This window comes from Niabella terrae, from assembly GCF_054783135.1.
Genome location: NZ_BAAGRD010000004.1, coordinates 57,672 through 115,342, shown reverse-complemented (window position 1 = coordinate 115,342; position 57,671 = coordinate 57,672). Strand labels below are relative to the sequence as shown.

Genomic DNA, 57,671 nt, shown 5'->3' with positions numbered 1-57,671 from the left:
TATTAAAGTTACGTTTCTCCATTTTAATTCTCATTTAAAAATAAATACTATGCATTTTCAAAAACAACACCTGGCAGGAACCCATTACACCTGGAGTAAAGAGCAACCTGCTTTTAGTGGTCAGCCCAGCCGCAGAAGTTTTGATAAAAATAACGGCGACCAGGTGCTTTTCCTGATCAACTACTACGCATCGCTGGCCGGCCGTTCCAGCCTCTGCGAAGGCAGAATTATTGAACAAACAATCACTCGTGATCTGCCTGAGGGTGCCAAAAGTGAGGTCTCTGCTTTTCACTGGATCAGGCGGAGCGCTTTTGCTACAATATAGCTCATATGCTTAACACTTTAAAAATATTCCGCGCTCCATAGTATTTAAAGGGGTAAAACAAAAAGCCTAATCTCTTTCGTGAAATTTCCTAATGGAATGCATTATCACTGTCACCAGAGGCTGCATTAATATAAATATGCCTGGGGCACTCACAATGCACCAATTCTTTCAAAAAAGAAAGCCATCGTTATTAGATGGCGTTCATTATCTGCAAATATTCATTTACCTGGTCAGGAGAGCACTATAACAAACTTGCAAGTAATCCTGCAAATATTATAGCTGAGCTGCTTAACAGGTATTTTTATCCTGCCCGCTTTACTTCAATTGCTTCAAGTCCCCTGGATGTGTCGCGCGTAGCATAGGTCACCTGGTCGCTTGCATCAATTTGATGTATAAGCCCGCTTTTGTGCACAAAAATATCCTTGCCGCCTTCAAGAGGTGTGATAAAGCCAAATCCTTTCTCGTCATTGAAAAATTTTACTGTTCCTTGTTTCATAATTGTCTATTTTAAAGTATTAATTGATAAATGTATAAGCTATACCTTTTTTTAAGTGATCGCCTCACAAGGCATAGTACCTAACTTGCGTAACATCATGCCATGACTTTTTACGGCAGAAAAAAATGTGGAATAGCTGTAATAAGGTATGCCAAACTCCTCAGAAGTTTTCTTAACGATCGGCGCCAGGTGCTGATAGTGCACGTGAGAAATATGCGGAAATAAATGATGCTCAATCTGGAAATTCAACCCGCCGATCAGCCAGGAGAATAACCTGCTTTGAGGAGCAAAATTGCAGGTCGTGGCCAGTTGATGCACCAGTCGCTCATGTTCCAGTTTGCCCATACTGTCTGGCAAAGGATAAGAAGTGTCGGGCATTACATGGGCCGTTTGAAATACGATAGAAATACAAAAGCCTGTTACAAAATGCATACTTAAAAAAGCCAGGATCACGATCCAGGGAGCAAAGGAAGTAAGCAACAGCGGTAATACAAGAATGTAGGAAAAATAAACAAGCTTCCAGAAAATGATCCTTAGCAAAAGCTTGCGATATTCGGTCTTGTTTTTAATCAGCCCCAGTTTCCTGTAACGGTTAAGCCTGATAAAATCCTTGGAAGTTATCCAGGACATCGTAGACAGGCCATAGAACAGCCATACATAATAATGCTGAAATGGATGCAGGCCGTTCTTTTTGGCATGAGGTGAGAAACGCAGAAAAAAAGGCGCATTAATATCGTCATCATGCTCTTCAATATTCGTGAAGCTGTGATGCAACATGTTGTGCTGTAATTTCCATACTTCATCGCTGGCTCCAATAAGGTTCATGGTATAACCCATCCATTTATTAAGCGTTTTACTTTTGGAGTATGAGCCATGCAAAGCATCGTGCATGATGCCCATACCTACTCCCGCCATTCCAAACCCGCTAAGGATAAATAAGGCGAACAATTGCCACACCTGGGTAATACCACCAAAGCAAATGATGCCCAGAGGAACAAAGTAAAGCGACAACATGAAAGTTGTCTTTAATATCATGGCGCGGTTGCCGAACCGGTCCTTACCGTTACTCTTCAGATAAGTCGCAACACGATCTTTTAGCGTGGTAGAAAAATCAGCAGCTGCTGATTTTTTAAATGATAGCTTTTTTATAATATATGATTTGATAAATGATAATAAGTCCTGACAGGGCATACCCCTATCTGTATTTTCTAATAAAGCAGCAACTTATTACAAGAATGGAAGTATCAGAAGAAGATTTGCTTTAAAGCAAGCTAAATACTAATTGCAATTTGCAACAAACTTTGAAAGAGTTTCTGTTAAAACCAGTAACAGCGTTACAAAGATAGTTAAATAAAGTTACAATCCCGGAAAAGATTTAATTGCGGCGATATCAGGCAAACATACCCTATCGGTTTTAAAACAACTATCTTTAAGGCATGTTACAACTCAAGATCGGTGATAAAGTGAAGTTACAACCACCTTTTTCATCAACAAATATCTACACCATTCTTTCCATAGATGGCTCGTATGCCACATTGTTTTGCAAAGGGGAACATAAAAACCTGGTGATCTACATCAAGTGTATTAAAAAACTGGATTAGTGAGCAGCTATCCGAACTGCTACAATAAGGAGTAACACTCGTATACTCTGATTTAATTGATGCCTTTTTACCAACTAAAAATATATAGAGTTGCTATTGGGTTGAATAATATTTTGTATTTTTAGAACTGGTGTTTTTCATAGGTTAGCAACGGCCAGCTTTTTTAAAGGCAGGCCTTTCTTATAAGTTAACCTAATAAATTCTACCTAATTTTAATATTAGCTTATTTTTTTCTACAATTTTCTTCTGCCACTTTAATTTAATCTATAAAATTCCACCATTTTTTATTTATAGTATAAAAATATCTACCTTTATAGAAGAATTAGCCATTTTAGTATCAAATTTTCTCTACCCATGAGCAATCTTCATGAAATTGTTTTTGCTTCTTCTGATAAAGCCGCATCAAAAAAAATCCGGCAGCAACTAAAATCCGGTCTGCTCAGAGAAATCGCCCCACGGGTGTATACAATCAATTTGGCTGATAACCCGGATAAAATTGTGCTCCGGAATTGGTTCTTCATTCTTTCTCACCTGTTTCCGGGTGCCGTCCTCAGCCACCGTAGCGCTTTGGAGGGTAAACCGGTGCAGGGGCATATTTTTCTTAGCTATTCCTCCACAAGAAATGTGCAGCTTCCCGGGCTTACGGTGCATTTATTAAAAGGTGCCGGAAGCGAAGCAGGAGCTATGCACTTGTTTGAAAAACTCCACCGTTCGTCCGAACCAAGAGCCTACCTGGAAAATATGCAGTCAACCCGCAGTACCGCGGATTTCTCCAAAACGCTTGGCCGTGAAGCCCTGGAGGCCAAACTAGAAGCGATTATACGTACAAGAGGAGAAAAAGAACTGAACAAAATACGGGATGAAGCCAGGAGTCTAAGCGATGTCTTAAATATGCCAAAGGAGTTTGAGCGCTTAAACGGTTTGATCAGCGCCTTACTTTCTACCCGCTCCTCCAAAATTTTGAACAGCGATGTGGCCAAAGCCAGGGCCCAGGGCGAACCGTTTGACCCAGGCAGGGATGCGCTCTTTAATCTTTTATACGATTATTTGGCTGACAAAGAATTTAAAAATTATACCGAACACAACACTACCGATAAAGCCTACAATAGCTTTGCCTTTTTTGAAAGCTATTTCTCCAATTTTATAGAAGGAACAGAGTTTACCATCAGCGAAGCCAAAGAAATCATTACTACCGAAACTCCGATGCCATCAAGAGATGAAGATTCGCACGATATTTTAGGTACCTACCAGGTGGTAAGCAACCGCAAGGAAATGAGCATTACACCGCAATCCGCGGATCATTTTTTAGAATTGCTGCGCGCAAGGCACGAGGTCTTGCTGCGGGCCAGAACCGGCAAAAAGCCTGGCCAATTTAAAGACAGGAACAACCGGGCCGGGGAAACAGAATTCGTAAATTGGGAATTAGTGGCAGGAACGCTTAAAAAGGGGTACCAGTGGTATTCCCTGTTGCAGGATGCCTTTGCAAAAGCTGCTTTTATGATGTTCCTGGTAGCGGAGGTACACCCGTTTTTAGATGGTAATGGCAGGATAGCCCGTGTAATGATGAATGCCGAGCTTACGGCAAAAGGGATGTCAAAAATCATTATCCCCACTGTTTACCGGATCGACTACCTGGATGCGTTACGAAAGCTTACGCGCAAACAGGACCCTGCAACCTACGTGCGTATGCTAAGCCGTGCCTACGAGTTTAGCGCCACTGTGCATGGCGAAGATTTAAATGATATGGAGCAATATTTAAGGCAGTGTAACGCATTTGAACAGGGGGAAGAACATATACTTCGGTTCAAAAGCTAAAAAATAAGAGTGGATAACTTGTCGCGTTTAGTTTACTAAAACTAAGTATTTTAGCATTTCATTTTTACCAATACTGGTTGTTTAAATAACCTATTTTAAAAAGCGATATGAACAAAGATTGGTTAGCCATGTTTGAAAAATATGGAGAGCAAGGAGCACGTCAAAGATTTGAAAGAATCTGCGAGTCCTTATTTAGAAAAATGCATCAAAATAAAAATGTAAAGGCTGTAAAAGTTAATCAAGGCGATGGCGGCATTGATATATTTATTGGAGAGCTTGGAGTTGAACCTATTGATGTCATTCAATGCAAATTTTTTATCAGCTTTGGCGATTCCCAGAAAAATCAAATAAGAAATTCTTTTAATACGGCAATTGAATCTTCTGTATATGAGATGAAAAGTTGGACTTTATGCAATTCCTTAGAGTTTGACATAGCACAACATACTTGGTGGAGTCAATGGAAACAAAAGAAGACAACTGAACATCAATTAGATGATCAGTGCATCCAATTAAAAAACGGGAATGAATTAGTTGATCTATTAATAGAGTCTGGTTTATATAATGGTTGCTTTGAAAAAGAAGACAGTTTAAGAATTGAAAAAATATACGACTATATAACGAGACCAGAGAAGGAAGTAGATATTAAAAGGATTATTCAAAACGCTTCCTATTCATTATTCAATATTGTTTTCTTCTTTATAGTCGTTTTGTTTTAAATGTGTAATGGTTTTGAACCGGTAATTGTCATTACTGGTGAAAAAGCTTGCGTATAAGCGGTCTTTGGGTGATAGGATATAATTGAACTTGGCATTTACATCATAAAAATATAAGCCTAACTTACGCTTTTCTTCTTCGGTGTTTGTTAAGGCAACAATAGGCGAAGCCAGTAAATCCCAATAGGTTCGTCTTGCAGAAATCAGAAAAGAACTTTTATCTTTTTTTAGCGGCCCCTCAAATAGAACTTTTGTTGCAAGCATACCTACTGATCCTTCACCGGCTAATTTTTTCATATTACCGTCTTTGGTGGATAGGTCAATAACCGAAGATAACCGCTCACCAAACCGCGCCGGAAAATTCCCTTTGTATATGCTAACATCTTTTATTGCATCGCCATTAAAAGGAGAAAAGATGCCCCCCAAATGGGTAGGGTTGTAAACGGGGATGCCATCCAGTAAAAATAAGGTTTGATCCGGGCTACCGCCTCTTACAATAAGGCCGGTAGTGCCTTCCATTCCCTGAGAAATCCCAGGAAGTGTTTGTATAACTTTCAGGGGATCATTATCTCCTAAAAATTTCGGCATTTTTTTTATCAGGCTGCCGGAGAGCTTTAGCTGGCCGATAGTATTGGTGGCTATCCGGTTTTCGCTGCTTGTTACAATAACTTCATCTTCCTCGGTTACGTCGGGAGTCAATTTTATAATAATGGATTTTGAGCCAATGGATTCTTCTACACTCGTTTTACTAATGTAACCTACATGGCTTCCAGTGAGAGTTATTTTATTCCTATATGGGACAGTTAATGAGAAATACCCAAAAGAATTGGTAGTAGTAACCAAAGGCTTTTCCCCATTGATGACAGATAAGGTTGCACCTATTAATCTTTCGCCTGTTAAGGAATCTTCTATATACCCGTAGATGGATATGCGTTGCGTTTGTGCAAAGCAAAAAGAAGGATTAAAAAGATATCCCATAAGAAGAAGAAAGAACAATTTTTTTTGTGACTTCAAGTAATTGTTTTTAGATTCAAATAATTAATACCTGTTTTCATACACTATGGGCTTTATTGCTATCCTTATGCTTCTTTACGTCTCATGCCCAAACTGATCTTCGAAATAGTAGTATCAATATTGGAGTAAGGCATCCAATGGAGTAATAGTTTGGATGTACGGCCTGCATCTAATATTGGCCATGAACAAAAGTTTTCTTTTCATAGTGTAGGCGATAGCATTTTCTTCATAGCGTTTGAATTTGCCGCAATATTAGCCACAATTAATAGCACGATCAGTATGAAATTTGTTATAAATTATTAAATAATAAGTTATTTATTGTGAAATGCTTTGAATTTGGAGCGCTGCATAAGGTGTGCGTTTCGAAGAAAAATGATTTTATTGAGTAATCAACTTATCAATATTAAAGCAAAATGTTACGAACTTTACTAAAAATGGAAAGATGAGAATGGATGTTTTTAAAGCTAATGGATACACATCTTCGGAAATTCGTTTGAGCACTATTACTGGGAAATAGTGGCATAGAAACTAACACTTACTTTGTTTTTAGACCAGATACCTTGACTACTATTTCTTATAAACGTATTGTTTCCAATACTCACAACCCCTGGAATAATTATTCCAGATTTGTTTCCGTTATCGGGATTGCTTGAAATCCATTCCAGGGAAATAATTATTGGTTGAGAAAATATTAAATTTAATTTCTCGAGATCAACCCTTTGCCAACCGGTTGATTTGCTTGGAACGTCATAAATTATATTCTCATTTTGTAGTAAAGAATCCGGTAACTTATCTTCATTTACAGAATAAATATTAACCCTAAATCTTAAAGCCTCAAAGCTATTAGATGAAATAAAGAAATTAAAATTATGCAATCGGAATGTAGGTTTCTTGGGAGATATAGTTGTTCCTATCTCATTTCCGAGATTATCCTTTATACTATTTCTCTTTGGATTGAATGTTACTTGAATTATTCCTGATTTTTAATTCCTTCCATAAATAGCTTTCTTTCTAAAGCTCGAAACAATTACTTCATTTAATAATGCTTCTTTTTTTTGCAACTCAATTAAAATCGTATCTCTATATGTTAAAGAGTTGAACGGGAGAAAAGTTTGATAATATCCGATAGATGATATTTTAACTGTATCTGAAGGAAAATGTACTGGAAGTTCAAATACCCCGGTACTATCTATACTTGATATGACGAGGCTTTTAAAATGTTACATAAGACTTTAATTTTTTTATACCAGAAAGCATGTCCTCCGCATGCATCAATATTGCAAGGATAAAGAACATTTTTCAAACATATCGTTTCAATAAATTAATTCAACTTAGTATGATGTGAAGCCCAATTAACAACATCGAAAAAAATAATTAACTTAGCTACATCAGTTCTTTCTCACCTTTCTGATAAAAATTTGTTTGCAAATAAAAAAGACCCATCAAGTGAGTCTTTTTTAACTGATTGATAATCAAGTGCCCAGAACAGGAATCGAACCTGCACTCCGTTGCCGAAACAAGATTTTGAGTCTAGCGCGTCTACCAATTCCGCCATCTGGGCTGCTTCGATCAAAATCGGCTGCAATATTACGTATTTTTACCCTGAATATAATAAGCAGCTCAAAAGAATTATTGAACAACTGCTACCTGCAACATTTCTTTTTGGGTAATAGTATCTTTACCAGGAACAAACCTATTTTTTTAAGCACTGCCATATCGACCTCCTTTTGATACAACAAAGAATGAACCGCAAAGTTATATGATTAAAATCGGATTAATTAAAGAAGAAAAGACACCTACCGACAACCGTGTAGCCCTGACCCCTGAGCAATGCAAATGGCTGTTGGGTATCCGTAATGACATTCAGATACGGGTGCAACCATCAACAACCCGTTGTTTTAAGGACCGGGAATATGAACAGGCGGGAATTGAACTGAGTGAAGACATGCCGGGCTGTGATATCCTCCTGGGCATCAAGGAAGTTCCTATCCACCGGTTGATTGATAATAAAACTTACCTGTTTTTCTCTCATACCAAGAAAAAGCAACCCCATAATAAACCCCTGCTCCGGGCAGTGCTGGACAAAAAGATTACGCTGATTGATTACGAATGTCTTGAACATGATGATGGCCAGCGGATGATTGGCTTTGGCTTTTTTGCCGGCATCGTGGGCGCCCATAACGGCATGATGGCTTATGGCAACCGCACGGGGTTATACCGGATGGACCGGGTCTACAAACAAAAAAACTTCAAAGAGCTGATACATACTTATTTTGGGTTGAAATTACCCAATCTTAAAGTCGCCATTACCGGCAGCGGCCGGGTGGCACACGGCCTGATTGAAATCATGAACCTGATGGGGCTGCATGAAGTAGAACCCGAAGACTATCTGGTCCGCCGGTTTTCATACCCGGTATTTACCCAACTGAAAGGGAGCATGCTATACAGTCACAAAACCACGGGGACCTATTTCCGAGAGGATTTTCATCGACATCCGGAAAACTATCACTGCAAATTTTTGCCTTTTGCCGCACAGACAGATATTCTGCTCAACGGGGTCTACTGGGAGCCGGGCATTCCCCCTATCTTCCATCGGGAAGACATACGGAAAGAGGATTTTATTATCCAAACCATTGCCGATGTTTCAGATGATAAATTCGGATCCATCCCGATTAACATCGACAGTCAGCCCATCGAGAATCCCGTCTATGGCGTGGACAAAGAAAGTTTTGAAAAAACGGCACCATATCAAGCCGGCAGCATTGATATCATGGCTGTGGGCAATTTGCCTAACGAATTACCACGTGACGCCAGCCGTTATTTTGGTGAACAATTAATCAAATTTGTACTAGATGATCTGACCGGGGCCGGCAGTCCTGTCCTGGATCGGGCCACCATCGCCAATGCGGGCAGGCTCGGCACTCATTACCAGTACCTGTCAGCATATGCCGATATTACTTCGTGATAGCACAAAAAAAACCGCTTATTGCTAAGCGGCCTTTCCTGTTTTATTAACTTCTCTAAATTAGCGAAGGAACAACAACTCTCTGTATTTAGGCAGATACCATTCCTTGTCATCCACCAGTAATTCCAGCTTATCCGCATGGTAACGGATCTGATCAAAGAAGGCTGCTTTCACCTGGCTCTCGTAAGCGATCGCCTTGGCGCGGGATTCTTCCATTCCATTACAGCTCTTACGGGCTTCGATCATTTTTTCCACCAGGTCACTGGCTTTATTGATATGCTCGGAGATTTTGTCCAGTATCTGTTTTTGATTGGCATAAGCTTCCTCCGGAAGACCGGCGTCTTTGAGTCCGGAAATGTTCTTGGCCAGCAGGTTCTGATAACGAATGGCCGGAGGCAGAATCATACTGGTAGCCATTTCACCCATAATACGTCCTTCGATTTGTACTTTCTTGATGTATTTTTCCAGTTCGATTTCATAACGGGCATGAAGCTCAGATTCAGTAAAGATGCCGTTTTCGATCAAAAGTTTTGTATTCCTTTCGGTGATCATGGCATCGAGCGCCAGCGGTGTGGTTTTTAAATTGGGCAATCCTCTTTTTTCTGCTTCTTTCTCCCAAGCTTCACTGTATCCGTCTCCTTCAAAAAGAATCTTCTCGCTGCTAACGATATATTCGCGGATCACCTGCATGATGGCGATCTCTTTCTTTTCACCTTTCTCAATTAAAGCATCCACATCCTTCTTGAACTGTTTCAGGGTTTCAGCCATGATGGTATTCATGATCGTCATCGGGCTGGCACAGTTGGCAGAAGATCCCACCGCACGTAATTCAAATTTATTTCCGGTAAAGGCAAATGGTGAGGTACGGTTCCGGTCGGTATTGTCCAGCATCAGATCCGGGATATTTTTATGAATATCCAGTTTGAGCATGCTTTCATCCTGCTCATCCATGTTTTCACTAACGCGTTCTTTGATATCATTCAGCACTTTGGCCAGATAGTCCCCAATGAATACAGAAATGATCGCAGGCGGTGCTTCATTGGCACCCAGGCGGTGATCATTCTGGGCAGAAGCAATGGAGGCTCTTAAGATATCGGCATAATCATGTACGGCCTTGATGGTGTTAACAAAGAAGGTCAGGAACATGAGATTGGTTTTCGGCGTCTTGCCGGGTGCCAGCAGGTTCACTCCGGTATCGGTTGCGATACTCCAGTTATTATGTTTACCGCTACCATTGATACCGGCAAAAGGTTTTTCATGCAATAATACCCGCAGTCCGTGTCTTAAGGCGATACGGGTCATCAGGTCCATTAACAGGGTATTGTGATCCACCGCCAGGTTCACTTCTTCAAAAATCGGCGCACATTCAAACTGCGCAGGTGCCACTTCGTTGTGACGGGTTCTCAGCGGAATACCTACTTTATAACATTCGTTTTCAAAATCCCGCATGAAAGCATATACGCGTTCGGGAATGGAACCGAAATAATGATCCTCCAGTTGCTGATTTTTGGCGGAGTTATGTCCGTACAGGGTACGGCCACACATCACCAGATCCGGTCTGGCTCGGAAAAGTCCGTCATCCACCACAAAGTATTCCTGTTCCCATCCCAGGGTCACGGTCACTTTGGAAATATTCCGGTCAAAATAATTACAAACATCCACCGCAGCTTTATTCAAAGCATCTACGGATTTTAACAGCGGGGCTTTATAATCCAGCGATTCGCCGGTATAAGATATAAAGATGGTCGGGATACACAGGGTACGACCATGTCCTATTTCAATAATAAAAGGAGGAGAAGAAGGATCCCATCCGGTATATCCCCTGGCTTCAAAAGTAGCCCGCAGTCCACCATTCGGGAAGGAAGAGGCATCCGGCTCCTGTTGAATCAGGGTAGCGCCGTCAAATTCTTCGATGGGGGTTCCGTCGCTTTTCAGGGTAAAAAATGAATCATGTTTCTCTGCAGTCGTTCCGGTAAGCGGCTGAAACCAGTGGGTATAGTGAGTAACCCCTTTGCTTTCTGCCCAGGCACGCATGCCATTGGCAATATTGGCTGCCATATTACGGTCGATTTTCTGACCGGATCTAATGGAAGACAGGATACTTTTATAAGCATCATCGCTCAGGTACTCTCTGGCTGTTTTAAGATTAAATACATGGGAACCGAAGACCTTGGAGACCTTTGGTGTAATTTTTCCCAGCTCCTCGGTGGAAGTAGGAATACTTGTTAAAGCAGAAATTCTTAACGACATGTGGTGAGTTTGTTTAATTTGGATGCAAATATAGCAAACCTCCCAAAATATTATAAAAATTTTTGATTTTTTTACGCAAAAAACAGATCCTGAATCTCCTAAATTCCGGTTTTAACGGTCAAAATCAAATATTAGTTATTTTTATTATGTATTTTGAGCCTGCGATTACCGAATATAACCATCAATAAAAAAGGCATAAACAAGGGGAGCAGCAGACTCCGGTAGCGTACGGTGGCACCGAGGTTATTTACCGTATATCCGATAATCAGCAATACAGATATACTATAAAACAAAATAAACAGGCCCAGCGGACTCATTTTGTTATGGCGAAAAGACCGGATGGCGGCCAATAGCAGGATCAGCCAGATGATCAGCATTTCCAGATAAGCCGGCAGGATCAGCCACTTGTGTATATCTGAAAAATAAGGGCGCAGCATAGAAAGGGAAACCGCCTGGGGCAGGAGCTGAAGAAAACTTTCCAGACACGGTTCCAGTGCCCGGACTTTTAGCGAGGTCACCCCTCCTTTCAGGGCATTGAAAGCTGCCTGTTTCTCGACAAAGACTGCCGGCAGGTTCCAGCCGGGCAACAGGTACCGGCTTCCAAAGAAGGCAATTACAGCCAATAGATAAACGCTACCAAAGATCCACCAGCGCCGCCTGGGATACTTTTCAGAGAGTATCCAGGCCAGCGCCGCCGGCAGCAGCCCCATCAGTAAATGGTTCTTAAACACAAACAAGATCAGTGCACCGCCCAGTAGCAGCCCCACTCCTTTTGCGTTAAAATTTCCTTTTCGGATATAAAAATACAGGCTGAAAATACAAAGGCTCAGCCCCAGGAAACAGAGTCCGTCTTTATGAATACCGTTATTCCAGTATACAAAGGACGGAATCAGAAAACAGCCCACCAGCAGCCATGGTGACTGGCGTCCAAAATGGGCGCTAAACACCCGATAGAGCGCGGTGGTAGCGAAAAATACCAGAAAACAGTAAAAAATTATATTTATATAATAATTACCCAGGCTGAACAAATCAAATACGGACAGGAGCTTTATGAATGCATTGCCTTTCAGATTATTCCAGTAGGAATGCGCCGAACTAAAGAGGCCGCCATCACCGTAGGGATTTTGAAAAAGGTTCAGCAAATACTGCTGCGGGTGCTGAAACAACAGTTTCGATTCCTTGATCCCCATATAATGGAAGGTCCAGGTATCGTTCATATTGGCGGTCGTGGCTTCATAAATACCGATCCAACCATAAAGAATCCCAAAAATAACGCTGGTCAGAAAAAGCATGACCAGCTGTATTCCGGAAAGTCCCGTAAGTTTAAACCACCGGATCCGGGTAATGATCCAGGAAAATAATATAAGATAGGTACAAAATAGTAGCGCTTCCAAAATATCCTTTAGCCTGTGAATAAGTGCGGAAAAATAATGAATAATTGTTGTATAGTAGTTTGTAGATTTGCGCTTTTTAAACCCCGGGTTACAATTATACGTTTCAAGCAATATAATTCATGGAAATAACAGTAAAAACCGCCGAACAATTACGATTGACCGCAGCAGAATTTGAACTGATTCAGGAGAAACTGGGCAGAATGCCTAATTTCAATGAATTATGTGCTTTTTCCGCCATGTGGAGTGAACACTGCAGTTATAAAAACTCCATTAAATGGCTGAAAACCCTGCCCCGGGAAGGGGGCCGGATGCTGGTTGCTGCCGGTGAGGAAAATGCCGGGTTGATGGATATCGGTGACGGATTGGGCGTTGTTTTTAAAATTGAATCTCATAACCACCCCTCTGCACTGGAACCTTTTCAGGGCGCAGCAACCGGCGTGGGCGGCATCCACCGCGATATTTTCACCATGGGTGCCAGGCCGATAGCGGCACTCAATTCCCTTCGGTTTGGCAAGCTGGAAGAAGCCAAAACCCAGCACCTGCTGGCAGGCGTCGTCCATGGCATCGGCCATTACGGCAATTGTTTTGGTGTACCCACGGTGGGCGGCGAAATATATTTTGATCAGTGTTACCATACCAATCCCCTCGTGAATGCGATGAGTGTGGGGATTGTAAAAACCGGTGATACGGTTTCGGCCACCGCAGAAGGCGCTGGTAATCCGGTAATGTTTGTCGGCAGTGCTACCGGTAAGGACGGCATTGGGGGCGCTTCATTCGCTTCCGCCGATATTACCTCAGAAAGTGTTCAGGAACTGCCCGCTGTTCAGGTGGGTGATCCTTTCCAGGAAAAGAAGCTTTTGGAAGCCTGCCTGGAAGTGATTCAGACAGGCGCCATCGTCGGAATGCAGGATATGGGTGCAGCAGGTATTATCTGCTCTACCGCTGAAATGAGTGCCAAAGGCGGCGCCGGCATGCATATCGACCTCGAAAAAGTGCCTACCCGGCAGCAAAATATGAAAGTCTGGGAACTATTGCTGAGTGAAAGCCAGGAACGCATGCTGCTGGTCGCAGAAAAAGGAAGGGAACAGGAAGTGACTGCTGTATTTGAAAAATGGGACCTTCCCTGTGCAGTGATCGGTCATGTTACCGATGACGGGATACTGAATTTTCATATGAACGGCACCCTGGAAGCCTCCCTGCCCGCTGAGGAACTGGTACTGGGTGGCGGTGCACCTCAATACGAGAGAGCTTATCACCCACCCGCCTACCTGGCTAAAATCCGGGCTTTCGATCCCGGTTCGGTAGCGGTGCCTGAGGACTTAAAAGCCGTTGCCGAAAAACTGATCAGTCTGCCGTCTATCGCATCTAAAAGATGGGTCTATAATCAGTATGACAGCATGGTAGGTACGGTCAACAGTACGACCAATGCGCCCTCAGATGCGGCCATTGTTCATGTAAAAGGTACCCGAAAGGCACTGGCAGTAACAACCGACTGTAACAGCCGTTATGTATATGCAGATCCTTATAAAGGCACCATGATCGCAGTGAGTGAAGCGGCCCGCAATATCGTTTGCAGTGGCGGACAACCCCTGGGTGTAACCAATTGTCTGAACTTTGGTAACCCTTACGATCCCGAAGTGTACTACCAGTTCGTAGAAGCCATCAAAGGGATGGGCGAAGCCTGTCGGAAATTCGATACCCCCGTTACCGGCGGAAATGTCAGTTTTTACAATCAGAACCCTGACGGTCCCATCAATCCCACACCAACGATTGGAATGGTGGGACTGCTGGAAGAGATCGATCAGAAAATGACCCTGGATTTTAAATCCGAAGGAGATCATATCTATGTGCTGGGCTTTCAGACCGACGATATCAATTCATCTGAATACCTATATCATATCCATGGCGTCCGGCACAGCCCCGCCCCTCATTTTGAACTGGAAGCGGAATACTTGTTACAACAGCAACTCTTACAACTGATTGCCGGAAATCTGATCCGGTCTGCACATGACGTAAGCGAAGGCGGAATCTTTGTAACGTTGAGTGAAAGCGGGTTCAATAAAGGTTTGGGATTTGATATCCGGACCAATAGCGATATCCGCAGCGATGCCTTTCTCTTTGGAGAAAGTCAGAGCCGGGTTGTGGTATCCGTCGATGCGGCTAAAACGGAGGAATTCGAAACGGCCGTTGCCGGCATTCTACCTTTTGCCCGGATTGGTTCAGTAAGTTCCGGAGATCTGGTCATCGATGGAGACAACTGGGGCAACATTCAGATCTGGCAACAGGCTTACCAAACATCGATTGAGTGTCTGCTGAAAAAGGAAGCTGCCGGTGATGCACTGAGCAGCCTGTAAAAATTAAGATTATGAGCGAAAAAATAGCCATTATCGGCGGCGGTAATCTCGGAACAGCCATTGCACAGGGACTGATCAACAGTAATTTCTGTGCGGCAGCAGATATTACGATTACCAAAAGAAATATTTCCAGCCTGAAAGCCAGCCTGCCCAAGGCCGTCAAGATTACTTCGGATAATGCTGCTGCCGTGCGCAACAGTCATGTGGTCATTCTGGCGGTAAAACCGTTCCAGGTGGAAGGCGTCATGAAACTCATTGCCCCTGCCCTCACAAAAAAGCAGGTACTGATTTCGGTCATTACGGGAGTAACCGTTACCGACCTGCAGGAAATGGCCGGTCTGGCATTACCGGTTTTCAGGGCCATGCCCAATACGGCCATTGCCATCCGGGAAAGTATGACCTGTATCAGCTACGAAAATGCCACCGATCGTCAGGTACAGTTTGTAACAAAAATGTTCAATACGGTGGGTAAAACCGTTGTAATTGATGATAAGCTGATGGATGCCGCTACTGTCCTGGGCGCCTGTGGCACAGCCTATGCCATGCGGTATATCCGTGCCAATATCCAGGGAGGAATTGAAATTGGATTTGATGCCCAGACGGCGAGCCTGATCGCAGCGCAGACCGTCAAAGGTGCTGCCACCCTGCTATTGACGAATAACAACCACCCCGAACATGAAATCGACAAGGTAACCACCCCCAAGGGCTGTACAATTGTCGGTTTAAATGAAATGGAACACCGGGGTTTCAGTTCCTCACTGATCCGTGGCGTCATCGCCAGCTATAAGAAAATAGCCCGCGACTGAGTCCCGCTTCCGGCGCTGCTGCCGGTAGTTCGTCAAACTTAAATTTTGAATCTCGCGGCAGATTCCTATCTTTGCATGACCTTCATAATTTTCCCAGCCGGGAAGATCTCTGCCGGTCAGTTGAGAGCATAAATTTTTCTTTATTTAAATCATTTTTGTCATCGGACTACTTGTTTGTAATAAGTACCGGATGTCTTTTTTTTGTAATTCAACCAGCTATGGCCAAGTATATTTTTGTTACCGGTGGCGTTTCTTCTTCTTTGGGCAAAGGCATTATCGCAGCTTCTCTTGCCAAACTGCTTCAGGCCAGAGGACTCAGGGTCACCATTCAAAAATTTGATCCCTATATTAATATTGATCCCGGGACCCTTAACCCTTACGAACATGGAGAATGTTATGTGACGGACGATGGTGCGGAAACAGATCTCGATCTGGGCCATTATGAAAGATTCCTGAACATTTTTACCTCCCAGGCCAATAATGTTACTACGGGTCGCATCTACCAGACAGTAATTAATAAAGAAAGAGAAGGCGCCTATTTGGGCAAAACCGTGCAGGTTGTCCCCCATATTACCAACGAGATCAAAAGAAGGATGATGGAACTGGGTAATACCGGGAATTATGATATTGTCATCACTGAAATTGGCGGTACCATCGGTGATATCGAGAGTCTGCCTTTTGTGGAAGCCATACGTCAGCTGCAATGGGAACTTCCCGAAGAGGATACCGTGATCATTCACCTGACGCTGATCCCCTATCTGAAAGCGGCCAAGGAATTAAAAACCAAACCCACCCAGCACAGCGTGCGTATGCTGAGTCAGGAAGGCGTGAGCCCCGACATTATCGTTTGCAGAACGGAAAGACCATTGACACCGGAACTGAAAAGGAAAATCGCCTTATTCTGTAACGTCAAGCAGGAAGCGGTCATCGAAGCCGCCGATCAGTCGACCATCTACGAAGTTCCCCTGGCTATGCTTCGTGAAAAACTGGATCTCACCTGCCTTAAGAAGATGAATATCACCGAATACAAGGAACCCGACCTGACCAAATGGCACAGTTTCCTGGATAAACTTAAATATCCAAAGACGGTCGTTCGGATCGGACTGATAGGAAAATACCTGGAGCTCCAGGATGCCTACAAGTCTATTCTGGAAGCTTTTGTTCATGCGGGCGCGGTTAATGAATGTCAGGTGCAGATTTCCAATATTCATAGTGAATACATCACGCCGGAAAACGTTGCAGAAAAACTAACAGGTCTGGACGGACTGCTGGTCGCACCGGGATTTGGACTGCGGGGCGTGGAAGGTAAGATTACGGCTGTTAAATATGCCCGGGAAAACGGACTGCCTTTCTTTGGCATCTGTCTGGGCATGCAGATGGCAGCCATTGAATTTGCCAGAAATGTATTGGGCATCAAAGAAGCCAATTCAACTGAAATGGACGAAAACAGTACCGAACCGGTTATCGATCTGATGGAAGATCAGAAAAAAGTTACGGAAAAAGGTGGCACCATGAGACTGGGCGCCTACAACTGTGAGCTCAAAGCAGGCAGCCTGGCACACCGGATTTACGGTACCGATCAGATCAGTGAAAGACACCGTCACCGTTGGGAGTTCAACAACAAATATCTCGAGGACTTTGAGAAAGCCGGCATGATCGCCAGCGGTAAAAATCCCGACAGCGGACTGGTGGAAATTATTGAGCTGCCAGAACATCCTTTCTTCATCGGCGTACAATATCACCCGGAACTCAAAAGTACGGTAGAAAACCCCCAGCCTATTTTTGTTAACTTCATCCATGCGGCCATGGATTATAATGAGTCCAATGCCCGCCAGTATAAAGCGGCCCTGAGTAATTCCTGAGGAGCGGCTAACAGACTTTATATTTATCCTCCGGGCTTAAAGGATCATCGCTACAGGCCCGGGAAATCATTTTGCCCCAACCCCGGCTGACAGATCGTATACAATGACTTCCGGGCCCATCACAGTTCCTGTCGGATTGCTGCATCCGGAATATCCCGGCCCACTCCTGCCTTAGTCTAAAATTTTTCAGCGGCCCTCCCATTTTAAGGAATATAATTGTACATTTATTGCTAAATCTTTTTTGCTATACATATAATCCTAAACGACAGCACGTATGAAGAAGCCGCTGCGGCCATTTTACTTAAAACAGTTGCAGCGATGTTTGTCTTGCGTGATGATTATTAAAAACTAAAAAATCACACATGAAATCAGGTACAAGGTTCCAGTTATCATTTATGATGTTCCTTGAGTTTTTTATTTGGGGAGCTTGGTTTGTTACATTGGGGACATTTCTGCCAAAAAATTTGAATGCTTCGGGTTTTGAAATTGCCAATGTATTTTCCACCCAGTCCTGGGGGGCGATTATCGCTCCATTTATCATTGGCCTGATTGCCGACCGGTTTTTCAATGCTGAAAAAATCCTGGGCCTGCTGCACCTCGTGGGTGCGGTGCTGATGTACATGATGTTTAAGGCTGAAAATGTCGCCGTATTCTATCCTTATGTACTGGCTTATATGATCCTGTATATGCCCACGCTGGCATTGGTAAATTCAGTATCCTTCAACCAGATGCAAAGCCCGGAAAAACAATTCCCTTCCATCCGTATCTGGGGAACCATTGGCTGGATTGTCGCAGGGCTGATCATCAGCTTTGTGTTCCACTGGGACAATGAACAGAACAATGCTGCCAATGATACACTGAGAAATACTTTTGCCATGGCAGCCATTGCCTCACTGGTACTCGGGCTGTTTAGTTTCACCCTGCCCAAGACACCGCCCAAAAAAGCGGAAGCAGGCGCGTCTATCAGTCAGATTCTGGGCCTGGATGCCCTCAAGCTGCTGAAGGATAAAAACTTCCTGATCTTTTTTATCTCCTCCGTCTTAATTTGTATTCCCCTGGCCTTCTATTATCAGAATGCCAATAATTATCTTACAGAAATCGGACTCAGCAATCCAACCGGCAAAATGACGATCGGTCAGGTTTCGGAAGTTTTGTTCCTGCTGCTGATCCCCTTTCTGTTCAAACGCTTCGGATTTAAGAAAACGATACTCATGGGCATGCTGGCCTGGGCAGTCAGGTATTTACTTTTTGCCTATGGTAACGCCGGCGAACTCTCCTTTATGCTGATCCTGGGTATCGCCCTGCATGGTATCTGCTATGACTTTTTCTTTGTATCCGGTCAGATATACACCGACTCCAAAGCCGGAGAAAAATACAAAAGTTCTGCACAGGGTCTGATCACACTGGCTACTTATGGTGTGGGACAGTTGATCGGTTTCTGGGTCGCCGGATATGTCGGGAACCATTATAAGGAACTGACTTCCGTCTCAGCAGGCGCCTTCTGGAAACAGGTCTGGATCGTGCCCGCAATTATCGCAGTGGTGGTAATGATTATATTTGCGCTGTCCTTTCATGACAAGACCCAGCAAAAAATAGAAACGAATGAATAATCCGTCACGCAGAAAAATGCTGAAGACCTTGGCTGCCGGCACCCTGGTTGCCGGCCTGAGTCCCCTGGAGCTTCTGGCAAATCAAGAAAATAACATGAGTAAACTGAAAGGAAATATCAATCACAGTGTATGCCAGTGGACATTTGGTAAAGTGCCCCTGGAACAGTTATGCACTACTGTCAAACAAATGGGTTTACAGGCCATCGACCTGCTGGCACCCAAGGACTGGCCGGTCATTCAGAAACACGGCATTACCTGCAGTATGTGTTATATCCCGGGGAAAGTCAGCCTTACCGATGGCTTCGCGGGGAGTGACTTTCATCAGGGCCTTATTAAGGATTACGAAGAAGGCATTCCCCTGGTAGCCAAAGCTGGGTACAAAAACCTGATCTGCTTCAGCGGCAACCGCAGGGGCATGGACGATGAGACCGGGCTGAACAATTGCGTGGAAGGGTTAAAGAAAATCCTCCCCCTGGCGGAAAAAAACAAAGTAGTGCTGGTGATGGAATTGCTGAACAGCAAACGGGATCACAAAGACTACATGTGTGATCATACGGCCTGGGGAGTGGAACTCTGCAAAAGACTGGGCAGTGAAAATTTTAAACTGCTCTATGATATTTATCATATGCAGGTTGATGAAGGCAATGTGATACAAAATATCAGAGACCATCATCCCTATATTGCCCATTATCATACCGCTGGGGTTCCGGGCAGACATGAGCTCAATGACCAGCAGGAGCTCTACTATCCGGCCATCATGCGGGCTATTCTGGAAACGGGTTTTAAGGGTCATGTGGCACAGGAATTTATTCCCACCGGAAAAACTGATGCTGAAAATTTCAAAAACCTTGAGCAGGCCATTAAAGTATGCGATGTTTAAATTACAAGTCAATTATTAAATTCTATTACATATGGACAGAAAGCATTTTTTGAAAATAAGCGGAGGCGCGGCGCTGGGTGTGGCGCTGGGTTCCTGTTCCGGCGGCAAGAACAGTTTGGGTTTTAACGGCACCATCAAAAACCCGGGTTTACAATTATATACCCTTAGGGATGACCTGCCCAAAGACCCCAAAGGCATTTTAAAGCAGGTGGCTTCCTTTGGCTATAAACAAATAGAAAGTTACGAAGGACAACAGGGCATGTTCTGGGGCATGAGCCATAAGGATTTTAAAAAATATATGGACGACCTGGGCATGACCATTGTCAGCAGCCATTGCGACCATACCAAGGATTTTGAACGAAAAGCAGCTGAAGCCGGCGAAATCGGTATGAAATACCTGATCTGCCCCTGGTTGGGTAAGCAGAGAAGATTGGATGATTACAAAAAAGCCGCTGAAGGCTTCAACAAGGCAGGCGAGATCTGCCGGAAAAACGGTATCCGGTTTGCCTACCACAATCATGACTACTCCTTCAGAAAACAGGATGGCGCCTTCCCTCAGGATATCTTCATGGACAGTTGTGATCCCGCCATTGTCGATTTTGAAATGGATATGTACTGGGTAGTCACGGCAGGTCAGGATCCGGTGGAATGGATGAAAAAATACAAATGGCGCTTTAAACTCTGCCATGTAAAAGACCGTAAGAAGAATAAACCCTTCAAAGAAGGCGAACAGAATCAAAGTTGCATTCTTGGAACGGGTTCAATAGATTATAAAGCCATTCTGGGTGAGGCCAAGAGTCTGGGCATGCAATACTATATTGTAGAGCAGGAAGCCTATGAGAAGACGCCTTTGGAATGTGCCAAAGCAGATGCCACCTACCTGCGCCAACTGGTATTCTAGGAAATCGCTGTATCACTGAATTTAAGGTTTTGTCTACCGGCAAAACCTTTTTTATGGCCTGAACGGTCTTAATGCTGAAATATTACACCTATAGCAACGGTATGATTCCAGGTGCATTCAACTGAACCCGGACGACTACTTCACTTTCCACTCATGCACCCCTGAAGAAGCTTCCCCGGGTAGCTGAACCACCAGTTTTAGTGCCGTCGTCCTGACGGGTTTAAAACAAAGCTTATCGTAGGTATTTTTGGTTGTCGTATAAGGTTGCAGGGCTTGGACCTCCAGCCATTTACCGTCTTTCAGATATTCCACATGCCAGGCAGCGGGGAGGCTGCAGCCACCCCAGGGTTTATCATCATACCAGTAAACCTCCACTTCCTGTACCTCATAGGACTGGTCGAAATCATATTGCAACCACTCCTTCTGATTTTTGTTGGGCCACCAATGCAGATAACTCATGCTGTGATCAGCAGCTTGTTGCGGATCGTACTGATCGTTCAGGGAACGGAGCATCAGCTGGCTCACATCGGAACCGCTGGCTTTGCTTTTACTCGCGATGGTTGGTGCCGGGGTAGGCCGGGCCCGGGAGGTACTATAGGGAATCCAGACTTCCATCTCCCCCGCTCCCCGATTGTTCCAGCTGTAGTAAGGTATGGCGGTCACTGTAGCCTTGGTCTTTTTAAGTTCACCATCTGCGGCCGTCCTGGCCACGATGGTACCTTCTGCGCTGAGTTCCATAATGCCGTTAAGCTTATCGGAACGATAACGATCGGTAAATACAGCACTGGTGTCCACCACCAGATTCATGACGGCACTATCTGGTTGATCTTTGCCTTCCAGGCAATAGACAATGGGCCCCCGTTGCAGGGCAAAAAAACCGGAATCTGCCGCTACCTGTTTATTGGCCAGGACTTTCTGCACCGGCATGGGCAGCACAAAACGCAACTTATCGCCCGGCTGCCAGTTTCTGCTAATAACGGCATAGCCTTTTTCCAGGTGGTATTCAATCGCAGTGCCGTTCAGCAGAATTTCGGGTTTCCAGGATCCCGACCCGTCCAGGAACCGGTACAGGTCACCAGGTACTGCCTCACCGGCCGCCCAACCCGGAATGCGCAGTTTGAGCACGAAATCCTTATTTTTCTGGGGATCCACGATGACTTCTACAGCGCCCTCCCAGGGATAGCGGGTCTGTTGCCGGAGCTGAACAGGTCCCTTTTCAAGTTGAAGCGTTGCCTGATTGGCCACATAGAGATTGATATAGGCTTCATTCTTACGCTGGGCATAAATATAACCTGGCATTGAAGGCATAAACCGGGCCACATTCGAGATACAGCAGGCGCAGGAAAACCAGGCACTCCGGCGGTGCTGCCCCACAGAAGCCAGCGGATTGGGATAGAAAAAACGGTCTCCGGACAGGGAAACACCCGAAAGTAATCCGTTATACAGGGTCTTTTCCAGCACATCAATATAGCGGCTATCGCCATGGAGTAAAAACATTCTTTCATTCCAGTAGACATTGGCAATCGAAGCACAGGTTTCAGCATAAGCACTCATATTGGGCAGGTCATAAGCTTTTCCAAAGGCTTCCCCGTTTCCGGTAGCACCGATACCGCCCGTAATATACAATTTCCGGTAGACCACATCCTGCCAGATGGCATCAATGGTATGCAGGTAATCCTGGTCACTGGTCAGGGCAGCCACATCAGCAATTCCGGTATACATATAAGTGGCCCGCACGGCGTGACCCACGGCTGTTTTCTGATCCACCACGGGCTTATCTGACTGACTGTACGTAGAAGCATACCGACTTTTGTTCCTGCCACGGATGTCCAGAAAAAATTTGGCCAGCTTCAGATAGGATTCGTTACCGGTTACCCGGTACATTTTAACCAGTCCGATTTCTACAATCTGATGACCCGGCCATTCCTCCAGTTTGCCGGGACCAAAAGTCTGCACCAGCAGGTCCGCATTTTTAATTGCAATATTCAGAAAACTGCGCTTTCCGGTCGCCTGAAAATGCGCCACGGCCGACTCAAACAGATGCCCGGAATTATACAGTTCATGGCTCAGCTGCTCTTCCTTTACCCAGCGTTTCTCTCCGATCCAGTCATGTGGGTGGGTTACTTTGGCGGTGCGGAATGTATAGAGGTAGCCGTCTTTTTCCTGCGCAGCACCAATCAGTTCAATCAGGCTGTCCAGCTGAAGATCCAACAGCTGATTGTATTGAACCTGCAGGCTATAGGAAGCCCCTTCTATGAGTTTATAAATATCCGTATCGTCGAAAGTAAAATCAGTAAGCTTGTCGCCGGCGGGCATCCGACCGGCTGCCTTTTTAAAATTGTCCATCCGACCATGTTCCCGGCACATTCTCAGGATATAGGGGATGGTCACTGTCGCGTTAACATCTACTTTGGGCTTCCAGAATGCATCTGTAAGATGAACCTGGGTAAAAGCCACCGGTTGGATCTCATAGTCCTTTTGTTGTGCAACACCGGTTGTTGCCTGGGTCAACAAAAAAGGCACCATGCCTGCTGCAATAAAATTTTTCACTGAATTCTTTTTTGAGTTGATGAAGCAAATGCGTTACTGTTCCTACATCGAAATCCTGGGGTCAAGTCACCTGTTCTTCCAGACATCACCCGCCATGGCATTGCAGGATTTTATTTGTCAAAGCTACAATTTTAAATTCAATAACGATGGCAGCTCAAAACAAAGTTACCATCTTCTTTATGAGCGGCAGGCGATTACAGCGCGACAATGAGTTAAAATCGTTGGCAAATCGGGTAAATATTGTCAAGGTGCTTCGCTCATTTAAAGATAGTTTTGAAAAAAAATCTATGGTAACAATTAACTGGAAAGGCGTTTTCCCTGCTATTCTTACACCCTTCAAACAAAATGAGGAAATCGATTATGACATGTTCGAAAAGAACCTCCAGGCGCAGATTGCCGCGGGTGTCCACGGCCTGATTATTGCCGGAAGCCTGGGTGAGGCCAGTGCCCTTTCGACGACAGAAAAAATGGACTTACTCCGCTTTGCCAAGACAGTTGCAGCAGACCGGGTTCCGGTCCTCCTGAACCTTACGGAAAATACTACACGTGATGCCATCCGGTTTGCAAAAGAAGCACAGGATGCCGGAGCCGATGGCTTAATGGTACTGCCCCCCATGCGTTATCGGGCCGATGACCGGGAAGTGGTCACGTTTTTTAAGGCCGTGGCCCAGGCCACCCGCCTGCCTATACTGATTTATAATAACCCCGTCGATTATGGCATCAATATCACGCTGGACATGTTTGAGGCCCTGATTACGGAGCCGAATATACAGGCCATCAAGGAATCAACCCGGGACCTGACCAATATTACACGCCTACGCAATAAATTCGGCGACCGGCTGGCTTTGTTTGGGGGCGTCGATACAATTTGTCTGGAGTCCCTGGTATTAGGCGCCGACGGCCTGGTGGCGGGGCTGGTGGATGCATTCCCGAACGAGACCGTCTATCTTTACGAGCTGGTAAAAAAAGGAGATTTTACCAAAGCCATTGAAATTTACCGTTGGTTCATGCCCTTGCTGGAACTGGACATCCACCCCAAACTGGTGCAGTATATCAAACTGGCGGCCAGCTACGAAGGCTTGAGTACGGTATATACCAGAGCACCCCGATTGGAACTCGTGGGAATTGAAAAAGAAAATATTACCCGGATTATACAATCGGCGATTGCCAGCCGGCCCCTTATCAGTACCTGAATAGGAAGGCCGTCCGCTCAGGCTACGCCCGGTACAGCGACCGCGGCGGTGGCATAAATGATGCCGTTGTTGGCTCCATAAGCTTCCGGTCCCCTAATCATTTTTTCAACTAAAAAAAGCCATATGACCCTACCGGTACCTCATAAATTCCTGTTGCTTCTGTTTGGTTTGTCACAACTGTGGAATCCCTTCAATGTGCTGAAAGCACAGGCGCCACCCGGGTACGAGCATACTACGCCATTGGAACCGGTTATTGTGCAATACCAGCAGGACCTGCAGGCGGTCAACTATTTCTATGGACCTATGCCTCAGGGCTGGTGGGTTCGGTCGCCGGCTGTAACACCCCCCGAGCAATCTGAGGCCCTGCTCAAAATTCAGGAACAGTACCTTCAACGACTGCAGGCGCTGAATTTTCAGCAGCTCGGCACCAATGGTCAGGTGGATTATATTCTGCTGAAAAGGAAGTTGGAAAGCGCAATGGCAGATTTGCATCAGCAACAGGAACAATACCAGCGACTGCATTCCTATTATCCTTTTGCCGATGCCCTGTTAGGTTTGGAACAAAAAAGAAGACGGGGCCATCAACTGGACGCCGCAGCAACTGCGGCACTGCTCACTGAAAAGACGATTGTCGTGGAAGGGTTGGACACTGCGACCGGTAACGGGCCGGAGTTAAAAGACACGGATGCCCGTTTTATAACATCACTGCTGCGCAATCTCCGGGATCGTCTAAAATCTGTTTATGAATTCTATAATGACTATGACCCGGAATTCAGCTGGTGGATTCCACAGCCCTATAAAGCGCTGGACACTGCGCTCCATCATTATATCCAGACCCTGCAGCGAAAAAGCGATCGCCAAGTGTACCATGACGGCAGCCAGATATCGGGATCCCCGATCGGACGAAAGGCTCTAGAAAAGCAGTTAAGGGAAGCCTGGATCAGTTACAGCCCTGAGGAATTATTACGACTGGCGGACCAGGAATTCAGCTGGTGTGAAAAGGAAATGTTGAAGGCCACCCAAGAGATGGGATTAGGGACCGACTGGAAAGCCGCACTGGAAAAGGTAAAAAACACTTATGTTCCACTCGGCCAACAGCCAGAACTTATAAACCAGCTCTATGAAGATGCCCAGGCATTTATTGCCAAAAATCAATTGATAAAAGTTCCGGAACTGGCGGACCAGACCTGGGGCATGATCATGATGAGTCCCGAAAGGCAACTGGTGAATCCATTTTTTACGGGCGGCAGGGAAATCAGCATCTCCTACCCCACCAGCAGTATGTCGCAACAGGATAAACTGATGAGTATGCGTGGGAACAACCCTTATTTTTCCCGTGGCACTGTTCAGCATGAGCTGATTCCCGGACATCACTTGCAATACTTTATGACCAGCCGGTACAAACCCTACCGGGCAGAAATCTTTGGCAATCCGTTCTGGACCGAGGGCTGGGCGCTTTACTGGGAGCTATTGCTCTACAGCAAAGGTTTTGCGCAGACACCGGAACAACGCATCGGCATGCTGTTCTGGCGCATGCATCGCTGTGCCAGAATTACTTTCAGCATCAAATTTCATCTGGGCCAGTGGACACCCCGGCAATGCGTGGATTATCTCGTCGATAAAGTAGGTCACGAAAGAGCCAACGCCCATGGGGAAGTTAAAAGATCTTTTGAAGGCATGTATGGGCCGCTCTATCAACTGGCTTATCTGGTAGGCGGACTGCAGTTTATGCACCTGAAATATGAACTGGTCGATTCAGGAAAGATGAGTTATATCGAATTTCACGATCGCATACTTAAAGAAAATTACCTGCCCATCGAATTGCTCAGAGCAGTACTGCTCAATCAGCCGCTGCGCCCCGATTATGAGACCCGGTGGCGGTTTTATGACTTCAAACACTGATTCATGCAAGACCCTCAATTCAAACAATCCCTCGGTCTGCTGGATGCCACCATGTTGGTGGCCGGCAGTATGATCGGGTCGGGCATTTTTATCGTTGCAGCAGATATTTCCCGCAACACGGGCTCGGCGGGTTGGATGATGCTGGTCTGGGCGATAGCGGGTTTTATGACCATCATTGCAGCCTTAAGCTATGGGGAGCTGAGTGCCATGTTCCCTAAGGCCGGAGGACAGTATGTGTACCTGAGAGAAGCTTACGGACCGATGGTCAGCTTTGTCTTTGGCTGGACTTTTTTCACCGTCATACAAACAGCCACCATCGCGGCTGTGGGTGTGGCTTTTGCCAAATTCACCGCCTATCTGTTGCCTTCGCTGGATGAGGATGTCTTTGTGCTGATACTGGGAAACCTTAAAATATCCGCAGCGCAGCTGGTCGCCATTACGGTAATAATCATCCTTAGCTTTATTAATTCCCGTGGGATCACCAGCGGTAAAAATGTCCAGACCTCATTAACCCTGATCAAAATTCTGAGCCTGCTGGCACTGATCCTTTTTGGATTTATGGCCTTCAAACATGAAATATGGCAATTCAACTGGTTACAGGAAGATACCTGGCTGCTCAGACAGTTGGGGCGTGATGGCAATTATCAGACTTATCCGAATAGTTTTACTGCGTTGGGCGCTTTCTCGGCGGCCATGGTAGGCGCCTTGTTCAGCAGTGATTCCTGGCATAGTTCTTCAGCAGTTGCCGGAGAAATCAAAAACCCCAGGCGAAATATCGGAATGAGCCTGGCGCTGGGAACATTGCTGGTCACCGCACTCTATCTGATCACCAACCTGATGTATACTTCGGTACTCAGCCTGCCGGAAATGGCGGCAGCTCCCAAAGACCGGGTGGTGATGCGGGCAGCCTCTGAGATTTTTGGCCCCTTCGGCATTATCATAATTGCCATTATGATCATGATCAGTACTTTTGGCTGCAACAATGGGCTGATTATGGCCGGCGCCCGTGTGTACTATTCAATGGCCGAAGACGGCCTATTTTTCCGTAATATCAGGAGGCTTAATAAAGCAGCGGTTCCCGGAAATGCACTTTGGCTGCAATGTGGCATTGCCTGTGTCTGGTCCCTGTCGGGTAAATACGGCGATCTCCTGGATATGATTACCTGTGTGGTGGTCATTTTCTATGTCCTGGCCATCACAGGTGTCATGCTGCTGCGTAAGAAAAGACCGGATCTGGAGCGTCCCTACAGGGCTTTCGGTTATCCGCTGCTGCCGGTTCTATATATAATTATGGGTACCGGCTTCATTATATTGCTCGTCATTTTTAAACCAGGCTATACCTGGCCGGGGATCGGTATAGCCCTGCTGGGCATACCCGTGTACTATCTTGTCAGGAGAAAAAGAGTCCTGTCGGTAAAACCATAAAATGTCAACATATGAAACGGATCTTACTGCTATTGGTACTGCTCTATAGTGTAAAAGGTTTTTCACAGGGCCAATTGTCCGATTATCAACATGCCGCACAACTCAAGACAAGGCTACATAATAGCGTTTACAATATACCCCGGACCATATATTGGAATCAGCGTGGCGATTGCTTCTGGTACGAAAAGCCACTGGCCGGGGATCGATCCGTTTATGTGCTGGTGGATACCCGAACCCGCAAAAAAGAAATTCTGCTGACACTTGACGATATCTCTTCGGCATTGACCAGCGTCCTGAAACGACCGGTAGCACTTAAAAATTTGAGTGGAAGGCAGCTGAAGCTCAGATCTACCCGGGAATTGGAACTCTGGGTGGAGAATGCCCTTTGGCGCTGGGACCGAACAAAAGGACAACTCACCAAAATAAAGGATTCTGTAGCAGATCGCCATGCAGATTATGAATACTGGGGCCGGGTACGGGATCAGCGGAACGGGCGGTCCATCCCTTCGCCGGACAGGAAATACGAAGCCTTCGTTAGAGATCATAATCTCTACCTGCAGCCTTTCGGCGACAGCAGCCATGCCCGGCAAATCAGTTTTGACGGAACAGCCGATCATTATTATTCCTCCAGAATCCATTGGTCTCCGGACTCCAGAAAGCTGGCTAGTTCCCGCATCGAACCGGTCGGCGTACGTAAGCTCACCTTGATCGAATCCAGCCCCGCCGATCAATTGCAACCCAGGGTGCTAACCCGGGATTACCCCAAACCTGGCGACTCCTTGCCGCAGTATCTGCCCGTTATCTATAATCTGGACCAGGCCCGACTTTTGCAGGCGGATTCTAACCTGATCCGCAACCAATTCTCCATTTCCTGGCTGGACTGGGTTTCCGACAGCCGGACCCTGCGTTTCGAGTATAATAAAAGAGGCCATCAGCAATACGCGGTTATGGAGCTGGATGCCGGAACAGGTGAGACCCGTACCCTTATCAACGAAACCAGTAATACTTTTATCGATTACAGCGGGAAAAAGTTCCGGCATGACATCGAGGGCGGCCAGGAAATCATCTGGGCTTCGGAAAGGGATGGCTGGAACCACCTCTATTTATTCGATGGCAGGACCGGCCGGCTGAAAAATCAAATTACCAAAGGCGCTTGGCCGGTACGGGATGTAATAGATGTCGATGAGCAGTCTCGAAAAATCATATTTGCTGCCGGGGGCAGGGAAAGCGGACAGGACCCCTACCTGCTACATTATTACCGGATCGGTTTTGAGGGAGACAATCCCGAAATGCTGACACCTGAGCCTGCAAATCACCGCGCCATTTTCAATGCTACATCCACACTTTTTGTCGATATCTTCTCCCGGGTGGATCAGGCACCGGAGATGGTGCTGCGGGATATCTCCGGAAAACGCCTGATGGAACTGGAGAAAGCCGATATTACAGACCTGCTGGTTACCGGCTGGAAAGCGCCCGAAGTCTTTCATGCCAAGGGTCGGGATGGGCAGACTGATATCTGGGGTATTATCATCCGGCCGGATAATTTCGACGCCACAAAAAAATATCCGATTATCGAAAATATCTATGCCGGGCCACAGGGCGCCTTTGTACCCAAATCCTTCAGTGTCAATCCGGCGGGTATGTATGAACTGGCCGCACTGGGATTTATCGTTGTGCAGATCGATGGGATGGGCACCTCCTACCGGTCCAAGGCATTCCAGGATATCGCTTATAAAAACCTGAAAGACGCAGGTTTACCGGACCGAATACGATGGATCAGGCAGGCCGCATCCCGGTATCCGCAAATGGACACCAGCCGGGTAGGCATCTATGGAACTTCCGCAGGAGGTCAGTCTGCAGCCGGCGCACTGCTCTTTCATCCGGAGTTTTATAAAGTGGGCGTTGCCTCCTGTGGCTGCCACGACAACCGTATGGATAAAATATGGTGGAATGAACAATGGATGGGCTGGCCCATCGGCCCCGAATACGCAGCGTGTTCCAATGTAGAAAATGCCTATCGCCTACAGGGAAAACTGTTGTTGATCCTGGGGGAAATAGATGACAATGTGGATCCCTCATCTACTTATCAGTTGGTCAATGCGCTTATAAAAAATAAAAAAGCACATGAACTGGTAGTTGTTCCGGGACTCGGTCACAGTTCAGGTGGTGACTACGGAGAACGCAAAAGACGAGATTTCTTCGTGAAGCATCTACTGGGTACCGAACCTCCTGCCTGGAATAGCTATTGAGCCTGACTTCTGTAATTTTCAGAGAGTGACATTGAATACTAAACAAGATGGATCAGCTTCTGCTCCAAACATCACAAAATACTCCCAGGTAAAAAGGCAGGGGCTGACCCACAGGGTACAGTTTATCTCCGACAGTGAGAAAAAACCATCAGCACAATATCCATTCGATGTAAACATCAACTGATTACTTGCGACTACAAAATCGTGCACCTATCTTCTTTACATTCTAAAAATCAAAAGGAATATGTTCTCCCATCAGGCTGTTCAGATAAACTTCCAAAGCGGTGTATCCACTTATTGTTACTTTGTTCCTGTCTTCGGGAATTGAAGGATTCAAACCTTTTTTTGTCTCCCACCTGTCATCCATTCCATCATGATCATTGTCGGTTATCGTATTGTAGGTGTTATATACCGGCCAACCACCAACATCTGAAGGACTGTCGATAATACCGCTTTGCGCATAATTATTAAATTGACCATGATAGGTAGCGGTCCCGGTAACAGCCTCGTGAATAACCCTTTGATCGATGGGATCACGTGGAAAAGCACCAGATTTTATCATGATCGTATTAAATGCATTCTCCGCAGGCTCAGTGGTTATCGGGTATTTCACCTCATGATGTGCTGACTTTAAATCATCGATCGTGACCGTGACACCCTCGGGTACATTCTCTATATACTCGTCAATGTCCAAACCCAGATAATTGTCGGTATTTAGGGCCGCACTGGCCGATCCATCAATGTAGTTACCACTAAGATGCCATTTCGTATAATAGGTGCCCTGGGCGCCAACCTCGTAAGAAGCCTTCGCAAATTTCGCAGTTCTGGTGCCAGGATAGGCCGGACCGTGCTTATAATAATTGTTTACAAAATTAATGCGTTCCGTACCATGAGGCCCAGCTCATTTTCACCACCGTAACAGGAATTGCTTTTTCCAAAATTATAGTTGACATTATTTACGTAATCAATCAACACCGCCGAATCCACTTTCGTTGTTACACCAAAGCGAGGTGATCTTGAAACAGTATGGGCAATCAGGTTGTGGTGATAGCTAGCTCCCTCACCACCAATAACGGGTCCGTAACCGCGGGCGCCCTTCCCGTTTACCGACTGATACAATCCTTCAGAGAAAATACAATATTGCACCGTGAGATCATGATCATCCGTAAAATCACACAATTCTTCTGAAGACCAGGACATGGAACAATGATCAAAAATAAAGTTACCGCCGTTTTCCAGAATAACACTGGCGGCGTTCACTTCTGCACCACCAGGCGTATAGGCACCAGTGCGGAATCTCAAATTACGAACAATCACATTGAAGCTGCCCCCAAGATTGAAGGATTCGCCCTTAATACAAATTCCGTCGCCAGGGGCCGTCTGCCCGGCGATCGTAATATTATTACGCTTGCTTCGCATTTCCACTCCCTTCAGATCTATAATTCCTGATACCCTAAAAACGATAGTGATCGGCTCCCCGGGGTACTGCTTTAAAGCCCAGCGAAGACTCCCAACCAAATTAGCGGTGCCGTCGTCTTCGGTGGTTGTCACTTCAACCACCTGCCCTCCACGTCCTCCCGAAGCCCATTTCCCATAACCTTCTGCGGATGGAAAAGCCAGGCCTTCAATGTCTGTACCGGGTTTGTCAGGGATAATTGGAATGCGATGACATGCTTGTATGCACATTAAAACCGGAACCAGTATGGATAATAACTGAATGAACTTCATAATTGTTAACTTATAAGATGATATAAAATTTATTGCTGTTTCAAGTAGCACGGCAGGCGACCTACCCATGCGAATACAATTTTGGGACAACCTGGTAAATGATTACCTATATGTCAGCTTGTATCATAGTTGTCTATCATAATAGGATGGTTCAGGACTTTCTGGCTCAGATTTCTACTTAGGCAAACGTATACGCAACCAATAAAAAACAGGTGAACCCTTTTAATTTATTCGAATGGGCAAATTACTCTCTCTATATAAAGTAGCAGTTCAATTTTTGTCAGAAAAGGTCTGGAAATTGGTCTCAATTGCAATATCAAGCACTTATTCTTCCGATTTACGGGTAATGTCGGCATAAGAGAACGGGAAAATTGTGGAATTTCAGAGAGTTAGCGCCTGAAATAATGGTAAATCAGGGTTCTGGAACTGCGGTTCCTGATTGGAGATTGGGATTTCTCAAAATATTCAACCGGTGAGATCCTGCTAATGCCCAATAGGTCAGATTTTGGCGTGTATCCGTCCATTTTTTGTTAAACCCGGTTATGTTTCAGACCGGGCGCGTTACAATTGAAAGCATCTGCGCTCCCGGAAAGGCACCAGCTGCCAGGAAAACAAGTAGTATTATGAAAATATAATTATTAAACTAAGTCCAGTAGGTCTTAATCAACTAGCATATTGAAAAGCAAAACCCTTCCATCGATATTACCTCCCCTGCCCTTTTATGGCTACGCAGACCGGCCTTTAAGGCAAGGCTGCCGGCTATAATTTTCTAAGGTGTTGGCACTCTTTCCACATCGGGCATCTGAAATTCCACAATAAATGTGCCTTCCATCTTTATGGAAAATGCAAATCGAGGATTGGCGCTCAGTTGACCTGCCGCAGATCCGTCAAAAATTACGTTGCTGGCGGGCACCCGGTAATAAATCAGATGGCTCCAGTTATATCCGGTGGCATCAATATAATCAGAAAGAGGAAAGGGCGCCACTTCAAAATCACATATCATTGCCGTGTCGGTGATTTCAACCGGATGGAATTTGGCATAACTCAGAAAGGAAGGCCGGTCACCGCGGGCAATCACCTCTCCTTTTTTGGGGTTAAAAGGATTGCCATTCTTATCAGATAATTTGAGGATAATACGAGCTCCTTCAGCGGATACACGTGTAAATTTCAGTACCGGATTGCGTTTGGCATAACTGTCACCAGCAGCATCAAATGCGTTATTTACATTATCTTCAACTTCCAGAATGTCATCCTGGGTGGGATCGACCACATGGATACGGCCAAAACTGGGATAAACCCGGGATCCCGCCCGGTTGGTTGCTTTTATATCAAAATTATAGATGCCCAGAGGTATATTCAAGGCGGCCTTATTAAAACTCAATTGTCCGCTGGAAGTATTGAATTCCATGGGATAAACCGATACTGTTTCCCTTTTGGCATTCAACAGCTCCACGGTTGTGTCGGTGTCCACATTGAAAGACATCCCCTCTTTAAAAACCGTTACGTCATATTTGGTATTAAAAGCTTCGGGCAGAGGACCGCCGGAACTGTCCCTGAGATTCAACAGTTCAAATTGCAACGGTGGTGTGGAACCATCCGCAAATATCTTGGCCGACTGCACCAGCGGCAATCCCCGTTGGCAATACAAATCCGGAGAAGTATACCGCAGTGTTTCGCTCAGAAAGCCTTCCTGTATCTTTTTACAGTTTAAGGCTGCCAGAACGACAAAACTCAGTGCAGGTATTAGGATTTTTCTCATGGTGTACTAATTTTAGTTTTACAAACGCCTGAAAATCCAAGGTTTTAATTCACACTATTCTCGTTAAAAAACAATCGGTGATATCCATCCAGTGCATGCACAATACCATTATTGGTCACAATTCCTGAAGATTGTACAAAAACCGTCTTGTCGATCTGTCCGGCCGGGATAGTAGAAGCGTCCAGCACATCGGCATCATCCTGGTCAATTACTTTGGTATAAGTAATATAATCCACGTAGTCTACATAATTTCCGTAACTGTAAGACCTGGACAATCCCAATTTGAGCCTTATGTTCGTCATGGCTCCATAACTGGACTGATAGAAGGCACCCTTGGTATTGAGCTGGTCTCTGTTGAGCTTTTGAGGGAAAATATACATTTTGAGCGAATCCAATCTCCAGAGCGGTATACTGTCCAAAGTATAAGTAATATTCTCATCTCCCAGTTCAACTGCCCGCAGGTTCTTCATGGCTTTCAGGTATTCATCTACCCCGTAATTGGTCGTAGCAAAAAAAGTAGATTCGCTATTTACTGCATCTTTCAGTCCTGCCCGGTCAATCAGATGGACCAGGGAAGAAAAAACAGGCTTGGAACTCAAATAGTCATAGGTACTCATGTCCACCCGCTCCTCAGAAGTACCACCATCTACCGCATACTCCTTTTTACATGCTCCGAGAAGCAACAGTATTCCAATGATCCAAACTGCGGAACCATAAAAGTACACGGTGTGAGATTGTCTGATAACCTTCCTGAATTCCTGAAAAATTGATTGACTCGGTTTCATTGCACTTTATTTAATTCGTTTAAATTTTACCCCGCCAATAGGAGGTCTGGGTAAGAAACTTGTTGTCGTTGAACAGTAACGGATATACCGGCCAGTAAAACCCTTCCGCCTGAAAACGGGGGCCGCTGAGCCAGCTGATAAACTCGGAATACATCCTGGTACGGAGCAAATCAAAATAAATATGGCCCTCCATATACATTTCTTTACCCCGTTCCAATATATATTCTTTGGTCAGATTGAATTTACCATCGGCGACACTCACCCGGGCAGAAGCCGAATTATTACGGTCCCGGAAAAAATTAATAATCTCCACGGCTTTAGCCAGGTCATTCTTGTATAAAGCCACTTCAGCCTGCAGGAGCCGGATACCGCTGAAGCGGAAAATCGGCAGATTATTGCTCAGATAACCATCAGTCTTGTTACCGGGATTTCTGTAAATAATGTTCCGGTATTTTATCAGCGTAGTGCCCTGACTACCGGATTTCGAAAAATTATTCCGGTAGCGCACTTCTCCCAGATCCGGTCCCGTACCGCCCACTTTTTCCAGTTTGTAATCATCAATATTGGCATAATATACGTACGCAAAGCCCGGCCCCATGGCACCATCGACATAATCCGTAACATCCGTCTCCACCCCGTCAATCGTTACATAATAACGGGTGCCAACCACTTTGAGCGAATACCAGTTCCAGCCATTGGGCCAGTACACCCAGCCTTCCCCATAGCCTGTGCGCGTCACACCATAATGGGTATCTACGTACTGATCGGGCACCCAGAAGCGGGGTGTGGACCCATATCCTTCCACATAGGTCCCGGTGAGAAAACCCAGCCCGATATGCGAATAAGCCCCTTCTTTATTGTTCTCACTCATGGCAAGTTCAAAAATGCTTTCACTGGAAGGGTTGACAAACTGCTGGCCATAACTGGCGGTATCTACCAGTGCATAGCCTCCCATGGCGACCAATTTGCTGAGGGTGGTATCCGCGTTATTGACGTCAGTCATATTCGGCTCGTCGGTATGAACATCGCTCATAGTGGCCCGCCAGAGGTACAGATGGGCCAGTAAAGCATAAACCGAACCCCGGTTCGCAATGACACCTCTTTCCGAGACCTGTTCATTCCCCCATTGGAGCATGTCCATTGCCTTATGACAATCATCTTCGATCAGTTGCATTACTTCCTTCTTGTCCGAACGCGGTAGTTGAGGAGCGCTCATAACATCCTCATAAGCTTCGGTAACAACTGGCACATCGCCCCAGACTTTCACCAATTCAAAATAGCTCAGTGCCCGGATGAACAGCGCCTGTCCCATAATTTTGTTTTTGAAACCGGTCACATCCGTCACATCCCCCTCCAGTAACCCATCTTCGATACCCGGCACTTTTTTCAACAGGATATTACAGTAGGCAATCGTCTTATAAAAATTGGTCCAGTCACCCAGGGTCTGAATATTATACTGGAAGGTGAAGTCGCCGCCCTGAATACCTTCCAATCCGTCACCATTGTAGTTGATAGTTACATAGCTGGTGGCAGTAGTCTCCACATCGCCATACATATTGTACCTGAATGCATTTCCATCGTAGGCAGAAGTTGCAGTTAAGGAGGCCCTCAGCAGCGAATAATTCCCGGCGATGGCAGATTCAAGATCCTTGGCTGTTTGCCAGAATACTTTATCATAAGTTGAATTCCGGGGTTCCTGTTCCAAAATCTTCTTACAGGAACCCATGAGCAGCACCAGTACCGGCAACAGCACTAAAAAAAAGCGGTATGTATTTCTTTGTTGCATTGTCTAGTTTTTTCAGGATTTAAAATTGAAACTGCAGCCCAAACGTATATTTTCTTGGAATCGGATAGCCATCACCGGCATACTCCCCGTAAGAGTTAACATTCTCTGCATCCGGTAATAACCTGGAAGCTTGCCAGCGGGCAGCATTGTCCAATGTCAGGAACATTTTGCAACCGCCAATCCCCCATTTATTTGTCAGGTGCTCCGGAAGTCGGTACTGAAGATTGATATTCTTTAATCTGACAAAATCTCCCTTGGTCAGGAAAAAAGACTGTGCAGAAGTATAGTAGTACAGATAGGTCCCCAGATCGTATTTGGCATATGTGGCCTGATCGCCGGGCTGTCGCCAGATGTCGATGGCGTCCAGATTGGGGGTACTGTATAATACAAAATTAGACGTAGCATCGCCAGCGGTCGAATTGCTAAACTGATCAGCGAGATACAGATTGAGAATATCTCTTTTAAATACAAAATTGAAAAAGAGTCCGAGCGTAAAATTTTTCCAGGTAATATTATTGGTCCAGCCACCGGTAATCCGGGGATTGGGGTCGCCCATGGGTATTTTATCCGGATTGATACCACTGTTAAAAATATCGATAAAATTATCGCCATCCAGGTCGGCCAGATAAAAGGCACCGGCGGTATAGGTACCATTCGAATTCCGGTATTTCTCTCCCGTGAACGGATTGACGGGGATGTCATCCTCAGTCGCAAACACACCCAGGGTCCTTAACAGATAAAAGGCATTGATGGGACTGCCCACCGAAAGAATATGGGATTTATCGAAACGATCCCCATCCAGTACCAGATCGCGGTTGCCGTTTGGCAGGTTCATAATTGCATTTTTATTATAGCTGACATTCAGGCGGCTGAACCACTGAACCGGGCTACTCTTTGGCAGCGGATTGGCAGCTATAGTGAGTTCCACACCTGCATTTCTGACGCCGATAGCATTGGTCAGCGCCTTCGTATATCCGGTCGTCACCGGCAGATTCACTGAGAAAAGTTGCAGGGAACTTTCCTTATTATAAATATCGATGGATCCTGAATAGCGCCCCTTTTCCAATTCCATATCCAGACCCACATTCCACTGCGTGGACTTTTCCCAGGAAAGGGTTGGTTGCGCGGCGCCATTATAAAAATTCGGCGTAATTGCAGTGGTGCCATTATACGAAGTGGCGCCTGCATTTCCACCGTAGCCACCGGCATTCACATTGTACAAATTATACTGCAGGTAATTCTGTGAAGGCAGACTACCAGAGGTACCGTAAGAGCCTCTAATTTTAAACAAATTAAATACGGGTAGCAGCTCACGGAAAAACGCCTCTTCAGACAAAATCCAGGCTGCCGATCCCGAAGGGAAAAAACCCCATTTATTACCTTCTCCAAAACGGGAAGAGCCATCCCATCTTCCTGCAAATGAAAACAGATAACGGTCCTTGTAATCATAGGACAGACGACTGTAATAGGACAAAAGACCGTAGGACTGGTAATCGGAATAGGCAGTAATATTATCCTGCAAAAAGCCCTGAACGACCTTGATATTATCCGAAGCGCCATAGGCACCCGACGCCGAAGTGTTTTCGAAAACATTGAATTGAATATCCTGACCTGCGACACCGCTGAAATTATGATCCCCCCAGGTGTTGGTATAGGAGAAATAATTAGAAGTCAGCATATCCTCGGTTTGGTCACTGTAGGTGTAGGAATAATTTCCCAGGTTGCTCTCCATGGCGCTGGTGCGGTTAAAATCCCTGCGTGAAGTGCTGTATTTATAAGAACTCAATGAGCTGAATCTCAGATGTGCATTAAAATTGTACGCCAGGTTAAGGTTCATATTAAATACATTGGCCAGATTACGGTCAAGATTCTCATCATAAGCAGCAAGTATTGCTTCCTTTTTCGCATCGCTTAAATTAAAAAGGGACGATGGCATATTTCCAGCACCCAGACTAAAAGGATTGGTATTATTATACCTCGGATCAGAGCCCAATCCCCTGCTTCTGGAAGTACGGGTATAAAAAAGTATTGGATTGATTTCCAGTTTACCCTTGAGCGCCTTTGATAACAAATTGAGTCTGGCAGAATACCGCTTAAAGCCGGTGGCCTTGATAATGCCCGATTCATCATAATACCCGGTACTGAAACGATAGGAAGACATATCGTTCCCACCTGTAATGCCCAAATCTGCATTGTTGATGGTTCCATTCTGGTAAAACAGTCCCTGCCAGTCCGTGTTGCCATTAAAAGCGGGATTCAGACTATCAGTCAGCATATAGGGTAACTGTTGCTGTTGCGCATAGGTCAGCTGGCTTTGAAGGATTTTCAATTTTTGTCTTCGTTCGGTGGTGCCCAGCGTTACTTCCCTGAGTTTGGGTCGTTCGGTCAAACCTGTATAGCCGGAAAAAGTGACGCGCGGTGCACCGCTCCGTCCCTTTTTTGTTGTAATCAGAATCACCCCATTGGCAGCTCTGGATCCATAGATCGCCGCAGCAGATGCATCTTTCAGTACATCAATCGATTCAATATCATTCGGATTGATACCCGCTAAATAGTTCATACCTGTGCCCGCTCCCGGCGTTACATACTCCTCATTGGATTGGGGCACCCCATCCACTACATATAAGGGAGAGCTGATCACATTATTCTGGTCCCAGCTGGAACTCACCAGACTGCTGCCACGGACACTGACTGCGGCGCGCGCACCGGGATCCCCACTAAAATTCTGAACATTCACGCCCGAGAGACGCCCCTGCATCAGTTGATCGAAACTCGACATGGGCAGGTTCTCAATTTCCCGGCCGCTGATACTGGAAATTGAAGCAGTGGCTTTTTTTCTGGTAACTTTCTGATATCCGATCAAAACGACTTCTTCGAGCCTGCCTTGTTCCGGCTCCAGAATAATCAGTAACTCAGACTGACCATCCAGGGATACTTCCTTCTGGAGATACCCTACTGCGGAAACTTCGATCATTTTTTCCGCTCCGACAAACTGTAGGGAAAAACGCCCCGCTACATCTGTCGACGTACCCAGATTGGTTCCCTGTACAATTACAGAAGCGCTCGAAATCGGTGAGCCGGTACTATCCTGCACCTTACCGGTGACCGTTCTGGTTTGAGCAACTACAGTATGTACACATACAAGAAGGCACAGTACACACGCAAAAAAATAGCTCTTTTTCATTCGCAGCCTTTTTTCGTTTAAATAATAAAACAGTTACTTTAAATTTCTATCAGAAATCCTCTCGCAATTTTTTCTCTCTTCCAAGGTAGAGACATATTTTATAGGATATGACTTTTAAGTTATTTTTTTGAAAAACTGGGTAAAATCCTGCTTTCCACTGTTAAAATCCAGCAGGTGCACAAGGCAAATTCAAAATTTATTTCGGCTATATGATTTCCGGAAGTTGGCAGACAAGCGCGCAAACCAAGACCCAACGGGTACTACGCTTGTCAACAATAGTAAAGAGAGGGATTCAAGCCAGATAAAAATCAGCGGTACAGAAACTAAGCTATCCAACCGGTCCTTGAAATACCGGCTTTTAAATGGCATGAACCTCCCAGCGCCGGTAATAGTGCTTTAAGTAGGGTACAGAAACAGGGATTCAGGAGCTTTTCTATTGAATCTCAAGAATTACACGTTGATATCTTGTTAAGGCGCATGGCCCATTATCCGAGACTTCACAAATCATGTGGATCGTTGTACCTGACGTAGCTTTGTCGGGTATGCTTATGCTAACTTTTGCATTGGTAGTTTCTTCAATCGCTTCACCCTTATAAGTACCTGCTTCAACATATTGCCACCATCGATAATGTAGTGAATCCCCGTCGGAATCTTTACTGAGTGAGGCATCTAATACAATATAGTTGCCTTTACTAATTTTTCTATTTAACTGTTGATTCTTTAATATGACTTGAGGTGGATGGTTTGCAGAGTTGAAATCCATAACACACCAATCTGCCCGGGCGGCAAATTCATTTTGAACTACATCCAGCCACCGCCAGATTGGCTTAAAGTAGTTAGTGCGTCGTTCGATCTTCGCAGGACTACTATCATTTTCCATTTTTTTGGACCAGCTGCTGCTGATCCCCCATTGTCCCTGGGGGTAAACGAAACCTGAGTCGGGGCGTGGGTCCATCCAAACATTGTTCCTCACATTTACATAACGCCCGCCCCAGCCACCAAATGCTGGCCATTCAATACTCCTAAGACCATTTGGAATAACGTGAAGAAAGGCTGGCGTGTCGCCTTCAGCATTAAATGCTCCATCTTTATCCTCATATAGATCGCAAAGAGGCCCGTGACCTGTCAGGATATTGTTTTGGAACCACTGCCGTTCAAAAAATTGTTTTACCTGAGGCGGAAGTACCTTTTTCCAGACGTATGCCATGCAATCAAACTGGTCAGAAATTATGGTTGGGATATTATATTTTTCCCAGTGGGGCCTTATATAGTTCTGATAACTATTATCCTGTTCCCAGATAAGAAACAAACGCAATTTAGTCGCAACCCTTTTCATTTGCGAAGGATGGTCTCGTTCAATTATTCGCAAAGCTGCGCTAATCGTATTACACCCGCCCCATGCCTGAATCCATATAGGCCTCGAATCAGCATCGTCAAGCAAGATACGGGCTATAAATATTGCTCCCTCCGTATCTTCTTCATACGACCCAACCGCATTAATATTGCCTACCTTCCAGCAACTTAATAGATAGTCGGGACTTGGGTAGGCAGCATCGTGCTTACACAGGTTTTCATAAACTTTTGCATAAGCATTAATATACTCCGCAACCCACTGAGCCGGATGGAAAGCATTCCAGCCCTTACCTCCCACCCAATGAAACTCTGAACTACTATTAACGATAGCCTCCACTTCCAATTCGTTAGACATAAGCAAAAACCGAACCATAGAAGCCCGGTCATCGGCTTCACCATCAGTCGTAACAATAACTCTGGGCTTTTCAATTTGAGTCCAAACTTTATCAGGGCATACTAGTAATGAGATAATGAAAATTAGGGAGAGAAGGTTTCGATTCATGATTTCTACAATGCGCTGTTGCCAGTTGTCTTTATTCGCTTAGTTAATGGTGCTAATCAAGCTTCCATTCCATAACTATACGCTATAAAACTACAAATTATCCTTTACAGTAATGTCAAAAAACAGCGCCATTCACGAAAATCACATCAAAGGTGAAATCCAATCGCCGACAAAGTAATAGGTAAAACAGAAGTCCATGTGGCTTGGCTGCTTAAGCTGTCATAAGCAAAGCGTCGGCAGCTTCGAAACAGATTTCAGCCAAAACGTCCGGGAGAAAAAGCACGAATATCAACTGAGAGCGGATTTCCATTTAGGATCTCCGCAACCAGCAGGCCGGTGGCAGCACCCAGGCTGATACCCAACTGGGCATGACCGGTGGCGATGACCAGGTTTTGCCATTTCGAGGAACTGCCGATATAGGGCATGCCGTCCCCGGATACCGGACGGAAACCCGACCAGATATCCTGAACAATCCTTTCATAGGAAATTTCAATTTCCGGAAAAAAATCCTGCACCGCACGCAGCATAGTTTTTACCCTTTCATAGCGGGGGGCCGTATTTAAAGCGGTAATTTCCATGGTCCCACCGAAACGTATCTTACCCGGACTAACCGGCGTAAAGGCACACCGCCCCTCAAGCAGAATACCGGGATGCTGCAGGTCCATCGGAGGGTGACTGATGGGAAGCGTCAGCGAATAACCCCGACCACCTACCATGGGAAGTTTCAATTGTAATTTCCGGGCCAGCGCTCCGGAACAAGCGCCTGCGGCCAGTACAAAAGCATCTGCCGTATAAGCTGTGGTAGCCGTTCGTACTGCTTCCAGGCGCCCTGCCGATATTTGTACATCCTGCACACAGGCTCCTGAAACCAGTTGGACGCCCTGCTGAATTAATTTTTTGTGCAGTGCCTGCATCATGCCATTCGGATCCAAATACCCGTCACACTTATAATGGACAGCCCCCAGGGCATTAATTTGTGTTTGTGGTTCCAGTTGCTGCAACTGATCGGAGTCGACCAAATCGATATCCAGGCCAAGTCGCTTTCCGAACGCCACTACTTCTGCCGATTCCCGCTTACCTTTTTGCGTTCGGAAAATCTCCAGCATGCCGTTTCGCCGGTATTCGAAATCAAGTTCCTGTTGCCAGAGATGCTCATATTCATGGCGGCTCAGTAAGCCTATATCACGAAGGGGGACACCATGTTGTTGCACCCGGGTATTTGTTGCCGCTGTCAGGAAGGCTCGAACCCATCCCAGTAAGGATCGACTGAAACGGGGCTGAATATAAAAAGGACTCCGACTGTTCAGCATCCATTGGATACCCTGTCGAACGATAGCCGGACTGGCCAGTTGTATAAAATGACTGGGACAAACAAACCCCATGTTGCCGTAAGAGCAGTTGTCAGAAAAATCAAACTGATCCAGTACGGTCACTTCCCAGCCTGAACGATGCAGGTACCAGGCGGATGAAAGACCGCATATGCCACCGCCAATAATTACTGCATTTGCCATAATCCGGGAAAAGTTTGCTGAATCTATATAATTATTTGTTCACCTGAAAATATTCCGGAAAACTTTGTGACTACGCTACCGACTTATCGGAGCTCCGATCCCAGGGCCAAAGGCTATTTTTATTTTATCGTTCTCACGCCAAATACCCTGCCCGCCGTAGCGCCATGGTTGGCCATAAAGCGTACACGCACGGTTTTTTTAGCTTTCTGCCAATCAGGAGGTATCGCATAGGTTCGGGTATAAAAGACGTCCGCCTTGCCGCCAGAAAGCTGTTCTGTTTTCAACAGTTCATCGTCAATAAGAATATCGAATTTCCGATTCCTGTCGGCGCCAATATAGGTAACCATCAGACTGTCGGCCCCGTTCCCGCTGAGCTGCATGTCAAATGAAAATTCTCCCCCGGCCCGGGCTTCCCTGCCGTGACGGTTAAAAGCTTCACTAACATAACTCTCTCCGGCAGCTTCCAGGTGATGGTCTCTTTCAGGCTGCATTTCCCCGATTCGAAACAGATCCACGGTACGTTGAGCCAGCCGTTTTTCCAAAGCCAGGGCTGCCAGATAATCTGTCTGCTTTTCCTTCCAGTCCGATTGCGTAAAAAAGTCAAAATAGACGTTATAATAATTTTTATAAGTGCTATAAAATGGTTGTAGGGTAACGTCGACCGGCTGGCCCACGCCGCTGCTTCTGAAAAGAAGCTGTTTGGGATCCGTCATCCGAATCCATCGGCCAGGATCCTTGTCCCGGGTCAGCAGCACCGGTGTCCCCATCACTGCATCAGGAATCGTATCTCCCAGGTTGCCTGCCAAAAGCACCGGACCATAATAGATTGCCGCCCGATCCGGGTTATCCGGCATGGAAACCGCATGCAGCTTTCTTTCAAGCCGGTAGGTGACCTGATCCCCCGGTTTCCATGCCCTGTCAATTTCCAGAAAACCATCCTCATCCGGCATCGTCGTTATTTTCTGGTTATTCACCCGGACCGTCCAGGTTTCGGACCAACCGGGCTTCCGCAGCTTTAACCGAAAACGACGGCTATTTTTCGGATCGATGCGAATAAGAATATCATCTCCCTCTAATACGGAGGACTGAATGGTCACTTTAGTCTGCTGCTCCCGCCAATCCAGTGTAGCCGGAAGAAACAAATTAATATAGAGACTATTGTCGTTTACCCCCTGATAAAATATGCCTTCCCCGTATTTACTGTGGTTCTCAATTCCTGAGCCTACACAACAGGTGAAACTATGCCATTTGTCACTGAACTCCTTGATCCCCCCGGACCGTAAGGGCACAAAATAACACATCATCCCCGTCTCGGGATTCTGGGATGCCAGGATATGATTGATCAGCGTGGATTCGTAATAATCTCCCAATTCGGCACTGGGATGCAGACCGAACAACTGGCGGGTAAGCTTCAGCATATTGTAGCTTGGACAGGTCTCAGTATTATCGTCACTCAGGCGACTGGACAGACTATCTTCCGGCCCCAGGTACTCATAGTTGCCTATGCCTCCATTGGCATAAACATGATGATCTACAATCGTATGCCACATAAAGGCAGCGATCGTACTATCCGTACGGCCACCGGTCCAGATATATCTTGTGGCAGCCCCAACGCCTTTCGGAATATTGGTATTGGCATGTTTGTTTTGCAGGGCATCTATCTGCCTGGACAGGGGTTCCATAACAAAATCATCAAAGAATCGATTGGAAAGTTGCAGGTAACGCTCTTTACCGGTTATCGCATACAGAAAGGCAAGTACATCATTCATCCCGCCATATTCACAACGCAGCATGTTTTGGATCTGAGCTTCATCCAAATTCTTTAACAGATTAATGGCCCAGTCTGCCATATTACAAGCTACTTCCAGCGCCTGTTTATTATTACAATATAAATAGGTGTCCACCAATCCGGCCATAATCTTATGCACGGTGTACCAGGGCGCCCAGCCCCCATTCAAATCAAAGCCACCGCTTTTGATAGCGCCTATGGAAACCTTATAGAAGATGCTGTCTTCATTCGGAATCGCACCGATATAACCAGTTTTTCTGGCCCGCTGACATTTGGCCAGCTCTTCCACTGCATACTGCACCCGGTGTAATAGCAGCGTATCACCCGTAGCCGCGTACATCATACTGGCCGCCGACAAATAATGCCCCATCGTATGTCCTGAAAGGCCGGCACTTTCCCAACCGCCATACTCTTTGCCTTTTTCCGGCAGACCGGCATGGCGGTAGAACCGGCTGAGCAAACGATTTGGATCGAGCTCTTTCAGGTAGGCGGCGTCCCTGATTGCCGCATTACTGAACCTTGTACCCGGCGTCAGCCGGATTGCAGACAGATCGAATCCATAAACGCCCATCGTCACTTTTGGCGCAATGACAAAACGGTTATCATTTTTAACCGGTACATAGGACTGAGCCGCTAGCTTCACAACCAACAGCATCAGGCAAACCATTCCAAATAATCTTTGCAATATCATGGGGCGCTTATTCGTAAAACTTAATCGCACAGGCTTCGCTATTTCTGGTACTTCTAATTCATCCAACCAACTTGTTCCAGACAAATTTATCGGAAGACAGCGGTAGTTCCTATACATTTATTGGTAATTGCTTGCCGGATTTTAACCGGCCACTGTAGTGGCGATGAAGCGGTTGTTTAAAAGATCCTGTCCGGTTGATCCACTATTCAAAAATTAATCAATTACAATTAAAAATTAACTCAAACCGGGTAATTCTTGTTAATTGACTTTTAAAAATGTTAACTTAACAAATCAAACCAAGGGCCATCACCAAACGGATATTATGAAAGTACTTCAATTCACAATACCCATACAACATGACAAAACAATTGTTTCCAGGGTAGAAATATTACCCCATTTCTATCCTTACCTGCACCGGCATAAAGAGATGCAGCTCACTTGGGTACAACAGGGCCACGGCACCCTGGTAGTCGATAATAATATGCATAAATTTCAGGGCAATGACATTTTCCTGATCGGTGCCAATCAGCCCCATGTCTTTAAAAGCAGCGCATCCTATTTTGCCGCCGGGGGCAGCAAACAGATCCGGTCGCTGGATATGTTTTTTGATCCGGAGCTGATCAATAATACCCTGCTCAATATTCCGGAATGCAAACCGTTGCGACAATTCCTGAACCGCTCACAGACCGGCATGCGTATACCGGAAGGGATCAGTCAGGCAGTGGGTAAAAAAATGCAGTTTATCAGTGAACAGGAAGGCGGGCTGCCGGCTACCCTGCAATTTATCAAATTGCTGCATTTGTTATCATCAGCACCCGAAGCGGAACGCCTTTCTGCCAGCCCTGGCCTGCGCTCAAATGAAACCGAAAGCCTGCGCATTAATGATATCTATAATTATATGCTGCATAATTATGAGAAAAATATTACGCTGGAGGATGTAGCCAGGGAAGCCTTTATGACACCGCAGGCTTTCTGCAGGTTCTTTAAAAAGCATACTGGGCAAACCTTTATTTCTTTTCTCAGTGAAATCCGCATCAATGAAGCCCGGAAATTATTTGCAGCGGGGAATTACGATAGCATATCATCGGTCGCCTATCACTGTGGTTTTAACAGCATTACCAATTTTAACCGGGTCTTTAAATCAGTTGCCAAGCAATCGCCCAGTGTATATATCGAGAAACTCAGACAGCATATACAATTGATCGCTTCCTAAGGACGCAATAAGCAGCGCTGCTTTTTTTGCTTGATCAAATTACAGAAAACCCATAAGCAAAGGGATCGTCATCCGCATCGATGCTAATCGTGTTGTACCCATAAATACGGGCCCATCCTTCTATGCCAGGGCGAATGGCGGGTTTATCGTCCAGCGTAAGCTCGGCTTCAATGGTACCGTTGAAAGTCGATCCAATGATACTCTCGTGAATAAAAACATCTCCCGGAGTAAGCCTTCCCCTGGCATACCATTGTGCCATCCTTGCGGAGGTTCCGGTCCCGCAGGGACTCCGGTCGATTGCTTTCTCCCCATAAAAAACAGCGCTTCTGGCTGTCGATTGAGGATCTAAGATCGCTCCTGTCCACATAATATGATGCAATCCCTTTATCGTGGGGTCTTCGGGATGTTGAAAACTGTATAGCCGGTTAATTTCCGTCCTTAGTGTCCGGGCCCAGCCAATGAGTTCTGAAGCCGTATAATGCTCCATCCCCCTGAAATTTTCCTGGACATCTACAATCGCATAGAAATTTCCGCCATAAGCCACATCTATAATCAGGGGACCCAGCTCCGGGCAATCCACCATCAAGTCGGTCTGATCCAGATAAGACGTCACATTGACCAATTTCACTGATTTTACTTTGCCCCCCTCCTGTTTATAAGTTGCCTTCACCAGACCGGCGGGTGTTTCCAGCCGAACAGTACCGGGTACCCGGGGTCTGATCAGCCCTTCTTCTATTCCAATGGTGATCGTCCCGATGGTACCATGACCGCACATGGGCAAACAACCACTGGTTTCAATGAACAATACCGCAATATCGTTGCCGGGATCGGCAGGTGGATAAAGCATGCTGCCGCTCATCATGTCATGGCCCCGGGGCTCAAACATCAGCCCCCTGCGTATCCAGTCATAATGTTCCAGAAAAAACTGTCGTTTCTCACTCATGGTCCGGCCTTCCAGCATCGGCGCACCACCTGCCACCAGCCTGACGGGATTCCCGCAGGTATGCGCGTCTATACAAAAAAAACTACTTTTCATAAATAATAGTAATATGAGGGTTATGGCTGCGGAATGCTATCCGGTTTTGCTCCCGCCGGATGACACCATCGATTGTCCACCAGACGTAAGATACGCAAAGGATTGCTGTCTTTCAGTGCATCCGGTAATAAAAAATCCGGGAACCCCTGATAACAGACAGGCCTTGTCCAGCGTTTGATTGCAAGAGTTCCTACCGAACTGTACTGAGCACTTGAGCTGGAAGGATAGGGCCCGCCGTGTACCATTCCGGCGCAAACCTCTACCCCTGTAGGCACCTCATTGACGATGATTCTTCCCGCTAATTGTTGCTGCAGGCGGACCAGGGTTTCATGCTGTAGCAAATCCCTGTTGGTGGCCATTAGCGTTGTTGTCAGTTGTCCTTTGAGCCCTTTCAGCACAAGGGCCAGTTCTTCAGTATTTCGGGCGGTAACAATTAGTGCAAACGGACCGAAAATCTCCCGCTGAAGTCCGTTATCGGCTAAAAAATCTGCCGCTGTAATGGTTGCGATTACCGGACGTCCGCAGCCTTCCTGCTGTGGGCCTTGCGAAATCAGTTCCGGTCCCGTTTCGGAAAATATCTCAAGAATTTCCCGCTCATAATTTTGACATATTCCGCTGTGTAACATGGGTTGCGCTGCGGTAGTTTCGAAGATACTGGCTATATTTTTCGTAAACTCCTCCAGACCAGGCCCAGCAACCGCCAGCATCAATCCCGGATTGGTACAGAACTGTCCCGCCCCCAGGTTGACGGATGCTGCCAGCTTTGCGGCCAGTTGTTTCGGATACAGACTAAGGTATTCAGGATACAATACCACCGGGTTAATGCTGCCCATTTCCGCATATACCGGGATAGGTACTTCCCTTTGTTGCGCATAGCCCATCAATGCTTTGCCTCCGCTAAAAGAACCGGTAAAGCCTACCGCTGCCGTTGACGGATGCTGCACCAGCGCTTTGCCCAGTTCAAAACCGCCTTCCAGATGCTGAACGGTATAGGACGGCAGGTCTGTTTTACGGATGGCGTCTGACATCAGGTCAAAAACCGCCCTGGAAGTCTTCAGATGAGCAGGATGTGCCTTAATAACAATACTGGCGCCGGCAGCCAATGCGCTGGCACTGTCGCCTCCGGCTGTAGAAAAGGCAAACGGAAAATTACTGGCGCCGAACACAATAACCGGACCGAGGGGTTGCAACATTTTCCGGATATCAGGTTTAGGTTGCGGCTGACGTGAGGCATCTGCCCGATCAATGACAGCCTCCACCCAGGACCCTTCTTCCAGAAGGCCGGCAAACATTTGCAACTGGTGGATAGTCCGGCTCAGTTCTCCGCTCAGACGGCCTTCGGGCAAATGCGTCTCCGATGCGGCCAAATCTACCAGCATCTGACAGCGGCCTTCCAGCCCAACCCCTATCTGCCGCAAAAAACCAGCCCTGTGGTGGCCTGGAAGCTGCCTGTATCGTTCAAATGCCGCTGTAGCCTGCTGCATCACCATCTCAACTTTTTGTATTGTAACTTCCATATTTCTTTTATTAATATCCGGACAGCCCTACACCCTTTGGATTTTTACGGGTCCTGCACAGGAGGCAGGGAGCCTGAAGTAAAAATAGCTATTAAGAGCCCTGAGGGATAAGCAATTTTTATTCAAAACCGGCATGATCTTAACGCATATTCTCCAGGTGGTCCGCCACTAAAAAGCGCAGGAACCGAAGTGCCTGCGCTTCTAACCTAATGATAAGCTCCAGGCTACTGGATCAGGCTGATGGTAAAGGAATAACTGTATTCCTTACCCTGAAAACGGTATTGATCCAAGGGTCGGGCGCCCCAGGAATTCAGGCCCGCCAGCCCCCGCTGAAATAAATCTACATTTACGATTACATTGCCCGACGGAAGTATATCAGAAGCATGCTGTTGTTTTTTGGTCGTACCAGGGTCCCAGTCCTCTGTCCGGAAGCTGGTGGCACTGGCACTCAGGGGCTGGGCCCCGGTGATCCGGATACCCTTGCCTTCCTTATCAGTAAGCGTCATCCAGCGCAGGTCGGTCTTGTTGCCCGCTTCCTGGGGCCGGTAATAGGGAAATGCCTGATCTTCCACGCTACCTTCCCAAATGGCCATAAACGCATCCTGATGGCGGTCTACATAGTTTTCCCAGGGACCACGCCCGTACCAGGTAAAATGACTGAAACGCTCTGAGAGTTCCATATTCATTCCGAACCGCATCATTTCCGGCAATGGTGTTGCGCCCGCCTTGTAATGCGGAGTTATGGTCAGGCTGCCGTCCGTATTAACGGTATAACTGATATCCACGCGGGCATCCAGGCCGGGAAAGGTCACCTGATAATTCAGGGTAACCCTACCGTCCTGTTCCAGCATATTAACAAAGCGGGTTTGTTGATTATGGGATGCCGCTTCCCAAATGCGGAGCCGGTACTGTTCACCTGAACCAAAATCATTATCAGTTGGCGCACGCCAGAAATTCAGTTGGGGATGTTTTCTGAAAATCCAGCCAATATTCCCATTAATGGAGCTCAGCCCCCTGCCGTTTTTATAAAACTCATAGGTAGCTCCGTTTGCCTTAAACGTAAGTTTATCACCATCTTCCTTTTTTTCAATATTTCCTGCGGTAGCCGCCCCGACTTCAAAATATCGGTGGGCGCCCAGTGCGATCTCTCCTTTGGCAGATTCAAATCCGGCAGGCAGGAAACGGCTGCTCCTGGCGGTATAGGCATACAGATGCAGAAAGTATTCGGTGCCGGCCTTCTGTTCTATCGGCGGTAACTTTAGCTTAATATCTTTTCGGGAATCAGCAGCCAGGGAGACTTCAAAACTGCCACGACCCGCGGTATCGCCGTTTTTGAGCAGCACCCATTTAAAATCATAATCCTCAGGTTTGATTGCAGTAAATTTAAAATCGTTAATAACCGTTATCATCCCTTTATCCGCGTCTCTGGCCTCAAATAATATATTCTGATAGACCTTTTTGACGATATGAGTATGGGGCAGGTATCGCTGATCCGGACTGATGATACCATCCATGCAGAAATTACCGTCATTGGGTTTATTATACCCATTCAGGTCGCCACCATAGGCCCAGTAAGAGCGCCCCTGTTCGTCCCTGGTTTTAAATCCATGATTGTACCATTCCCAGATAAAGCCACCCTGCATATTCTTGCTACTGCGCATCAAATCCCAGTAATCCTGAAAATTCCCCATACTGTTACCCATGGCATGCGCGTATTCACACATAATAAAGGGGCGTCCCAGGTCCCTCTTCGCATCCCGCTGCATGGAAGTCCAGGAAGGATACATGGGGCAGAGAATATCCGTATTACGATCATTATGGGCCTGTTCGTATTGCACCGGTCGGCTTTTATCGCGGGCCTTGGCCCAGTCATACATCGTAAAAAATGCCTTGCCGTTACTGGCCTCATTGCCCAGGGACCAGAAAATCACGCTGGCGTGATTCTTATCCCGCTCAATCAACCGCTGCACCCGGTCCAGATGGGCAGCCTGCCATTCAGGGAAATTGGAAACATTATCCGGTCCATAGCCGAGCCCATGAGATTCGAGATTGGTTTCATCTACCAGGTAAATACCGTATTCATCGCATAATTTATACCAGAGCGGTTGCTGCGGATAATGTGAGGTCCGCACCGCATTGATGTTGAGTTCTTTAAAGAGCCGGATATTGCGCAGCATTACGATGCTGTCTACGACCTGACCGGTAAGGGTATTGAACTCATGCAGATTCACTCCTTTAAACATAATTTTCTTGCCATTGATCAACACCTGTCCGTCTTTTATTTCTATTTTCCGGAAACCGATTTTATGGGAGGTTGCCTCAATCACCTGTTGCTTGTCATCTTTTAAGGTGATCAGCATATTATACAGATGAGGTGTCTCGGCTGTCCATTTCAGTGGTGATACAACCAGGCCCTCAAACCATAAGGAATCGGTATGATCCGCTGTTACCTGAAGGCTTTTGGATTGATGGAAGACTTTTTTACCTGTCCGGTCCAGCAGGGTTACCGACACCGATACCGGTTTTGGTGCCTTGCCATAATGGCGGATTTTCACATCAGTACTGAATCGACCGTTCTTGTAATCAGCATCCAGATCTGCATGAGAGAAAAAATCCTGGATGCGCGTGGTTGCGGTACTGTACAAATATACACTGCGGTTAATGCCACCCAAACGCCACATATCCTGATCCTCCAGATAAGTTCCGTCGCTGAATTTATGCACTTCACAGGCCAGCAGGTTCTTGCCAACCCGGATATAAGGGCTGATATCGAATTCAGCCGGGCTCTTGGCATTTTCAGTATAACCCACTTTTTGTCCGTTCACCCATACATACATTGAATTGGTGCCGCCTTCAAAATGCAGGAAAATTTTTCTTCCGTCCCAGTCTTTCGGGATTTCAAAAAGACGGCGATAAGCGCCGGTAGGAGAATCATCCCGGTTAATAAAAGGCGGATTCCGGGGAAACCCGAAACCCGTATTGATATACATCGGGATGCCATATCCATTAAATTCCCAGTTTCCCGGAACCGGCATCAGGGTCCAGTCTGAATGACCAGTGGTCAGGTTGGGCTGGCCTTTTTTCCAGGGGCCGGTAGTAATTGGATGATAGTTCTTTTCCAGATAAAATTCCCGGGGCAGATCGGCGACTTTGGCCGTCCAGTAAAATTGCCAGAGACCGTCCAGGGACTGATAATATGGCGACGCGGCATATTGATCCCTGGCCGCCAGGGCCTCACTGGGATAAGGCAGTGCCGTGGCCCGGGTCGCTTCCTTGTTGACGGCAAAAATTTCCGGGTTTTCCCATTCCGGTGCAGACTGGCCCCATGCCGCCTGCAGGATGCTCATAGCAGTGATCAGTAAAAATCCTCCTTTCATTCCGAATTGTTTATTTTTTTAAAAGCTTACTAAAAGACGAACGCGGGATATTCATTTGGCAAATTACCCAGCCCGCCCTGGTATATCCGCACACAAACACAGGCTTCAATTTTCGGGAAAGCTAATTAAAAATATTATACCGGCCGTTTCGGCCCAGGTCAATTTGCAGGCCCTGCTGATTCTGAAGCACCTCTTTGACAGGCAATAACTCCTGCTCCGTAAAAGGCGTTCCCGATTTCTTCCACAACAACAAACTGATAAAAAGCCTGGAAGTTGCCGGGCGCAATTGGCCCGAGGCATACAATACCTCACTGGTATCCGACGCTGGATGTACATGGGTTGTTACAGCAGAATGCAGCTGGTCCCAACCCCGAAGGTTCACGAAAGCCAGCTGAAAAATTCCATTGTCTAGGATACGAACCTGATGGCCTTTAACCGTACGTGCGTACCGGCGCAGGGGCTGTCCCAGTTGTGGCAGGCCATAGTGACCCAGTCGGACCGGCGCCTTGCTATTGCTGCTGATCTGGTCCACCCTTAAGATTCCATTGGCTATTGGAATATCAGCCAGTTGAAAACGGATACTGCTGTCGGACTCCAATACTGCCGATCGATAATAAACGCCCTTTTCAAACTTTTTAAAATCGTACAACCGCAAACATTCCCATTGCTGCCGGCTGTTACGCACCAAATAATTCATGGCAGCAACGCCTGCTACACTATCGGCCTGCCAGGGAAAGGCAGAATTATAAGACAGCCGGTTATAATTTTCACTGGCCCGAAATTTCTCCCAGGCATCTGCGAGTTTCACTTTACACCAGCTCCGTATTTCAGCAGCACCGCTATTGGGGTAATCTGTGATCAGGATACCGGCGGTATCGGCAAAATGATGGTAGACGGTATCCTTTTTCATCGGCTGATCCCAGTCGCCATTGTTCTCGGTAGCGGTCCAGAAAGGATTGTCAGGTGGTAACAGTAACGCGAAAAACACTTTGCCCATCCAGTAGACACTCCCCCGACAACTATAGGGTTGCACTGCCGGTTCAAAGGGGCCGTAAATGCCCAGGGTGGGCACCCGGTCCTGCATAAATCCGGGATGTGTCAGAAACTGCTGCAACACACCCGAAGCGATGCGACGCATCCATCCATAATTCAATTGTGCATCCGGCCGCAGACCCATCAAAGCAAAAGGTACCGCTGCAGCGATCCGGTAGGACATGCTCCGGCCCCAAATAATCATTTTCCCGTCGCGGCCGAACATATAAGGATAAGTGGGTTTCAACGCTTCAAAATGTTGCCGGAAACGGGCTGCTATTTCCGGATAAAACCGGTCCCCGAAATAGTGCGCCCATAAGGGTCCGTACATCTGAAACGCCCACATACTATAATAGTCATAAGCAGGATTGTCATTGTACCAGCCATCACCACGGTAATGCGCCAGCGACTTCTCAAGATAGTCCTTCAACAAGGGCTCATTGACGGTATATCCCCTGCTTTTAAAAAAACTCAGTATAAATATGTTGAAAAACTTCCAGTTGGATGGCACGGTTTTGCCATCGCCATAACTCAGCATGGTTGCGGCCAGCCGGTCTTTCTGCTCGGGCGTCAATGGATCAAAAAGCAGTTCAGGAATATAAAAAAGCGATACCGACAGCGCCCCCAGTTCCACCAGAATCTGACTGGGTCCGCCACCCGGTAGCTGTTTCGGTATATAGGTATCACTTTGAGGATCCAGTAATTTCAAAATCTGATGGCGATAATAGTCAGCGACACCTATTTGGCCGAACCGTAAATCAGGATTTTCCTTCAGCAGCGGTGCCGCAATAAATAGCGTCCGGCAGAGGCCTTCCAGTTTCTCCGTTGGCATCTGGTCCTTTGATCGGGGATAGCTTTTACCGGGCTGTTGAGGAAACCGCATCGGATCATCCCAATTTTTAATATAGCTAAAAGCGCCACTTAATAAATAAAGCGCTGCCTGATGCCAGTGTTTTCGGGTCATACCGGTGTAGGGACTGCGCAGGAAATCCGGATCTTTCACCTCAAAGCGATCGGCATCCGATGGTTTAGTAAAACTGGCTGAAGCAGGCTGCTGCGCCCCCACTGGCAGCAATCCAAAAAAGTATACCAGCCATCCTGTAAGCAGCAACTTCAACCGACAGATGTCAAAGCAGGTGCCCCAGGAGCTGAAATGTTCTGTATCGCTCATATCCATTTAATTTCGTGAAGTTTCCATCGACCAGGTATACATTTCCGTGGCCGCCAGTAAAAAAGCACCCACACCGAAATTGGCAGTTGAATTTCGGTCAACGACCTGTCCGGGTATGGCACGCTCCCCGATCGGTTGTACATAACCAATGACACCATTTTTCTGAACCGCCGTAGTGGTCAGATAGTTCCAGGCTTTCATCACTACCGGACCGTACGCGAGGGAATCCAGATATCCGTGCCGGATTCCCCATATCAACCCATAGGTAAAAAAGGCCGTACCACTGGTTTCGAAGCCGGGCGCCTGCGCCGCATCCATCATGCTGCGGGTCCAGTAACCTTCCGCCTCCTGTAGCTTTCGGATACTGGCTGCCATTTTCTGGAAGATACGCAGGTAATCCGGACGATGGACATCATTGTCCGGCAGTCCGTTGAGTGTGCTGGCCAGTGCTGCCAATGCCCATCCGTTCCCCCGACTCCAGAAATCTTTCCGGCCCCGCTCCGTCTGGTGCTGGGGATAGATATATTTGGCGTCCCGGTAATACAAAGCCTCGGTGGAATCATACATCAGTTGGGTGGCATATGCAAAATACTCATACAACTTGTCCAGATACTGCTGATTGCCTGTTGCGTGGTAAAGCCGGGTCATCACCGGCATCACCATATACAATCCATCTGCCCACCACCAGTAATCTGAGCGGGGTGTCGCCATTTCATACTCCATGACTTCCCGCGCCCTTGCGATCTTATAGGGTTGTTTGACGGAATCCATCATATATAAATCCAGGTAGGTCTGAAAGCATACCTGCCAGTCACCAAACAATACATGCTCCGGGGTTTCCCCATAGTGATACATCCATCGTTTTTTGTCGTCCGAGCCCGCACCGCGCCATTGATTGTGCTCCGCCCATCGCAATGCATAGTTTCGATAAGCTGTATCGCCGGTAACCCGAAAAGCCGCGATATTTGCGGTTTGATAGGCGGCCTCATCCCAGAATGCGTTACCAGGCTCCGGATGCGTCTGTTGCCAATATTTATTTACCTTATGAATCAGTGCCAGGACCTCTCCGGCTGCCGGAGGCGTAACAGCGGGCTTGGCTGCTCCACAACTCCAAAATAACAACCAGGCCAGCGGCCACCATTTTACGAACATAGATTATGGTATTTTATACGGGTGGGATACATGAACCAACAGGGTTCTGAACATGCGATGCCCACCCGCTATTGAATAATTGCTGTGCCGAAAACAACCCGCTCTGACCCGGGCTGCTTCTCAAAACGATAATGGCAGCCTGTTAATTATATCCGTCATTCTGATCCAGGATGGCATCCTTATTCAACTGTATTTCATTCAAAGGTATCGGCAATAGTACATTATAGTCATTGAAGCCGTTGGTGATTTTATCCGATGGGCCGGCATCCCCGTTCAAAGCGATCCGGGATTTTAAAGTACCGGTTCTTACCAATGTCATCCGGCGATTCTCTTCACTGATGAGCTCACGTGCACGTTCATCGAGAATGAAATTAACCGTCATATCTGATACAGTTACCTTACCCAGGTTGGCATTACCACTGTTGGCTCTGGCCAGCTTGAATGCGCGGTCTCTCAGTATATTGATATCACTGGCGGCACCTGCAGCGTTATTCTGACGCAGGCGTGCTTCCGCACGAAGGAGGTAGGTTTCGCCTAAACGCATTACGGGCCAGTCCTTGACCAGTGCATAACCAAAATCATCCGCAGGATCATAGCCCCCCCACTTGGTGGGGTAAGGATACCATACTTCCAGGCTATCGGTAGCAAAAGGAACAACAGGGTCGCCTGTTTTAACCGTTTTTGTAGTCACGGCCGAAGCATCGTTGCTGGCGACCCGATAGCCTGCGGCTGTAATACCGATCGTTGCACTGAAACCGGGCCGGTTATAATTGGTCGTACGCCGGATATTAAAATTGCTGTTACGGATATCGCCGTCCAGGCCTGCCCATACCGTATACTTCATAAAATTACTCAGACGGAGCCGGCCGTTACCCCGCCCACCCAGTGAATCTGCATTGACCATACCATCCCATTTATGATAGGCAGGTTGCCATACCCGACGTTGCTGGGGATTGTCGATGGTACCTCCGTTGACATCTCTGTTGTATTCGAGTTCAAAAGTCCATATGGCTTCCGTATTGCCTTCAGAACGCCGTTGATTGCCATACCGGAACATATCGCGGTAGAAGTCTCCGCTTTCACCCAGGAATTTGCCATAACGAGCCGAGATCAACTGATAACTGGTATTGCTGATGATGGCGCTGGCCATCTGTTCCGCTTTGCTGAAATAACTGTCGTCCTGCATCCCCATGCGCAGGTAGACTTCAGCAGCCAGCTGCCGGGCGATGTCCTTGTTGATACGACTTTCATTCGCAGCCTGACCCATATCCGGCAGGTTGGCAATAGCATATTCCAGATCTTCTTCTATCAGTTGGTTGATCTCGGCTACCGGCTGGCGGGTATAGTTAAACGCAGGACTGGCCACTGGTTCTTTGAGCAACGGCACCGGTCCCCATAAATTTACCAGGGTATTATAAGCATAGGCACGAAAGAACCGGGCTTCCGCTGCTGCACCGTTATTGGTTTCTGCCACTGCTGCAATGATAACATTGGCGTGATTGATAAAATCGTAACATTTCTCCCATAGATAACTCACCCCGCCATTCTCCGAATTGAGATTGGCATATTGAAAAAACGGGTTTTCCACTCCTTCAGTAGCACCGGCGCTGGTAATATCCATACCAATCTGCCAGCAGGAAGTAAAACCCTGCCGGCCGCTCCAACCCCAGAGTTCGGCAAAAATCCGATGCAGGCCGATTACCTGCGCTTCGATGGTTTGCGGGTCAGTAGCTCCGGTACGGTAACTGGAATAAGGATCTTCATCCAGGAAATTTTTGCC

Annotated in this window: 38 protein-coding genes and 1 tRNA gene (1 of these 39 only partly in view); 16 read left to right on the top strand and 23 right to left on the bottom strand. The window is 46.5% G+C overall.

Translation table 11 applies throughout. The features are described 5' to 3' along the window. The first annotated feature begins 49 nt into the window (after nucleotides 1-49). Nucleotides 50-325, top strand: a complete 276-nt coding sequence (locus ACYVI9_RS05855) for a hypothetical protein (protein ID WP_460761911.1) — start codon at nucleotides 50-52, stop codon at nucleotides 323-325. A 301-nt stretch (nucleotides 326-626) separates the two neighbouring features. Here the strand turns inward: ACYVI9_RS05855 and ACYVI9_RS05850 are convergent, their stop codons facing one another. Together ACYVI9_RS05850 and ACYVI9_RS05845 are read right to left on the bottom strand one after the other, a co-directional pair. Then, nucleotides 627-821: a cold-shock protein gene (locus tag ACYVI9_RS05850; RefSeq protein WP_460761908.1), complete on the bottom strand. Its 195-nt coding sequence runs from the start codon at nucleotides 819-821 to the stop codon at nucleotides 627-629. 51 nt (nucleotides 822-872) lie between these two features. Continuing rightward, nucleotides 873-1,835 carry a fatty acid desaturase family protein gene (locus ACYVI9_RS05845; protein WP_460761906.1) on the bottom strand — a complete coding sequence of 321 codons (963 nt, stop codon included), beginning with the start codon at nucleotides 1,833-1,835 and terminating at the stop codon, nucleotides 873-875. Nucleotides 1,836-2,257: 422 nt separating this feature from the next. On the opposite strand from ACYVI9_RS05845, the gene ACYVI9_RS05840 reads away from it, so the two are divergent. The 3 genes from ACYVI9_RS05840 to ACYVI9_RS05830 all read left to right on the top strand — a co-directional run bounded on the left by ACYVI9_RS05840 (nucleotide 2,258) and on the right by ACYVI9_RS05830 (nucleotide 4,953). Continuing rightward, nucleotides 2,258-2,422: a hypothetical protein gene (locus ACYVI9_RS05840; RefSeq protein WP_460761904.1), complete on the top strand. Its 165-nt coding sequence runs from the start codon at nucleotides 2,258-2,260 to the stop codon at nucleotides 2,420-2,422. A gap of 354 nt (nucleotides 2,423-2,776) precedes the next feature. Next, nucleotides 2,777-4,237, top strand: coding sequence for a Fic family protein (locus ACYVI9_RS05835; RefSeq protein ID WP_460761902.1), 1,461 nt, complete (start codon nucleotides 2,777-2,779; stop codon nucleotides 4,235-4,237). 107 nt (nucleotides 4,238-4,344) lie between these two features. Next, nucleotides 4,345-4,953 carry a restriction endonuclease gene (locus ACYVI9_RS05830; protein ID WP_460761901.1) on the top strand — a complete coding sequence of 203 codons (609 nt, stop codon included), beginning with the start codon at nucleotides 4,345-4,347 and terminating at the stop codon, nucleotides 4,951-4,953. Here ACYVI9_RS05830 and ACYVI9_RS05825 read toward each other — a convergent pair. The 3 genes from ACYVI9_RS05825 to ACYVI9_RS05815 form a co-directional block, all read right to left on the bottom strand. Then, nucleotides 4,912-5,964: a TonB-dependent receptor gene (locus ACYVI9_RS05825; RefSeq protein ID WP_460761899.1), complete on the bottom strand. Its 1,053-nt coding sequence runs from the start codon at nucleotides 5,962-5,964 to the stop codon at nucleotides 4,912-4,914. The genes ACYVI9_RS05830 and ACYVI9_RS05825 overlap by 42 nt on opposite strands. Nucleotides 5,965-6,467: 503 nt before the next feature. Continuing rightward, a complete protein-coding gene (locus tag ACYVI9_RS05820) occupies nucleotides 6,468-6,839 on the bottom strand; it encodes a hypothetical protein (RefSeq protein ID WP_460761898.1) in 372 nt (123 codons plus the stop codon). Nucleotides 6,840-7,441: 602 nt separating this feature from the next. Next, a tRNA-Leu gene (locus tag ACYVI9_RS05815) sits at nucleotides 7,442-7,525 on the bottom strand. 198 nt (nucleotides 7,526-7,723) lie between these two features. Between ACYVI9_RS05815 and ACYVI9_RS05810 the strand changes: the two genes are divergently transcribed. Beyond that, a complete protein-coding gene (locus ACYVI9_RS05810) occupies nucleotides 7,724-8,929 on the top strand; it encodes an NAD(P)-dependent oxidoreductase (RefSeq protein WP_460761896.1) in 1,206 nt (401 codons plus the stop codon). Nucleotides 8,930-8,989: 60 nt separating this feature from the next. On the opposite strand, the gene ACYVI9_RS05805 is transcribed toward ACYVI9_RS05810, so the two are convergent. Then, nucleotides 8,990-11,179 (bottom strand): glutamine synthetase III family protein, encoded by a 2,190-nt coding sequence (locus tag ACYVI9_RS05805; protein ID WP_460761894.1) that lies wholly within the window; start codon nucleotides 11,177-11,179, stop codon nucleotides 8,990-8,992. A gap of 131 nt (nucleotides 11,180-11,310) precedes the next feature. After that, the gene (locus ACYVI9_RS05800; protein ID WP_460761892.1) at nucleotides 11,311-12,573 is read right to left on the bottom strand and encodes a hypothetical protein; all 1,263 of its coding nucleotides are present in this window, start codon (nucleotides 12,571-12,573) and stop codon (nucleotides 11,311-11,313) included. A 119-nt stretch (nucleotides 12,574-12,692) separates the two neighbouring features. Here ACYVI9_RS05800 and purL point away from each other — a divergent pair, with 119 nt between their 5' ends. The 6 genes from purL (at nucleotide 12,693) to ACYVI9_RS05770 (ending at nucleotide 20,986) form a co-directional block, all read left to right on the top strand. Continuing rightward, entirely contained in the window at nucleotides 12,693-14,927 is a 2,235-nt protein-coding gene (gene purL / locus ACYVI9_RS05795) for a phosphoribosylformylglycinamidine synthase subunit PurL (protein WP_460761889.1), read from the top strand. 11 nt (nucleotides 14,928-14,938) lie between these two features. Next, on the top strand, nucleotides 14,939-15,733 hold the full coding sequence (proC, locus tag ACYVI9_RS05790; protein ID WP_460761886.1) for a pyrroline-5-carboxylate reductase: 795 nt from the start codon (nucleotides 14,939-14,941) through the stop codon (nucleotides 15,731-15,733). A 218-nt stretch (nucleotides 15,734-15,951) separates the two neighbouring features. Beyond that, entirely contained in the window at nucleotides 15,952-17,595 is a 1,644-nt protein-coding gene (locus ACYVI9_RS05785; RefSeq protein WP_460761883.1) for a CTP synthase, read from the top strand. A gap of 362 nt (nucleotides 17,596-17,957) precedes the next feature. After that, nucleotides 17,958-19,205, top strand: a complete 1,248-nt coding sequence (locus ACYVI9_RS05780) for a nucleoside permease (RefSeq protein WP_460761881.1) — start codon at nucleotides 17,958-17,960, stop codon at nucleotides 19,203-19,205. Continuing rightward, nucleotides 19,198-20,085 (top strand): hydroxypyruvate isomerase family protein, encoded by an 888-nt coding sequence (locus ACYVI9_RS05775; RefSeq protein ID WP_460761878.1) that lies wholly within the window; start codon nucleotides 19,198-19,200, stop codon nucleotides 20,083-20,085. The genes ACYVI9_RS05780 and ACYVI9_RS05775 overlap by 8 nt, the downstream gene beginning before the upstream one ends. A 31-nt stretch (nucleotides 20,086-20,116) precedes the next feature. After that, the gene (locus tag ACYVI9_RS05770; protein WP_460761876.1) at nucleotides 20,117-20,986 is read left to right on the top strand and encodes a TIM barrel protein; all 870 of its coding nucleotides are present in this window, start codon (nucleotides 20,117-20,119) and stop codon (nucleotides 20,984-20,986) included. Nucleotides 20,987-21,121: 135 nt separating this feature from the next. Here ACYVI9_RS05770 and ACYVI9_RS05765 read toward each other — a convergent pair whose 3' ends face one another. Then, nucleotides 21,122-23,536 (bottom strand): glycoside hydrolase family 127 protein, encoded by a 2,415-nt coding sequence (locus ACYVI9_RS05765; RefSeq protein ID WP_460761874.1) that lies wholly within the window; start codon nucleotides 23,534-23,536, stop codon nucleotides 21,122-21,124. A 146-nt stretch (nucleotides 23,537-23,682) separates the two neighbouring features. On the opposite strand from ACYVI9_RS05765, the gene ACYVI9_RS05760 reads away from it, so the two are divergent. From ACYVI9_RS05760 to ACYVI9_RS05745, 4 genes are all read left to right on the top strand, one after another. Continuing rightward, nucleotides 23,683-24,729 carry a dihydrodipicolinate synthase family protein gene (locus ACYVI9_RS05760; RefSeq protein ID WP_460761871.1) on the top strand — a complete coding sequence of 349 codons (1,047 nt, stop codon included), beginning with the start codon at nucleotides 23,683-23,685 and terminating at the stop codon, nucleotides 24,727-24,729. Nucleotides 24,730-24,852: 123 nt separating this feature from the next. Then, nucleotides 24,853-26,631, top strand: a complete 1,779-nt coding sequence (locus ACYVI9_RS05755; RefSeq protein ID WP_460761869.1) for a DUF885 family protein — start codon at nucleotides 24,853-24,855, stop codon at nucleotides 26,629-26,631. A 3-nt stretch (nucleotides 26,632-26,634) separates the two neighbouring features. Next, the gene (locus ACYVI9_RS05750) at nucleotides 26,635-28,056 is read left to right on the top strand and encodes an APC family permease (protein ID WP_460761866.1); all 1,422 of its coding nucleotides are present in this window, start codon (nucleotides 26,635-26,637) and stop codon (nucleotides 28,054-28,056) included. Between the two features lie 11 nt (nucleotides 28,057-28,067). After that, nucleotides 28,068-30,305: a S9 family peptidase gene (locus tag ACYVI9_RS05745; RefSeq protein ID WP_460761864.1), complete on the top strand. Its 2,238-nt coding sequence runs from the start codon at nucleotides 28,068-28,070 to the stop codon at nucleotides 30,303-30,305. Between the two features lie 226 nt (nucleotides 30,306-30,531). On the opposite strand, the gene ACYVI9_RS05740 is transcribed toward ACYVI9_RS05745, so the two are convergent. The 9 genes from ACYVI9_RS05740 to ACYVI9_RS05700 all read right to left on the bottom strand — a co-directional run bounded on the left by ACYVI9_RS05740 (nucleotide 30,532) and on the right by ACYVI9_RS05700 (nucleotide 45,393). After that, on the bottom strand, nucleotides 30,532-30,999 hold the full coding sequence (locus ACYVI9_RS05740; RefSeq protein ID WP_460761861.1) for a hypothetical protein: 468 nt from the start codon (nucleotides 30,997-30,999) through the stop codon (nucleotides 30,532-30,534). Nucleotides 31,000-31,169: 170 nt separating this feature from the next. Beyond that, nucleotides 31,170-32,033 (bottom strand): pectate lyase family protein, encoded by an 864-nt coding sequence (locus ACYVI9_RS05735; RefSeq protein ID WP_460761859.1) that lies wholly within the window; start codon nucleotides 32,031-32,033, stop codon nucleotides 31,170-31,172. Nucleotides 32,034-32,802: 769 nt separating this feature from the next. Further along, the gene (locus ACYVI9_RS05730) at nucleotides 32,803-33,792 is read right to left on the bottom strand and encodes a hypothetical protein (RefSeq protein ID WP_460761856.1); all 990 of its coding nucleotides are present in this window, start codon (nucleotides 33,790-33,792) and stop codon (nucleotides 32,803-32,805) included. A 44-nt stretch (nucleotides 33,793-33,836) separates the two neighbouring features. Further along, a complete protein-coding gene (locus ACYVI9_RS05725) occupies nucleotides 33,837-34,577 on the bottom strand; it encodes a hypothetical protein (RefSeq protein ID WP_460761853.1) in 741 nt (246 codons plus the stop codon). A 19-nt stretch (nucleotides 34,578-34,596) separates the two neighbouring features. Then, complete coding sequence (locus tag ACYVI9_RS05720) at nucleotides 34,597-36,363, bottom strand: RagB/SusD family nutrient uptake outer membrane protein (RefSeq protein WP_460761850.1); 1,767 nt, start codon at nucleotides 36,361-36,363, stop codon at nucleotides 34,597-34,599. Between the two features lie 19 nt (nucleotides 36,364-36,382). After that, nucleotides 36,383-39,547, bottom strand: coding sequence for a SusC/RagA family TonB-linked outer membrane protein (locus ACYVI9_RS05715; protein WP_460761848.1), 3,165 nt, complete (start codon nucleotides 39,545-39,547; stop codon nucleotides 36,383-36,385). A 433-nt stretch (nucleotides 39,548-39,980) separates the two neighbouring features. Next, nucleotides 39,981-41,402, bottom strand: a complete 1,422-nt coding sequence (locus tag ACYVI9_RS05710; RefSeq protein ID WP_460761845.1) for a nucleoside hydrolase-like domain-containing protein — start codon at nucleotides 41,400-41,402, stop codon at nucleotides 39,981-39,983. Between the two features lie 254 nt (nucleotides 41,403-41,656). Then, nucleotides 41,657-42,913 (bottom strand): NAD(P)/FAD-dependent oxidoreductase, encoded by a 1,257-nt coding sequence (locus ACYVI9_RS05705; protein WP_460761842.1) that lies wholly within the window; start codon nucleotides 42,911-42,913, stop codon nucleotides 41,657-41,659. 119 nt (nucleotides 42,914-43,032) lie between these two features. Beyond that, nucleotides 43,033-45,393: a beta-L-arabinofuranosidase domain-containing protein gene (locus tag ACYVI9_RS05700; RefSeq protein ID WP_460761840.1), complete on the bottom strand. Its 2,361-nt coding sequence runs from the start codon at nucleotides 45,391-45,393 to the stop codon at nucleotides 43,033-43,035. A gap of 322 nt (nucleotides 45,394-45,715) precedes the next feature. Here ACYVI9_RS05700 and ACYVI9_RS05695 point away from each other — a divergent pair, with 322 nt between their 5' ends. Then, on the top strand, nucleotides 45,716-46,606 hold the full coding sequence (locus ACYVI9_RS05695) for an AraC family transcriptional regulator (protein ID WP_460761837.1): 891 nt from the start codon (nucleotides 45,716-45,718) through the stop codon (nucleotides 46,604-46,606). 34 nt (nucleotides 46,607-46,640) lie between these two features. On the opposite strand, the gene ACYVI9_RS05690 is transcribed toward ACYVI9_RS05695, so the two are convergent. The 6 genes from ACYVI9_RS05690 to ACYVI9_RS05665 form a co-directional block, all read right to left on the bottom strand. Next, a complete protein-coding gene (locus ACYVI9_RS05690; protein WP_460761835.1) occupies nucleotides 46,641-47,642 on the bottom strand; it encodes a 4-hydroxyproline epimerase in 1,002 nt (333 codons plus the stop codon). 20 nt (nucleotides 47,643-47,662) lie between these two features. Beyond that, a complete protein-coding gene (locus ACYVI9_RS05685; protein ID WP_460761832.1) occupies nucleotides 47,663-49,159 on the bottom strand; it encodes an aldehyde dehydrogenase (NADP(+)) in 1,497 nt (498 codons plus the stop codon). Nucleotides 49,160-49,383: 224 nt separating this feature from the next. Continuing rightward, nucleotides 49,384-52,536 carry a glycoside hydrolase family 2 TIM barrel-domain containing protein gene (locus tag ACYVI9_RS05680; RefSeq protein WP_460761829.1) on the bottom strand — a complete coding sequence of 1,051 codons (3,153 nt, stop codon included), beginning with the start codon at nucleotides 52,534-52,536 and terminating at the stop codon, nucleotides 49,384-49,386. Between the two features lie 121 nt (nucleotides 52,537-52,657). After that, complete coding sequence (locus ACYVI9_RS05675) at nucleotides 52,658-54,739, bottom strand: DUF2264 domain-containing protein (RefSeq protein ID WP_460761826.1); 2,082 nt, start codon at nucleotides 54,737-54,739, stop codon at nucleotides 52,658-52,660. A gap of 6 nt (nucleotides 54,740-54,745) precedes the next feature. Then, entirely contained in the window at nucleotides 54,746-55,891 is a 1,146-nt protein-coding gene (locus ACYVI9_RS05670; RefSeq protein ID WP_460761823.1) for a glycoside hydrolase family 88/105 protein, read from the bottom strand. 142 nt (nucleotides 55,892-56,033) lie between these two features. After that, nucleotides 56,034-57,671 carry the 3' portion of a RagB/SusD family nutrient uptake outer membrane protein gene (locus ACYVI9_RS05665; RefSeq protein ID WP_460761820.1) on the bottom strand. It continues 63 nt past the right edge of the window, so the window shows 1,638 of its 1,701 coding nt (coding positions 64-1,701); its start codon lies off the right edge, out of view — the gene reads right to left on this strand; the stop codon is at nucleotides 56,034-56,036.

Bases quoted from the DNA above. Each gene is read 5' to 3' on its own strand.
- ACYVI9_RS05670 (WP_460761823.1), bottom strand. From the start codon at position 55,891: ATGTTCGTAAAATGGTGGCCGCTGGCCTGGTTGTTATTTTGGAGTTGT.
- ACYVI9_RS05710 (WP_460761845.1), bottom strand. From the start codon at position 41,402: ATGAATCGAAACCTTCTCTCCCTAATTTTCATTATCTCATTACTAGTA.
- ACYVI9_RS05725 (WP_460761853.1), bottom strand. From the start codon at position 34,577: ATGAAACCGAGTCAATCAATTTTTCAGGAATTCAGGAAGGTTATCAGA.
- ACYVI9_RS05845 (WP_460761906.1), bottom strand. From the start codon at position 1,835: ATGTTGTCGCTTTACTTTGTTCCTCTGGGCATCATTTGCTTTGGTGGT.
- ACYVI9_RS05805 (WP_460761894.1), bottom strand. From the start codon at position 11,179: ATGTCGTTAAGAATTTCTGCTTTAACAAGTATTCCTACTTCCACCGAG.
- ACYVI9_RS05780 (WP_460761881.1), top strand. From the start codon at position 17,958: ATGAAATCAGGTACAAGGTTCCAGTTATCATTTATGATGTTCCTTGAG.
- ACYVI9_RS05775 (WP_460761878.1), top strand. From the start codon at position 19,198: ATGAATAATCCGTCACGCAGAAAAATGCTGAAGACCTTGGCTGCCGGC.
- ACYVI9_RS05700 (WP_460761840.1), bottom strand. From the start codon at position 45,393: ATGATATTGCAAAGATTATTTGGAATGGTTTGCCTGATGCTGTTGGTT.
- ACYVI9_RS05735 (WP_460761859.1), bottom strand. From the start codon at position 32,033: ATGAAGTTCATTCAGTTATTATCCATACTGGTTCCGGTTTTAATGTGC.
- ACYVI9_RS05810 (WP_460761896.1), top strand. From the start codon at position 7,724: ATGATTAAAATCGGATTAATTAAAGAAGAAAAGACACCTACCGACAAC.
- purL (WP_460761889.1), top strand. From the start codon at position 12,693: ATGGAAATAACAGTAAAAACCGCCGAACAATTACGATTGACCGCAGCA.
- ACYVI9_RS05770 (WP_460761876.1), top strand. From the start codon at position 20,117: ATGGACAGAAAGCATTTTTTGAAAATAAGCGGAGGCGCGGCGCTGGGT.
- ACYVI9_RS05850 (WP_460761908.1), bottom strand. From the start codon at position 821: ATGAAACAAGGAACAGTAAAATTTTTCAATGACGAGAAAGGATTTGGC.
- ACYVI9_RS05675 (WP_460761826.1), bottom strand. From the start codon at position 54,739: ATGAGCGATACAGAACATTTCAGCTCCTGGGGCACCTGCTTTGACATC.
- ACYVI9_RS05785 (WP_460761883.1), top strand. From the start codon at position 15,952: ATGGCCAAGTATATTTTTGTTACCGGTGGCGTTTCTTCTTCTTTGGGC.
- ACYVI9_RS05730 (WP_460761856.1), bottom strand. From the start codon at position 33,792: ATGAGAAAAATCCTAATACCTGCACTGAGTTTTGTCGTTCTGGCAGCC.
- ACYVI9_RS05835 (WP_460761902.1), top strand. From the start codon at position 2,777: ATGAGCAATCTTCATGAAATTGTTTTTGCTTCTTCTGATAAAGCCGCA.
- ACYVI9_RS05690 (WP_460761835.1), bottom strand. From the start codon at position 47,642: ATGAAAAGTAGTTTTTTTTGTATAGACGCGCATACCTGCGGGAATCCC.
- ACYVI9_RS05680 (WP_460761829.1), bottom strand. From the start codon at position 52,536: ATGAAAGGAGGATTTTTACTGATCACTGCTATGAGCATCCTGCAGGCG.
- ACYVI9_RS05840 (WP_460761904.1), top strand. From the start codon at position 2,258: ATGTTACAACTCAAGATCGGTGATAAAGTGAAGTTACAACCACCTTTT.
- ACYVI9_RS05705 (WP_460761842.1), bottom strand. From the start codon at position 42,913: ATGGCAAATGCAGTAATTATTGGCGGTGGCATATGCGGTCTTTCATCC.
- ACYVI9_RS05745 (WP_460761864.1), top strand. From the start codon at position 28,068: ATGAAACGGATCTTACTGCTATTGGTACTGCTCTATAGTGTAAAAGGT.
- ACYVI9_RS05685 (WP_460761832.1), bottom strand. From the start codon at position 49,159: ATGGAAGTTACAATACAAAAAGTTGAGATGGTGATGCAGCAGGCTACA.
- ACYVI9_RS05830 (WP_460761901.1), top strand. From the start codon at position 4,345: ATGAACAAAGATTGGTTAGCCATGTTTGAAAAATATGGAGAGCAAGGA.
- ACYVI9_RS05695 (WP_460761837.1), top strand. From the start codon at position 45,716: ATGAAAGTACTTCAATTCACAATACCCATACAACATGACAAAACAATT.
- ACYVI9_RS05715 (WP_460761848.1), bottom strand. From the start codon at position 39,547: ATGAAAAAGAGCTATTTTTTTGCGTGTGTACTGTGCCTTCTTGTATGT.
- ACYVI9_RS05755 (WP_460761869.1), top strand. From the start codon at position 24,853: ATGACCCTACCGGTACCTCATAAATTCCTGTTGCTTCTGTTTGGTTTG.
- ACYVI9_RS05855 (WP_460761911.1), top strand. From the start codon at position 50: ATGCATTTTCAAAAACAACACCTGGCAGGAACCCATTACACCTGGAGT.
- proC (WP_460761886.1), top strand. From the start codon at position 14,939: ATGAGCGAAAAAATAGCCATTATCGGCGGCGGTAATCTCGGAACAGCC.
- ACYVI9_RS05750 (WP_460761866.1), top strand. From the start codon at position 26,635: ATGCAAGACCCTCAATTCAAACAATCCCTCGGTCTGCTGGATGCCACC.
- ACYVI9_RS05720 (WP_460761850.1), bottom strand. From the start codon at position 36,363: ATGCAACAAAGAAATACATACCGCTTTTTTTTAGTGCTGTTGCCGGTA.
- ACYVI9_RS05760 (WP_460761871.1), top strand. From the start codon at position 23,683: ATGGCAGCTCAAAACAAAGTTACCATCTTCTTTATGAGCGGCAGGCGA.